Origin of the sequence: Idiomarina sp. 017G (assembly GCF_004362265.1) — a bacterium.
Lineage (GTDB): Bacteria > Pseudomonadota > Gammaproteobacteria > Enterobacterales > Alteromonadaceae > Idiomarina > Idiomarina loihiensis.
This window is the reverse complement of the sequence record NZ_SNWT01000012.1, coordinates 1-57,671: the sequence shown is the minus strand read 5'-3', so window position 1 is coordinate 57,671 and position 57,671 is coordinate 1. Positions and strand designations below refer to the sequence as shown.

Below are 57,671 nucleotides of genomic sequence, written 5' to 3'. Positions count from 1 at the left end.
TTACTGGAATGCGGTGAATGGTCAGATACGGTTGAACAGCTGGATTATAAGCGCGTCAACGGTGGCTTATTAGTACAGGACACGGATAACCAGGACTTCATTCAGGATGACCTAAAAGTGGTTACGGAAAAACAGCCAACAGATGCGCAAATGACCGACTTATTGTTTTGCTGGAAAGTGGCTAAGTTTGTTAAGTCTAATGCCATTGTTTATGCCAAAGACGGTATGACCGTCGGTGTTGGTGCAGGTCAGATGAGCCGGGTTTACAGTGCCAAAATTGCAGGTATTAAAGCCGCTGATGAAAACCTCAGCGTACCAGGTTCGGTCATGGCGTCGGATGCTTTCTTCCCGTTCCGCGATGGTATAGATGCAGCAGCTGAAGCAGGCATCACCGCTATTATTCAGCCAGGCGGTTCCATTCGCGATGAAGAAATCATTGCTGCCGCCAATGAACACGGTATCGCGATGGTCTTTACCGGCATGAGACATTTCCGTCACTAAGCACCTCTGCTGATAAGTACAGCATTGCGTCAGTAACGTTTGGGGGCTAGTCTTATAGGCTAGTTCTCAACTCTACAGGTGATAGTATGAAAAAAATAATAACTTCTGTTTCCGCCATTGCACTAGCAAGCGTCCTTGGCGCCTGCTCGCCGGCTCCTGAAGCCGACTCTTTGCAAGCTGCTGTTGACCATGAATCACGTACTGACAAGTATCAGGCTCGTGACGAGTTCCGCCATCCCCAAGAAACGTTAGAGTTCTTCGAATTAGAGCCAAATATGACGGTCGTTGAAATTTGGCCGGGCGGCGGTTGGTATACCGAAATACTGGCACCTTACCTTGCCGAAGAAGGACAGCTTTACGCTGCACATTTTCCTGAAGATTCAGGAAGCGATTATTACCAGCGTTCACTGGAAAAATTCAAAGAAAAATTAACCACCAACCCGGTTTATGGGAATGTAAATTTAACTGAATTTGCCCCGGGTTCTGATAGCGAAATTGCACCGGCAAGAAGTGCCGATAGAGTTCTCACTTTCCGCAACCTTCATAACTGGTATATGCAGGAAGGTGAAGAAGGCGTAGTGCAGGCATTCCGTCAGTTTTATCAAACACTAAAACCCAATGGCATGCTGGGTATCGTTGACCACCGTCTGCCTGAGTCGAAAGAGACTGAAGCATTCAAAGATTCGGGTTATGTAAAAGAAAGCTGGGTCATAGACTTAGCCGAGCAAGCAGGCTTTGAGTTTGTCGCCAGCGCCGAGATCAACGCAAACCCGAAAGATACAGCCGATCACCCTAAAGGCGTATGGACTTTACCTCCAACCCTAACTTTGGGTGATGAAGATAAAGAAAAATATGAAGCCATTGGTGAAAGCGATCGTTTCACCCTGAAGTTTCGCAAACCCGTTACAGACTAACAGGACAAAGCTAACCTTATGAAAGTATTGGTCGTTGGCGGCGGAGGCCGTGAACACGCTCTGGCGTGGAAAGCAGCGCAATCAAACCAAGTTGACTGCGTTTATGTTGCACCCGGTAATGCAGGTACAGAGCGTGAGCCAAACCTGACGAATGTTGCTATTGGTGCTGAGGACATTGAGAGTTTGCTCAACTTTGCTAAAAGCGAAGACATTGAACTGACTATCGTTGGCCCTGAAGCACCGCTCGTTGCCGGTATTGTTGATCGCTTTAACGAAGCCGGACTAGCTGCCTTTGGCCCAACAGCAAAGGCTGCACAGTTAGAAGGCTCTAAGGCCTTCAGCAAAGACTTTTTGCAGCGTCACAACATACCCACCGCCGACTACCAAAACTTTACCGAGGTTGAGCCTGCTAAAGCTTATGTCGCTGAAAAGGGTCTTCCTATTGTCATTAAGGCCGACGGACTGGCCGCTGGCAAAGGCGTTATTATTGCCGAAAGTCAGGAACAGGCAGATGCCGCTATCGACGACATGCTGGCCGGTAACCGTTTCGGCGATGCCGGGCATCGCGTGGTTATCGAAGAGTTTTTACGTGGCGAGGAAGCCTCCTTTATCGTGATGGTTGACGGTAAACATGCAATACCTTTTGCCTCAAGCCAGGATCATAAAGCCCGTGATAACGATGACAAAGGCCCAAATACTGGTGGTATGGGCGCCTACTCTCCGGCTCCGGTCGTTTCTCCGGCCATCCATGACTGGGTTATGCGTCATGTCATTAAGCCTACAGTGGACGGAATGGCTGCAGAAGGTGCGCCTTACAAAGGCTTCCTATACGCGGGTTTAATGATAGCTGAAGACGGCACCTCCAAAGTTCTGGAATACAACTGTCGCTTTGGTGACCCGGAAACTCAGCCCATTATGATGCGGCTGAAGTCTGATCTTGTCGAACTTTGCCTCCAGGCAATTGAGGGCAAACTCAACCAGGCACCTATCGACTTTGACGAGCGTGCCGCAGTTGGTGTGGTTATGGCCGCTGGCGGATACCCTGAAAGCTATGCGAAAGGTGACGTCATTCACGGTTTGCCGGATCACGCACCTGAAAACCAGAAAGTATTCCACGCCGGTACTAAAATGGATAACGGTAAAGTGGTCACTAGTGGTGGTCGAGTTTTGTGTTGTACGGCTTTGGGTGACACTGTTACAGAAGCACAAAAACTAGCATATCAACTGGTTGATCAAGTGAGCTGGAATAACGTCTATTACCGTACTGATATCGCTCACCGCGCAATAAACCGCGAAGGCTAAATACTTACCTCCTGTCATAGCACTGTCATAAAATAAAACTAAGCTTTTATGTTGTGCTGTAACAGGGGGTTCCATGTCAGGGTCTGATTTAACTAAAGAGCTGCTTAGCCTTATTCAGGACAAACAGCTTTATCCTCTATTCCAGCCCGTTATGGACACTTCCCGTGGAATTGTTATTGGCCACGAAGCTCTTATTCGCGGGCCTAAAGGACATCCACTTGAATTCCCGGATCGCCTATTTTCTCTCGCCAGCCAGGCACAGTTACTGTCTGAACTGGAACTAGCCTGTCGCTCGGCAGCTATGGAAGCGTTTCAAAAAAACGCTATGCAGGGAAAGCTGTTTCTTAACGTAAACCCTAACGTGTTGCAGGACGACAGCCACCCTCATGGCTCAACGTTACGCTTGTCTCAGCAATTCGGCATAGCGCCGGAACAAATCGTTATCGAAATTTCAGAGCGCTATCCAATTGAAGACACCAAGAACTTAAAACACGCCATTATTCACTATCAAAAACTGGGGTTTATGATAGCAATTGATGACTTAGGTGCCGGCTATTCAGGTCTGAAACTCTGGTCAGAATTACGTCCTGACTATGTGAAAATTGATCGATACTTTATTCATTCTATTGAAAAGTCCTCTGTAAAAAGAGAATTTGTACAAAGTATCTTATCGCTAGCCACCAGTCTGCGCACAAAAGTTGTCGTAGAAGGCATTGAAACGCCAGATGAGCTTGAACAACTGCAGGTTATGGGCGTTAATTATTGTCAGGGCTTCCTGCTTGGCAGGCCCGCGCCTTATCCGGTGTTGAAGGTTCCGTCCTCACTACTGTTACCGCATCATCATGTTGCATTAAACTACCAAAGTACTATCGCCAGTGTGGTCGATACCATTCATTGCGTATCAGCTCATACGCGCTCATCTGAAGTACTAGATACCTTTACACAAGACAAAACCTTATCTTCACTGCCCGTTATTCATGAGAAGAAAGTCGCCGGAATTATTCGCAGAGAAAAAATTATGGAGTTCTTTTCCGGTTCCTACGGTCATGCACTTTATGCCAACAAACCGGTTTCATACATAATGGACGAACACCCTCTTTCCGTTGACTGGCAAACGTCGCTGGAAGAGGTGAGCCAGCTTATTACCGATAACGACGAAGTCGATATTTATCAGCATATTATTGTGACTAAAAGCGATGTTTACTACGGTGTGGCATCCATTAAAAACCTATTACGCAGAATCACCGAATTAAAAGTTAACAATGCACGACATGCTAACCCCCTAACCCAACTGCCGGGCAACGTTGCCATTAACCAAATTATTGAAGAACAACTTTCCCGAGTACGATCATTCCACGTCGCCTACTTTGATCTGAACCATTTCAAGCCCTATAACGACATTTATGGGTACGAACAAGGCGATCAAATTATCAAATGGCTGGCGCAGATACTGCAAAAGCAACTATTCAGGCATGGTCATTTCATTGGCCACATTGGCGGGGACGACTTTGTGGCCATTTTCAAAGACATAGATAAAGAACAAACCGAAGAGCAATGTAATAAAATTATCAGAGACTTTGAGCAGGATATTACCCGCTTTTATCATCAGGAACACATTGATTTAGGAGGCATAAAAGCGTTATCCCGAAACGGTACGCCGGTTTTTTACCCTTTACTGGGCCTTGCTATAGGAGTTGTTCAGCCTGATCCTTCCGAGTGTTTATCGCATCACGATGTCGCACTGCTGGCCAGTGAAGCCAAAAAAGAAGCGAAACAATCTGACGGCAGCCGTTGCTACATGTGCCACCGCCAAAAACCCAGACGTTTACGCCAAATCAGTCCTCAACAATAAGGTCATCTTCGGTGTCCGAGGCTGAACTGAAAGTGTCATCAGCAAATTTACCCCGACCATACATACTGGCAACTTTAGGGCGATGAATTCGTGCCTGATACTTGGCCCAAACCTTTTCTACAGTACTTACCGGAGCTTGCTCACCTTTGCACGCGGCCAGTAATTCAATGTCTTCTTTTAACGTCGGCTTAAATTCACCGTTCAGCATGGCTGTAATCAAACAACCATAATGAGTCAATGCATCGCTTTCACGAATTGAAAAGTCGCCAGAGCGTGAAAAGCCATAAGGATAGTTGCGGAAATCGTTAAACGGTTTCTTTAACAGTGATTCACGGGTCATCTTGGTCATGGGTAAGCCCTTCCTACAGACTAAAAACCGAACAAAAGTCTGTCGTTGTATACGACAAAGACGATATAGAGCTAACTCAGAATTTTGTCAATGAAAATTTTTGTAAAATGCCTTTTAACAAATTTTTACAGCATCTATAAATTAGCCTCACGTAATCAAATATGTCACTTTGTTTCAAATTATTTCGCGAGTAAAAGGAAGAGCACTATGAATAAGTTAATGTTAACAACTCTGGCTACCGCTACATTAGGTCTGGCTGCATGCGGAGGATCAGATAGTAATGACACTAACGATGTCGCTCAGTTCTCTTTAGGTATCAGTGACGCCCCTGTCGACAATGCAGAATCTGTTGTCGCCTGCTTTAATGCCATTGAGCTTACGGGAAATGGCAGCTCTCCGCGGACTTTCACAGTTGGTGAAGATATCGAGGCTCCTGAAGAAAATGATCTTTGTACTAATGAGGAAGGCCAGCCCATAGCCAACACCATAGGTATTAACTTATTAGAATTCACCGGCAACGATTCAATGATGTTTCTGGAAGATGCTGAAATAGCAGCCGGACAATACGGTCAACTAAGACTGGTTATGGCGGATGGCTCATACATTATGACCGACACAAATGGTGACGGCGAAGCCGAGAAGGTGAGTATTCAAGTCCCTTCTAATGAACTTAAACTGGACGGTTTTATTGCCGATGCCGGTGGCAACCTTAACTTTACTGTCGAGTTTGACTTACGCAACTCAATGACAAATCCGGTAGGCCAAAGCCACTATATTCTTAAACCCAGAGGCGTTCGTTTAGTTGATAATTCTGCGGTCGGACACCTGAAAGGAACCGTCGCTGAAGGCGCACTGCTGTTTAACGACACTTGCACCGTGGCACCGGAAAACACAGATGAGCCAGTAGCTTACGTGTATTTATACGAAGGCAGTGATCTTGACGAAGCAACTCTGGCTGATAACGGCGGTTCGGAAGAAAATACGCCGTATGCCAGCACAGCGGTTTACTTTGATGGCGTTAGTACCTACGACTTTTCGCTTGGGTTTATTGCCGCAGGAGACTACACAGCCGCGCTAACCTGTAACGGTGACGACGACCCTGAAGCCGATGACGAAATTAATTTCCTATTTGCTGAAAATGTCAGTATTGAAGCGTCCAGCGAACCACAAGAACTGGAGTTTGTTGGTGCCGCCAGCGAGTAACCTCAAATTAAAATAAAGCTACAGGGACGTAGCTTTTACCTACCAAAATCCAAAAGCGGAACCAAGACTTCTGCCACTCAGCACTACAGAAATCAGAAAAATAATTGCGGCTAAAATATTTTGCAGCAGTGAGTTGCGATATTTTCCCAACAGAGGACTTTGACAAAGCCACCAGAGAAATCCGACTATTATGGGCAACAAGATGCCATTAGCCACCTGTGCAAACCAGATAACAGTTACGGGCTTAATACCAACGCTGGAAATAATAATGCCAATTACCAGAATCGTGAACCAGATAATCCGAAAAGCTCTGCTGCGTAAATTAACGGACCAGCCCATAATTCCACAAAGCGCATAAGCACTAGCTAAAGGCGCGGTTGTTGCCGACGAAATACCCGCCGCAAACAACCCTATTGCCATTAAATAAGTGGCTCCGTCTCCAAACAATGGTCTTAAAGATTCAGCCAAGTCACCAGCACTCTCTATCTCAACTTGCTGACCAAAAAAGGCCGAAGCAGCTGTAGCCACAATGGCCATAGAAATAAGGCCGCCAAAAGGAATAGAGAGAAAAAGGTCACGCCGCGCGGCTGGCAATTCTTCTGCCGTTTTCCACTTTTTTGAAACACTGGATGCATGCAGGAAAATATTATAAGGAACCACAGTTGTGCCAATTAAAGCCACAACTGTTAAAGTCGCTCCGGTAGGCATGGAAAAACCAAAGGTACCATTGAATACCGCCCCCCAGTCAGGGTCTGTTAATAGAAACGTGCCGATAAAAGCCACGCTCATTAACAGCACCATAACGATAAGAGCTCGTTCTATCACCCGCGCATTACCAGACCAAAGTATTAATAGCGCAATAATACCAATAATAAGCGCCCAGGCATTACTCAGCCAGACATCAAGTACAGGTACCGGTCCAAGCAGTTCGCTGGCACCCAGGCTTGCCCCGGAAAGGTTGCCCCCCTGATAGACACTATTGCCAATAGCAATAGCACTAAAAATGAGCAACAGCGCCAGCCACCGAAGCCAGCCAGAGGTTAAGTTATTACGAATATTCTCGCCCAGACCAGCTTGAGTGACTAACCCAATACGGGCAGACATTTCCTGCAAAATGACACAGGCGACAACGGAAAACAGCAATGCCCACAGCAATGCATAACCAAAATTAGCACCAGCTAGTGAAGCAGTAACTACCGTACCCGGACCAATAAAAGCCGCAGCGACCAGGGCGCCTGGGCCAAAGTTAGACAGTTTCAACATAAGTATTCCTGTGCCCCGGAGACAACAGAAAATTTAATTTTTTGATTAACCCATTTATTGTTTTTATTTTGCATGGGAAGCATGTCCGTTTGACGGTAATTTAACCGCTGAGTCTATCTCACTTTAGAGGATTGCACAAAGCACCTCACTGCGGTAAAACAGTGCTATGACAAAGACAAAATTAGACTGGTCAAAAATACTGAAATCCGGGCAGAGGATCTTTATAGGTTCTCACGCGGCGGTGCCTACGGCCCTTATTGATGACCTGATAGAAAATTCGAAAAACCTGCACGATATTGAAATTGTGCAGTTAATGACGCTGTCTGATAACAAATGGGCAGGTCCGCAGTATCAGCAACTCTTTAAGGTAAACACCTTTTTTATTGGTGGGGATACAGTACGAACTGCGGTTAACGAAGGACGCGCAGATTACACTCCCAGCTTTATTTCCGACATTCCTAATTTATTCAGTAACGGAATTCTGCCGCTGGATGCGGCCTTAATTATGGTCAGCCCCGCCGACAAGTACGGTTACCATTCTATGGGCGTGTCGGTTGATGTGGTTGCCGCGGCAGCTAAGTCTGCCAATACGGTAATAGCGCAGGTTAACCCTAATATGCCGGTTACCTATGGACAGTCGTTTCTGCACACGAACCAGATTCACCATTTTTGGGAACATGCGGCGCCACTACCGGAGCTGCCGCCGCCAAGCCTGGAAAACAATAAAATCATTGAACGTATAGGCCAGTACATTGCTTTGCTGGTTGAAAATGGCGCGACTCTGCAAATTGGTGTGGGTACCATTTGCGCGGCGGCACTGCGTTACCTGAGCAATCACAAAGATCTTGGCATTCACAGTGAGCTTATCACTGACGATGTTATGCACCTTATGCTCAAAGGGGTCATCAACAATCGTAAAAAAACCTTTCACCCGAACAAAATCGTCACCAGTTTTTGTATGGGTTCTAAAGCTCTGTATGACTTTGTTGATCACAACCCCCACGTTGGTTTTTACCCTAGTGAGTACGTTAACTCACCGGCCAATGTCGCCCGCAACGACAAACTCGTGGCTATTAATAGCGCCATTGAAGTGGACTTAACCGGACAGATTGTTTCCGACTCCATAGGACATCAGTTTTATAGCGGTATTGGCGGGCAAGTTGACTTCAGTCGTGGCGCTTCCTTAAGTAAGGGGGGTAAGCCCGTCATTGCTCTGCCGTCAACCACCGAAGACGGCAAAGTATCGCGCATTGTGCCTTTTATTCGTGAAGGAGCCGGAGTGGTCACCACGCGAGGGCACGTGCATTATGTCGTAACCGAATTTGGGGTGGCGTCGCTGCGCGGAAAAAGTATCCGCGAACGCGCATTAGAGCTGATTCGTGTTGCCCACCCTAAATTCCGTAGCCATCTGTTACAGGAAGTACGCAAACACTACTGGGTGCCCAACTATCAGCAACAAACGCCTGTCGATGTGCCTGAACTTGGTGACATCGGCTTTAAAAAGCTAAAAATTAATAATGAGTCTTTCGACTTAAGACCTCTCTATCCATCAGACGAACGACGATTGCAGGAGTTTTTCTACTCTCATACCAAAGAAACCCTGCAGTTACGATACAACGCAGTGCCCACCAACATGACCCGGGAAAAATCCTGTAACTTGGTCAGCGTTGATCAGTCCAGAGACCTGGCCCTTTGTATTGTTCGCCAGAAGGGCTCAGCGGTTCAAATTCAGGCCGTAGGACGTTACTACTTCATTGAGTCTCAAAATAGCTGTGAAGTGGCTTTTGTTACCCGTGAGAAGTATCAGGGGCGGGGCATGGCGGGCATGTTACTGGATGAAATGATCCGTATTGCCAAAGAGCGCAAGCTGGACAGTATGCAGGCCTATGTTCTGGCAGCTAATAAGCCCATGCTCAGCGTGTTCGAGCGCGGAGGCTTTAAGCGCCTACCCAGTGAAGAGCCCGGAGAAGTGCTGCTGAAACTCGAGCTGAACGAGGACGCAGACTAGCTATGTCTATCGTTGTTTTTAGTCATTCAGATTGCCTGGAGCATATTCCGGATGAACAACACCCAGAGTGCCCGGCTCGCATAGCGGCCATTAACGACCAATTGATCCGCTCCGGAATGGACTTTGTTCTGGTCAGAAAAGACGCTTCCGACGCGCCACTTGAGGCTATTTACAGAGCCCATACCAAAGAGCATGTCGATTTTGTTTTCGCGCAAATTCCGGAGTACGACCACGAGTGGATTGATCCGGACACCTTAATAACCGCAGGCAGTAAAGCCGCCGCGCTGAAGGCTGCCGGAGCCGCCATCAATGCAGTCGATGATGTACTGACCACTTACAACAAACAGGCCTTTTGTGCCGTGCGCCCGCCCGGACACCACGCCACCCGCGACAAAGCGATGGGCTTCTGCCTGTTCAATAATGTTGCTATTGCTGCTTACCATGCTCTGGAAACGCACGGGCTTGAACGCGTTGCCATTGTCGATTTTGACGTGCACCACGGCAATGGAACAGAAGACATTGTTCAGAGCGATGAGCGTATTTTATTTTGTTCGTCTTTTCAGCAGGCGTTTTACCCCTTTACCGGCGAAGACACCAGCGCCGACAATATCCACAACGTTCCCTTACCCGCAGGATGCAAAGGCCCACAATGGCAAGAAGCCGTTAGCCAAAAGTGGTTTAAGGCGTTAGATAACTTTGCACCACAATTAATACTGATTTCCGCGGGGTTTGACGGCCACGCCGAAGACGACATGTCGCAGTTCTTATTGAAAGAAGAAGACTACCACTGGATAAGCCTCAAACTGAAAGAAATTGCCGATAATCATTGCGACGGCCGTATCGTATCTTGCCTGGAAGGCGGGTATAATCTCAGCGCTTTAGGCCGCAGCGTGGTTGCGCATTTAAAAGGCTTGCTCTAATTAGCTAAGGCTTAAATAGCGCCTAAAACAGCAAGCTTCCATTCGTAAAAACATTCATAAAAAGAGTCGAGTATTATGGGATTAATTCTTAAGCTAATTGCGGGTATTGTCGCCGGTATTCTCATTGGGCTATATATGCCCGAGTGGGTCAGCCAACTGTTATTGACCTTTAAAGCTCTGTTCGGTCAGTTGTTATTCTTTACCATCCCATTACTTATTTTGTTCTTCATTACCAGCGGTATTGCCAGCTTACCAAGCAACTCCGGAAAAATGCTCGGTAAAACCTTAGGTATAGCTTATGCCTCTACCGTCATCGCCGGTAGTGTTGCGTTTTTCGCCGCCAGCCTTGTCGTGCCCTGGCTGACCACCGATGCTCAAAGTGTTTCTACCGAAGCCAAAGCCACTATAGAACCTTTTATTGAACTGTCAGTTCCGCCACTTATGGAAGTCATGTCAGCTCTGGTTTTAGCCTTTATATTCGGGTTGGGCATTGCCAGTACTAAAGCTGAAAGTTTGAAAAAACTGTCGGATCAAGGCCGCGACATTATCGAGCTGCTGTTGGTTAAAGTTATTATTCCATTACTGCCGCTGTATATTGCCGGTATCTTTACAGAAATGGCCGTTGCCGGCACGGTGTTTAATACCCTGAAAACATTTGGTGTCATTCTCATACTTGCCGTTGCCCTGCACTGGGTTTACATCACCTCTATGTACATTATGGCGGGTATAAAAACCGGTCGTTCGCCACTGTTTTTAATTAAAAACATGCTGCCAGCCTATTTCACCGCGTTAGGTACTATGTCCAGTGCTGCAACTATTCCAGTCACCCTGCAAAGCGTGCGTAAAAACAAAGTTGATAATGACGTAGCCAATTTTACCGTGCCACTTTGCGCTACCGTTCACTTAGCTGGCTCCACCATTACCATTGTTAGCTGTGCGGTCGCGGTTATGGTGCTGCATAATTCACTGGCTATTCCCGGCTTCTTTACCATGCTGCCGTTTATTTTAATGCTTGGCATTGTCATGTTAGCCGCACCAGGTGTGCCCGGCGGCGCCGTTATGTCAGCGGTTGGCCTGTTAGGTTCCATGCTGGGTTTCGGCGAAACCGCAGTCGCCTTAATGATAGCCTTGTACATGGCACAGGACAGCTTCGGTACCGCCTGTAATATTACGGGTGATGGTGCTATTGCTATGTTTGTGGATAGTTCGAAAGAGAGTTAGCAAACGAAGGTTCAGAACATTGAGTCGCTGGTGCGTATTAAACTCAATTTAAACGTACTAGCGATTAAAACTTGGAGCGGGAAACGAGATTCGAACTCGCGACCCCAACCTTGGCAAGGTTGTGCTCTACCAGCTGAGCTATTCCCGCGTATTGATACTTCTGGTGGAAAGACTGACGTTGGAGCGGGAAACGAGATTCGAACTCGCGACCCCAACCTTGGCAAGGTTGTGCTCTACCAGCTGAGCTATTCCCGCTTCGTCAGTGCGGCGTGTATTCTACTGATACCACCGATAAGGTCAATAGTTTTCGCGCCGCAATTGGTTTATTTGCTGAAAAAATGCTCTCGATAGTGCTGTAATTCTGCAATAGACTCACGAATATCCGCTAAAGCCTCATGCGCACCTGACTTTTTAAAGCTATTAGCAACTTCCGGATTCCAGCGTTTGGCCAGCTCTTTTAATGTGCTGACGTCTAAGTTCCGGTAATGGAAAAAAGCTTCCAGTTCAGGCATATGCTTTGCCAGAAAACGGCGATCCTGACAGATACTGTTACCGCACATTGGCGATACGCCAGCGTCAATGTACTGCTTTAAAAACTCAATCGTCTCTGCAGCCGCTTTACGCTCGTCGTGCTGACTCTCCTTTACCCGCTCAACGAGACCGGAGCCGGTGTGCGTTTTCACATTCCAGTCGTCCATTCTGTCCAGGTACTTTTGCGGCTGATGAACCGCAATAACAGGGCCTTCGGCCAGAGTGTTTAACTGGGCATCGGTGACTATGGTAGCCACTTCAATAATATGATTCTCATCAGGCTCCAGGCCTGTCATTTCAAGGTCAATCCAAATTAAGCGTTGTTTCTTATTGTCCTCGGTCATTACCCTGCTCTCTCAATACAATTTGTTGTATGATAGCGTCATTTCTAGCACGACAACAGGTTAACGGGCTTGGTAAAACGCAGACGTCTTAATAAAGGTCAGCAACGGCAAGTATCAGTCAATCAGAAAAAACGACTGAAAAACACCGATATAGAATGGACTGACAGCCAGCTTAATGCACCGGAACCCGGTCGCGTTATAAGCCGCTTTGGCCAACATGCCGATATCCGTGATGAGCAGGGGAATACCTATCGCTGCCATATTCGCAGGGTTATCAGCAGTCTGGTGTGTGGCGACAGTGTTTTATGGTCCAGATCTTCGGTTGAGCAACAAGGCATGCAGGGCGTAGTGGTTGCTGTTCAGGAGCGCGACAGCTTGCTCTCGCGCCCCGACTACTACGACGGTCTTAAACCGGTTGCCGCTAATATTGATCAAATCTTTATTATCTCGAGCGTATTGCCAAGCTTCTCCTCTCCGATTATCGATCGCTACTTAGTCGCCTGCGAAGACATTGGCATAGAGCCGGTTATTGTCCTGAATAAAGCCGATTTACTGCCGGAAATAGACGAAGAAGAGCGCAACCATATCCAGCAGCGCTTAAAAGACTACGAGAGTATTGGCTATAAAGTCCTTAACGTCAGCAGCGCGACTCAGGATGGTCTGGATGCCCTGCAGGACATGCTGAAAGACAGTATTTCTATTGTGGTTGGACAGTCGGGGGTGGGTAAATCCTCGCTGGTTAATCAGCTGTTACCTGACGTGAACGCCGAAACAAATTTAGTGTCCGATAATTCAGGATTAGGACAGCACACAACCACAGTCGCGACTTGGTATGACTTAAAGCAAGGCGGCGCATTGATTGACTCCCCCGGGATTCGGGAATTTTCATTGTGGCATCTGGAACCCGAGCGAATCGCTCGTTGCTATGTGGACTTTCGCGACTATTTAGGCGGCTGTAAATTCCGTGACTGCAAACACGCAGACGACCCAGGTTGTGCATTACAGGAAGCTGTCAGCAACAATCAATTGCATGACTGGCGTCTTTCTAATTATCATCGCATTATTGAGACTATGAAAACACAAAAGCCCAGTCGGGCAATTCGAGGTAAATAACTGTGGCTAAGACCGATAAAGTCAAAATATTCTTCCAGCATGTCATGCCTAAGCATTTAATTTCCCGCTTAATAGGAAAGTTTGCTGCGGCGCGTGCCGGATGGTTTACTCAGCTGTTTATCCGTTGGTTTATCCGACAGTATAAAATTGATATGAGTGAAGCCATTGAAGAATCGCCAAAAGCTTATAAAACCTTTAATGCGTTTTTTACCCGCCATTTAAAACCTGAACTCAGACCCTTAGAGGCCAGCGAAAGCGAGCTGGCTCATCCGGTCGATGGTGCTGTCAGCCAATTGGGCGACATTGAAAACGGACGTATTTTTCAGGCCAAAGGCCACGATTATTCGTTACAGGAATTGCTGGGGGGCAACGAAGAAGACGCGAAACCTTTCGTTGACGGTAAATTCGCAACTATTTATTTGGCGCCGAAAGACTATCATCGCATTCATATGCCCTGCGACGGCGTGCTGAAAAAAATGATTTATGTGCCAGGTGATTTGTACTCTGTTAACCCGTTAACGGCGGCTAATGTCCCTAACCTGTTTGCCCGAAATGAGCGCGTGGTTGCCATTTTTGATACCGAAGTTGGCCCCATGTCATTGGTATTGGTTGGCGCTACAATTGTTGCCAGTATCGGTACTGTATGGTCCGGTACCATAACGCCTCCTACCGGCGGGCGTATTCAAAGTTGGTCATATCCAACCTCGGGGCACTCTGCGATACACCTTAAAAAAGGTGAGGAAATGGGTCACTTTAAACTGGGCTCGACCGTTGTGTTGACCTTTGCTAAAGACGCCATTGAGTTTAACGACGAACTTAAACCTCTGTCAGTGACCCGTATGGGTGAAGTCATGGCAGAAATAAAAGAGAGCGACGATTGATTTTATGGGCTCACCGAGGAGCCAGTTATGAGGCTCCGGAAAACACGCTCGCCGCGTTCTCGCGCGCAATGGACAGCGGAGTGCATGGCATAGAGCTGGATGTTTACGCCATTGACGGTGAGCGTTTTGTCTTTCACGACCGGTATTTAGAACGCCTGACAGCCACCCCGGGCAGATTAAAAGATTTAACCGCAGAGCAAATTCGGCATCTGAAAGTCTTCGGTCAGCAGTCTATACCCACGCTGCGAGAAGCTTTAGCTCATATTAACGGACATTGTCATGTCAACATCGAGCTTAAAGGCGATGTGCCGACCAAAGAGCTGTTACTGGACGTTGATTACGCTCTGCAGAACTCGAATTTTAAGCCCGAGCAACTGCTGGTTTCGTCTTTTAACCACCATTGGTTACAACGCCTTAAAAAGCGTCGTCCCAGCATTAAAATTGGAGCGTTAAGTGCCAGTTGCCCTTTGAGTTATTGCTACTTCGCTGAAGAACTCAAAGCCTTCTCAGCTCATTTCGCTGTCGACTTTGTGACACCTGAGTTAGTCGCAGATGGTCATCGCCGGGGCTTACAAGTTTATGTCTATACTGTGGATGGTCAGCACGACATTGAAGAACTGCACGCAATGGGAGTCGACGGTATTTTTACCAATCACCCTAGTTATGCACAAAACGTCGTTGCCGGCCTGACCACTGCCGGCAACGAACCTATTCTGCACTATTAGCACCGCAGACCATCAACTATGATGGTCTGGATACTCTTCCTGTAAAGATTCCAGTTTACGCGTGATAGCCATTGGTGAGCTGGTATTCTTCGCCAGAGCGATATACAGAGCAGGAATAACAAATAACGTCAAAAATGCTGACACTGCAACCCCGGCAAAAATAACCGTACCAATGACCATACGGCTTTCAGCTCCCGGCCCAGAACCGAGGATAAGTGGCACGGAACTCATTAGAGTTGTGAACGCCGTCATCACAATCGGTCGTAAACGCTGTTGCGCAGCTTTAAGCACAGCTTCTTTGAACTCCACTCCTGAATCACGCAACTGATTCGCAAATTCAACAATAAGAATACCATTTTTCGCTGCCAGACCAATGAGCATTACTATGCCTATCTGACTGTATATATTGATGCTCATTCCGGCCAGATACAGCGCCATTAAAGCCCCAACTATAGCCATAGGTACCGCCAGCATAATGACCAACGGATGAATAAAGCTTTCAAACTGCGCAGCCAGAACCAGGAAGGTAATGACCAATGCCAACCCAAAAACAAAGACAATTGAACTACCACTCTCTTTGTACAGTTGAGACTCGCCTTTATAGTCAATTGAGACATCTTCCGGCAGTTTTTCCTGCACCACGCCTTCCAAATAACTCAACGCTTCACCCAGTGAATATCCCTCAGCCAGATTCGCTTCAATGGTGACACTGCGCATACGGTTGTATCGGTTAAGTCGGGCTGAAGTGGCCTGCTCAGTAATGGTTACGAGGTTAGAAAGCGGAATCAATTCGTCACTTTTACGCGAACGTACATAGATATTATCTATGGCGCTGGGGCTACGGTAATCGGCTTTTTCGCCCTCCAGCATCACGTCATACTCTTCACCGCGATCAAGGTAGGTTGTCACTCGTCTTTGGCCTAATACAGACTGCAAGGTGATACCTATATCCTGCACTGAAACTCCTAAATCAGCCGCGCTGGCTTCATCCACCTGAATCAGTAATTGTGGCAAAGTTTCTTTATAGTCACTGTCCAGATCCTGTAAACCCGGGTTGGTAGAAGCTTCCTCAATAACAATGTCACGAAATTCAGCTAAGCGCTCGTAGGTATTCCCCTGCAACACGAATTCGACCGGACGCCCGCCTCCGCCGCTAATACCACTCCGCATAAAAGCGAACGCCTGAACGCCGACAACCGAATCCAACTGAGAGCGCATTTCTTCCATTAGATCAAAACTTGACCAGTCACGCTCGTCAAACGGAACGGCACCGACGATAGCAATACCGGCGCTACCGCCCCAACCGGGAGCACGAACAATCAAACGGTCAATCTTGCCTTCATCAATATAAGGCAAAAGAATCTGTTCTATTTCGTCCATATGTCTGGAGCTGGACTCGAAACTTGCGCCTTCGGCACTGCGCACCTGAATATAAAAAGTACCGCGGTCTTCAGGTGGCGCGAACTCTTGTGGAATAAAGCTGAATAAACCGAACGCAACAACACCCGACATAACCACCAACACGATTGCCATCATAGGCCGCTTCACGCTTTTCTCAAGCACGCCACGGTAACCTTGTTCCAGCCAGTTGAAAGTCGCATCAAAAGCTTTACCAAATTTACTGGTACGCTCTTTTTTACTCAGTATTTTAGAGCTCAGCATTGGCGTTAACGTCAGTGCAGCAATACTGGAGAAAGCAACAGCAGCGGCTATGGCAAGGGCAAACTCCGTAAAAAGCTTACCGATATTTCCGTCTAAGAAAGCCAACGGTACAAATACCGAAATCAGTACCAGGGTTGTCGCAATAACCGCAAAGCCCACTTCTCTGGCTCCACGATAAGCAGCCAGAACCGGAGGCTCTCCCTCTTCTATACGGCGGTATATGTTTTCCAGCACGACAATAGAGTCATCAACCACCAGTCCAATAGCCAGTACCAGCGCCAGCAAGGTTAACAAGTTTATGGAAAAGCCCAGTGCGAATAGCACCATGTAGGACGCAATAATCGCCACAGGCACCGTCAGCGCAGGAACAATAGTTGCCCTTATATTTCCTAAAAACAGGTAAATAACGACAATAACCAGTGCCATCGCCACAGCCAGAGTATTATAAACTTCGTCAACTGAGCCCTGAATAAATATCGACGAGTCATAGCTGGGTGCCAGATACATGGTTTCAGGCAGGGTTTCCTGAATTTTTTTCATTTCCCGGTGAACGTTCTTCACCACATCCAGGGTGTTGCCCTTCGACTGTTTAATGACACCAACACCAACCATGTTAACGCCATTACCCCGGAAGTCGGTTTTGTCATCTTCGGCACCCAGTTCTACCCGGGCCACTTCACCCAACCGGACTAAGTAACCATCGTCGCCCTGTCGTATCACCAAGTTTTTAAAGTCTTCCGGCGATAAATACGCGCGTGCCATACGAACCGAGAATTCTCTGTCGGTTGACTCAACTTCACCTGCCGGAAGCTCAACGTTTTCTTCTCGCAAACGGCTAACAATATCGGTTACCGTCACCTGCCGTGCCGCCATAGCATCACGGTCCAGCCATACACGCATGGCGTAACGGCGGTCACCACCAATGACTACCCGTGCGACACCGTCGGCAACTGACAGACGGTCTACGATGTATCGCTCCGCGTAGTCAGTTAGCTCCAGAATCGACATGCTCTCGCTGCGAAGGTTATACCAGACAATGGTACTCTCATCGCTTGAGGCCTTTGAAACTTCAGGGGGGTCAGCTTCTTCCGGCAGGTTATCAAGTACCCGGGACACCCGCTCACGAACGTCGTTAGAAGCGGCATCAATGTCGCGAGTCAGATTAAACTCTATACTGATACTGGAGCGCCCGTTGCGGCTGCTAGAGCTAATGTTTTTAATGCCTTCTATGCCACTAATACGGTCTTCGACTAACTGCGTGACCTGAGTTTCTACAACTTCGGCAGAGGCGCCGGGGTAGTCTGTATCAATAGTAACTATAGGACGATCGATATCCGGATATTCTCGCAACGGCAGCATGGTAAAAGCTACAATACCGAAAACCACCAGCAGAATATTCAGTACGGTTGCAAAAACCGGACGTTTTACAGAAAGGTCTGACAACAACATAATTTAACCTCCCTGCACAGAAACGGGTACACCGTCACGAAGGCGAACAATACCTTCTATAATAACTTCTTCTCCGGGTTTAAGGCCGCCTGTAATTTCCACAATACCGGGCTTACGTCGACCAATAGTGACTTCTTTTTGGCGCGCGCGATTATCCGGTGTTAACACATACACATATTGTCTGTTTTGAATGGGGATAAGCGCTTTTTCCGGCAACAAAAGAGCTTCATCAATGCTCCGTAGCAAAGTAATTTGCAAAAGCATTCCCGGACGCAGGCGTTCATCATCATTGTTAATTTTTGCACGGACTTTTACTGACCGCGTTACCGGGTCCACACGAGAATCAATGCTGGAAATACGCCCAATAAACTGTTCGCCCGGATATGCACGGCTGCGGGCAATCACTTCCTGATCTACGGCAATACTAGCGAAATAACGTTCAGGAACGCTGAAGTCCACTTTAATAGGTTTGATATCATCAAGCGTTGTAAACACATCCCCCGGACTGACCAGAGAACCGGCGCTTATTTCACGAATACCGACACGGCCTGAAAATGGCGCATAAATCTTCATTTCTTTTAAAGTTGCTTCCGCAACTTCTAAATCGGCCTGGAGCCCATTTACCCGAACTTGTTGCTCATTAAGTTGTTGTTGTGAGGCTGCATTACCACGACGCAATTCGGTTATGCGTTCCAGCTGTCGTTTTGCTTCGTCTAAACTAAATTTGAGTTGTTGCACACGAGCTACTTCTATACGCGCATTTAACTCAGCCAGCAGTTGTCCCTGCTCAACTAAGTCGCCGCTTTCAAAATAGATTTTTTCAACAACGTCCTGAGTTTGCGCGGTAATACGAACCGTTTCATTGGCCATGGCGGTGCCTAACGCTTCAATAGTATCGCGGAACTCACTAATTTCAGCGGTCTGAGTTTTAACCGGAACCGACTGTTCCTTTCCCTCTTCAACCTTAGTTTCAGGCGGAAACCCAAACAAATACACAGCTGCCGCAGTCAGGACAACGACAACAATAGTAATGGGATTAATCCAGGAACGTTTCGCCATGCTTACCTCTAGGTTCTTTTTACAACGGTTTTAACATGGACTATTGTACGCAAAACACCGCCTAAAGGCGGTGCACTTAACGAGGATTCTGGCGGTTTAATCGCAAATTCAATCGTTTGAATGAAACGCGGGGCTGTATTTGTGAATAGCTTCAATAAAAGCAGCAGCATGCTCCGGATCTACTTCGGGGTGAATTCCATGCCCCAAATTGAACACATGGCCAGTACCTGAACCATAGCTTTGTAATATGCTTTGTACTTCTTCCTCAATCCGCGCTGGTTTCGCATACAGTACGCTAGGGTCCATATTTCCCTGCAGCGCGACTTGCCTACCAACACGAGCTCTGGCATCGGATAAATCGGTGGTCCAATCCACACCCAGCGCATCGGCACCGCTGGCAGCCATAGCTTCCAACCATTGCCCACCATTTTTGGTAAATAAAGTAACCGGCACTTTGCGTCCGTCGGCTTCCCGCGTAAGACCCGCTACAATTTTCTCCATGTAAGCCAGAGAAAATGCTTTGTAGTCACGTGGTGATAAAACTCCCCCCCAGGTATCGAATATCATGACCGACTGCGCACCTGCGGCAATCTGCGCATTTAAATACTGAGTAACGGACTCAGCCAGTACATTCAGCAAGGTATGCATAGCTTCAGGATCAGCAAACATCAGTTGCTTCACCTTGGAGAAGTTTTTGGTGCTGCCACCTTCAACCATGTAGGTCGCCAGTGTCCAGGGACTTCCGGAGAAACCAATAAGTGGCACACTGCCATTCAGTTCGCGACGAATAGCGCGCACAGCATCCATCACGTAACCCAGCTCGTCTTCCATATCGGGCACAGCCAGATTTTTAATAGCAGCCATGCTGCGAACCGGGTCTTTAAATTTTGGACCTTCGCCAGCCTCAAAATATAAACCCAGACCCATAGCATCCGGAATGGTCAAAATATCACTGAAGAGTATAGCGGCATCCAGGTCGAATCGACGTAACGGTTGCATGGTCACTTCACAGGCCAGTTCAGTGTTACGGCATAATGACATAAAGTCGCCAGCCTGACCGCGCACTTCTTTATATTCAGGTAAATAGCGCCCAGCCTGACGCATCATCCAGACGGGTGTGCGATCAACAGGTTGTTTTGCCAATGCACGAAGGTAACGATCATTTTTAAGCGCCGGAGCGGTCATAGCGAATCCAATTATTTATCAACATCAATGCCCGGCATTTTATCAGTCCACAGGCATTGGCTCCATGAAAACTTATGCTTACCTCTTTTGAGATAGGTCAATCAACGTTCTTGCTATGGTCCCTTCCGGCGGAATATTCGGAAGGCTGTCAAAAGCAAACCAGTCGCCTGTCACCAATTCGTGCGGATCAATATGCAATTCGCCTTCTGCCCAGTCTGCAGTGTATCCCATCATTAATGAATGAGGGAAAGACCAGGGCTGGCTTAAATGGTACTGAATGTTCTTAACGCGGATACCTGCTTCCTCATAAACCTCTCGCTCTAATGCCTGCTCCAGACTTTCGCCGGCTTCAACAAACCCTGCCAGTATAGAGTGCAACCCAGGCTTATGCCGCTTACCCTGAGCCAGTAAAATTTTGTCACCTTTGCGAATAGCCACGATAATGCATGGCGACACGCGCGGGTAACAACGGTGCTGACACTGGTTACAATGCATCGCCAGCTCCCATTCAATGGTTTGCATGCGGGCACCGCAGCGGCCACAAAAGCGATGAGTATTCAAAAAGTCGCTGAATTGCCGGGCTCTGCCTGCCATCGCAAACTTTTCCATGTCATCCACGGTAAGTAATTGCCGTAAAGGCACGAACTCACCACCAATGAACTGCTCATCCATATAGTCAGCCATGACCAAATAACAGCTACGCTCCCGCAGTTCTCCTATTTCCACTACCCGGTAGTCATTTAAGTCTGGAAAGCTCAGATCTTGCAGGCAGCCAAAAGGGACTTCTCCGCTGTCATCCAGAAAAAGATGGTCAGAGCTCACCACAAACCACCAGGCAGGTTCATCACCCGCCGGTTTTGAATACAAAGTCGCCATATTAATCCCGCGTATCAAATGCGTTTGGTTTTCTGTAAAATCAGTTGAGTTCTAATGCTTCTGAATTTACATTAGGTACTGAAACTATAGACGGAGAGTATCATGTTAAGCCGTAATGAGCAGGCAAAAAAGCGCTGGGGCGGCGCTCATAAAAGTATCGACCTATGGCTATCCGAGCGCCAGGACTTACTGGTGAATTACTTTAAACTTGCCGCGCTCCCGCCTTATGAAAGCATTCGCTCGGGCTTACCCGACGTCACTGATATCCGTAACTTTTGCGGTCAATTAGTCGACTACGTATCGAGTGGTCATTTTGAAATTTATGACCAAATTGTGCGCGAAGCTTCATCTCAGGGAAACTCAGTTGATGATTTGGCTGATGAGTTATTCCCTTTAATTTCTGACACAACCGAAATAGCGTTAGATTTTAACGATAAGTACGGTGAGATAAGCTCAACTGACCACTGTGAAACCTTCGATAGAGATTTATCGGCACTTGGTGAAGCATTGGAATTAAGAATGGAGTTTGAAGACAAACTTCTCAACCATTTAGACGAGCATAATTTAATAACAGCTTAAGCTGACTTTTATTGAATTTATAAAAACGCCGGTAATTCGCCGGCGTTTTTGTATAGATGAAAACTCAACTGAGCTTATTCGGTATCCGGTTCGTCTTTTTGTACGTTAAGTAATTCAACGGTAAAAATCAGCGTTGAATTTGGTGGGATTTGACCATCACCCAATTCACGATCTCCATATGCAAGTTCAGACGGGATCACAAAACGGTACTTAGCACCTTCCTTCATCAACTGCAGACCTTCAGTCCAGCCCGGAATAACTCGGTTTAGCGGAAAAGATGTAGGCTCGCCACGTTCATAGGAGCTATCAAAAACTTCCCCATTAACCAACGTGCCTTCGTAATGAACTTCTACCATATCGGTTTCGGATGGACTAACACCGTCACCCTCTTTAAGAACTTCATACTGAAGACCTGAATCCGTTGTTTGAACACCTTCTTTTTTCGCGTTCTCGGCTAAATACGCTTTACCTTCTTCCGCCGCTTTCTTACCCAATACGTTTTGACGTTGCTCCATAACTTCTTTGCGCATAGTGTTCAGGATTTTTTCAGCTTCCTCATCACTTAACTGAGGATCACCTTTAACCGCATCCACAAAGCCAGCAATAACAATATCGCGTTCCAGCATGAAATCCGCTTCTTCCTGACGTTCTAAGTTACGTGCAATAAACCCGCCAACAGAAGAGCCTAGAGCGTAAGCCTGCTTGTCTTTGTCTGTTTTTAATTCCGTATCATTCGCCGGAAATTTTTCTTGTGAGCAGGCCGCCAGTACCAGCGCGATAGCTGAAATAGCTAACGGCTTCATCAGTTGTTTCATCGTTTTCTCCAATTATCGTCTTGCATCCTTTCGGACTATGCCATAATAGTGTTATCTAACAGAACCATACTACACAACCACAAGGAACTTGCCTATGCCTTTTCTTAAGCTCTGCGGTGCGTTTATTTTGCTGGTTGTAATTACCGGTTGCCAACCTGCACCGGAAAAGGTCAAGAAAACGATTCACGCTGAAAACGGCACCTACGCCGCTGATATTTCCGACGACGGAAACTATAGCCTAGTCTCTACAGATGAAACTGGTTTACTGCTGTGGCCACGTTATGCCACCAACGCCAAGTACCAATGGCAGCATAATGAAAACACCGTCTCTCAGATTATAGACGTTGATATTAGCGCCGACGGGGAAGTGGCGGTTGCAGCATCGCGTAAAGAATTCTCCATGTGGGATATTAATAACGGCGAAAATCTGGGGTTCTGGCAAATAGGTTCAGGCGAGATACAAAAGCTGGTGGTCAGTAAAAAAGGTGGAACGGTGGTGCTTGGAAAGCAAGACGGTACACAGGTTGCTTTCAACCCCGCCTCGGGTCGACGTATTGAATTTTATGGGCATACCGAAAGTATTAATGTTCTTGATATTTCGCCCAATGGTTTTTATGTTCTAAGCGGTTCAAACGACCATTCGGCTATACTGTGGGATACCCGGAGCGGGCAAATTGTGCACCGTTGGCCACTGGAAGGGCGGATCACACAGGTTGCTCTGCACCCTGATGGTCACTTCGCGTTTATCTCAGATGCAATCGATAATTCGATTATTCACTCACTACCAGATGGCGAAATTGCCTCAAAACTTAAATTCATAGAGCGCCATAAAATTTTTAGTGCTGCGCGTTTTAGCGCATCCGGTGATTATCTCATTACCGGCTCGCCATCACGTCAAATTGCAATCTGGGACACCTCGACAGGAGAAGAGCTCACGCACTGGCGGGTAGATTTACGCGACGGAGGACGTCCCAGCAACGCTGCGGTGTTAGCCGTCGTCTTTGATGAAAAACAGCAACAGGTCATTAGCGAGAGCTCTGCCGGTCTTGCTGAGTGGTGGAATATTGATTTAACAGGTAGTAAAGAATGACAGTAGAGAAGATAGAAGCACAATTAACTAATCTGGAAATGCAGTTAACATTCCAGGAAGACACTATTCATTCATTGAATAAACTGGTTACTGAGCAGACTCAGCAAATGAGTGAAATGCAAAAGCAAATTCGCTGGTTAGGAAAGCGCCTAAAACAAATGCAGGAGAATCAGTCGACTGACTCAGATCCGGCAGACGAACCACCCCCTCCTCATTATTAAAGCGTTGGGTTTACCTTGACCTTAGTAAATCAGGTCAGTATAACAACTGTTCTTATTTAGTTTGCGAGAATGTTATGTCATCAAAGCACCCGATTATTGCCGTTACCGGTTCATCAGGAGCAGGAACAACCACCACAGGTCAGGCCGTACGCCATATCTTTCGTTCGTTAGATGTGAGTGCAGCGTTTGTGGAAGGTGACAGCTTTCATCGCTACTCCCGCCCTGAAATGGACTTGGCTATTCGCAAAGCTCAGGAACAGGGTCGTCATATCAGTTATTTTGGTGCCGAAGCCAACGACTTTGACCGGTTAGAATCGTTATTCCGCTCTTATTCGCAAACCGGCAACGGTAAAGTCCGTCGCTATTTACACAGCTTTGATGATGCGGTTCCTTATAACCAAATGCCCGGTACTTTCACGCCCTGGGAAGAACTGCCTGAAAGTACCGATGCACTTTTCTATGAGGGCTTGCATGGTGGTGTTTGCGGAGACGGCTACGATGTAACTCAATATGTTGATTTATTAATCGGTATGGTGCCCATTGTTAACCTTGAGTGGATCCAGAAATTAATTCGCGATACCTCGGAGCGGGGGCACTCACGTGAAGCGGTTACCACCAGCATTATTCGCGGCATGGAAGATTACATTCACCATATTGTTCCGCAGTTTTCGCGTACTCATATCAACTTCCAGAGAGTACCTACGGTTGATACGTCCAACCCTTTCAGCGCCAAGGATATTCCATCACTGGACGAGAGTTTTGTTGTTATTCGTTTTCGCGGTATTAAGAACGTCGACTTCCCATATTACCTGCAGATGATAGACGGCTCGTTTATGTCACGTACCAGCACCCTAGTTGTGCCCGGTGGGAAAATGGCCTTAGCCATGGAGCTTATTCTGACACCGCTGATTGAACAAATTATGGAAAGGAAAAACCAGGTTCGCCGTCAGGTTGACTGGATATCAAGTAAGTAACTACTCACCAACTAACCAGCGACTGTGAAAGTTGGCACCTTTATCCTGAGCCAGAGTCTTGCACAACACGGGTAACAGATGCTCGCTGTCCTGTACCACGCCATAAGGCGGATTAACCCAGAGAAAGCCACAGCCGTGAAGCCCTTTACGCTCATCATTGGTGCGTATATTCAGCTCCATGATCAGAGTCTTAGGCAGATCCGACAAAGCGCCAACGTCGCGATGAAAAGCCGCCGTTTTCAGCTCATCTTTAATGGGATACCAAACCGCAAAGCTGCCGCTTTTCCAGCGTTTTAAGCCCTGTTCAAGCGCGCTGACCACATCGTCAAACTCCGTGGTGTTTTCAAAAGGCGGGTCAATAAGTACCAAACCACGCTTTTCAGCCGGGGGCAGTTGCGCACGCACAGCCTGATAACCGTCCATAGGAGCCAGTATTTGCACTTGTTTGTGTCGCCCCAAGGGGGTGTTTTTAAGAGTCTCTGCGTCTTCTTTATGCAGTTCACAAACAACTAACCGGTCATTTTCGCGTAAAAATTCAGAAGTTATGACCGGTGAACCGGGGTAATACCGAAGCTTATCCTGCTCTTCGTTTAATTGACGCACGGTGCTTAAGTATGCGGCGGCTAAAGGCTCTTCAGCTGAGTGCTCAGCAAAACGAACAATGCCCTGCTCAGCTTCAGCAGTTCTTATTGCCTGATCGCCTTGCAAATCGTAGTAGCCGATACCACCGTGGGTATCGAGTACAAAGTAGGGCTTATTCTTTTGCTGAAAATACTCTAGCGCCCGCGCCAACAGCAAATGCTTAAAAACATCGGCAAAATTGCCAGCATGAAAAATGTGTCGATAATTCAAAGATCAGTCGTCTTGTTGAGGGGATTCAATACGGTAACTGTGGGTAATATTAACCGAAGCTTCCAGCATCTTAGCCACCGAACAGTACTTGTCGGCTGACAGTTTCACCGCACGCTCTACGTGCTTTTCGTTGATATCGGTGCCCACGACCACGAACTCCAGGTGAATGTCGGTAAAAACCTTTGGTACTGAATCGGCACGTGTCCCTGACAACTCACAATAGCAGCGCTGAAAGTTCTGCTTAGCTTTTTGCAATATGCTGACCACATCAACCGATGCGCAACTTCCCGCAGACATTAGCACCATTTCCATAGGGCTGGGCGCCTTGCCCGGGCTGTCACCATCCATAACCACTTGATGACCACTACCTGAGGTAGCCACAAAAGTCATGTCCTCTACCCAGGTGACCTTTGCATTCATGCTATTTGCTGACATTGAAGATCCTTGCTGAACTCAATAAAAGACTACAGTCGGTAACTTTGCAGACGCTCATCGAAAAGGTTTTTTACCAGACCGACAAACTCGTTAATGAAGGCTTCCTGCTGCGGAGTCGGGTGTGTATCCAGAACTTTCGATAACACCTCTTCTAAATCGTAAACGATAGCATCCGTTTCCCGGACAATATCCAGCCGCACAGCCTCATCAAGCTCATTCTGCTCAAACACTGCCATCATGCTTTCTGACAAGCGCTCTTCCATAAAGTCGCGCAAAGTGTAATCCGCAGTTCTTGCGCTGCTACTTTGTTCAGTGAAGACCGGTAACTGACCTGTCAGGTACTGGATTAACTCAATGTATCCGTCTGTTTCAACTATCATCTGTTTCTCTTTGTCACGCGGCCAGGCAACCCATACGTTGCCCAGCCACTAAACTAGCACAGATTGCGATTAAAATTTAAGCCCTGGTGCTAAACTCTCAGGTAAGCTCATGCTGTCAGCTTCCACAGAGGCGACCGGATACGCGCAATAATCCGCCGCATAATACGCACTAGCGCGATGATTACCGCTTGCGCCAATACCACCAAAAGGTGCGGCACTGCTGGCACCAGTAATCGGCTTATTCCAATTCACAATACCTGCACGAATGTGTTTAAAGAAGTAACGATAGGTTTGTTCATCGTCACACAATACACCAGCAGACAAACCATAACGCGTGTTGTTCGCTTCTTTAATAGCCGCATCGATATCTTTAAAACGATACACTTTCAATAATGGTCCGAAATGCTCCTCGTCCGGTAAATCTTCAACTCCGGTTACATCCACAATACCCGGAGTGACAAAGCCTTTCTTCGAATCGGTCTGCTTCATACGAACTAATGACTTAGCTCCTTTATGTAACAGCTCATTCTGTGCATCGACCATTTCGCCCGCAGCTTTAGCAGAAATCATGGCACCCATGAATGGCTGTGGATCAGCTTCGTAGTCGTCGACCAGAATATTCTCAGTCACTTCAATGAGGCGTTCCAGTACAGCACGACCTTGCTCAGAATCTTCGATGAACAAGCGACGTGCACAAGTGCAGCGCTGACCAGAAGTGATGAAAGCCGATTGCACAATATTGTGTACCGCTGCATCAATATCAGCCACATTAGTCACCAACAATGGGTTATTACCGCCCATTTCCAGTGCCAGAATTTTATCCGGACGACCGCCAAATTGTTTATGTAGCAGGTGACCGGTATTTGATGAGCCGGTGAAATACAGACCATCAATTTGTGGATGCGCTGACAATGCTTTACCGGTTTCCACTTCACCCTGAACCAGGTTAAGAACGCCCGCTGGGATGCCTGCTTTTTCCCATAATTTCACGGTTTCCTGAGCCACCATAGGGGTCAGTTCACTTGGCTTGAACACCACGGTGTTACCCGCAATAAGTGCCGGTACAATGTGCCCGTTAGGCAAATGCCCCGGAAAGTTGTAAGGGCCATAAACAGCGACCACGCCGTGCGGCTTGTGGCGGATAAAGGCTTTTGCACCCGGCATGTCGTTTTCAACGGTACCGGTGCGTTCATGGTAGGCTCGTTCTGAAATAGCCACTTTCCCCATCATAGCGCCCACTTCGGTACGAGTTTCCCAAATAGGTTTACCGGTTTCTTTGGCCATGGTACGAGCCAGGTGCTCTTTATTTTCTTCCAGCAATTCAGAGAATTTTTGGCAGATAGCCAGGCGTTCTTCAACACTGCGGCCAGACCAATCCGGAAATGCCGCCCGTGCTGCCAAAATGGCTTTTTCAACCTGAGTTTCACTGGCAGCTTCGCCACTCCAGATAACTTCGTTTCGTGCTGGATCAATCGATTTGAACAGCTGGCCTTCACCAGCTTCCCAACAACCGTCTATAAATTGAATACTGTTCGTCATACAAATACTCCTGCTTAGAGTGCAACAATGCGGGCTTCATCGCCGCTTTCTAAATGCATTGCCTGGGCTTGTTCTGTCGTCAATATGAGTTCGTCTGCACCTGCTGGTAAAGACAGTTTGGTTGCGCGGAAGTTCTTCAGTTGCGTGTTGCAGACAATATGAGGAATACCTTCATCTTCCGCTGTAGATCCGCTGACAGTTACCGTCACTAAACGACTGTTACGGACACTATTAAGATTACACACTTCGGCTTCAACCGTTGGCCCTGCGTCAAATATATCGACGAAGCCTCTGAACCGGAAACCTTCCGACTCCAGCAATTTCAGTGCCGGGCGGGTATTGTCGTGAACTTTACCGACAACCGCCTGCGCTTCCTTACTCAACAAGTTGGTATAAATAGGGAAGCGTGGCATCAATTCAGAAATAAAGACTTTATCACCAATGCCGCTTAAGTAATCGGCTTTAGGAAAGTCCATCGAGAAAAAGTTCTCTTCCAGCCAGTTCCAGAATGGCGAATCCCCATTTTCATCTGAAACACCGCGCATTTCGGCTATTACCCAGTCGCTGAAACGCTGTTTAAACTGCGCTAAAAACAGCATACGGAAACGAGATAAAGTACGTCCGTTCATATTGTGCCGGTAGGGTTCACGCAAAAATAGAGTGCATAGCTCAGAAACACCTGTGTAGTCATTACACAAGGTTAAGGTTTCCAGCGCATTATAAATATTAAGCTTTTCTGAATGATGCACAACTTTACCCAAACGGTAATGCCAGAAGGCTTCATTCAAACCCACCGCAGCTTCAATACCACTGACACCTGCAATAGTACCGGTTTCGGTATCTTCCATAACAAACAGGTAGCTTTCATCGCCCGGTGTTTCAACGGTGTCTTTAGCGAATGCTTTTTGCGCCGCATTAATGCGGCGCTCCAGCAGCGACTGGTCTACCGGTAAGGAAGTAAAACCATGACCGGATTCAATCGCGCACTGATATAACGCTTCGTAATCTGACGGCTTAATGGGTCTGATTAGCAACATAAAACAGCCTCAGTTATTGACCGACGACCTGAGCAACAGCTTTTTCAAAGCGCTGCAGGCCTTCTTTAATGTCTTCTTCAGAAATAACCAGTGACGGGGTAAAACGCACCACATTAGCACCGGCAATCAGTACCATCACGCCATGCTCCTGACCGGCCAGCAAGAAGTCGCGCGCACGCCCTTCGTACTCTTTATTCATTGCCGCGCCAAGTAATAAGCCCTGACCTCGAATTTCGCTGAACACGTTATATTTTTCGTTAATTGCGGCCAGTTGCTCTTTGAACCACTGCTCACGTTGCTTCACGCCGTCCAGCGTTTCTTTCGTATTCACAACATCAAATACCGCTTCTGATACAGCACATGCCAGTGGGTTACCGCCGTAAGTACTACCGTGAGTACCAGGTTTAAGATGCTCAGCAATTTCCGTTGTTGTCAGCATAGCGCCAATAGGGAAACCACCGCCTAAAGCCTTGGCTGAAGTCAGAATATCCGGCGTTACGCCCAGCTGTTCATAAGCATAGAGGCTACCGGTACGGCCAAAGCCTGTTTGTACTTCATCAAAAATCAATAACGCGTCGTTTTCATTACACAGTTCACGTACCGCCTTCACGAATTCCACGTCAGGGCTTACTACGCCGCCTTCACCTTGCAATGGCTCCATCATTACCGCGCAAGTTTTGTCGGAAATCAGTTCCTTAAGCGCGTCGATGTTGTTGTAATCCACATGCTCAATAGCACCAGGTTTTGGACCAAAACCGTCAGAGTAGGCTGGCTGGCCACCCACGGTTACGGTAAAGAAGGTGCGTCCGTGGAAACCTTTGGTAAAAGCAATAATTTGTTGCTTATGCTCACCGTGCTTTTCAATTGCCCAGCGACGCGCCAACTTTAATGCCGCTTCGTTGGCTTCAGCACCTGAGTTAGCGTAGTAAACGCGATCAGCAAAGGTGGCTTCGGTTAATTTCTTCGCCAGACGAATTGCCGGTTCGTTGGTAAAAACATTACTTAGATGCCACAACTTCTGGCTCTGTTCCTGTAGGGCTGACACCATCGCTGGGTGGCAATGACCAAGACAGTTCACAGCGATACCACCGGCAAAGTCGACATACTCACGACCTTCTTGATCCCAAACACGAGCACCTTCTCCTTTAACTGGAATCATCGATGCCGGGTTGTAGTTTGGAACCATTACATCATTAAACATTTCACGGTTTACTGTCTTATTGTCTGTCATTACTCTCGTCCTTATCGCCTTAGCGAGTTAACAAAGGTGTCAACAAATTCATCTCTAAAAGTAGCCGGCTATTATGCCAAAATTTGTGCAGTTTGTCTGTGATAATTCGGTTATAAATCCCTAATCCCGAGGGTTTACGCTTTTCTTGCATAAGATACGAATAGTTATGCTAATGCATACTGAAACCATGAATCTTTAGTCATTATTTTTTAGGTCACGAAAATGTTTTCTCCGAATTAACATTTAAGTACGCAGAATTACATTGATCTTTAACTGGTGTTAATTTAGCCTGACTTATTGAATAAATGTTCGGCAACAGAAGACGTTATGGAAAATCAGACTCCGCCCCTGAACGCCTCATCTCAACCACAGTTAAAGCTTACCTACTTACGTCCGGGCGACGTAATTGATGTTGAGTTTTCTTCGGCGACCAAGGTGCGCACCAAGCTTCAGGTTGTGGGCTTTGATACCGGTAACTATTTATTGTTAAAACAGCCGAATCCACGCACTGACGGCAGCTATGCCGATGTGTTATATGAAGGCAACCCGGTTATTGTTCGCTTGGTTTTAGAGGGAGAAGCGGGTGAATGCCTGGCGTTTAAAACAAAGATCCGGGCCGTCTCAAATATCCCGTTCAGGTTGCTGTATCTGGATTATCCGAAAGAAATTGAGAATCGCGCACTACGCGCACAGCGGAGGGTTCGAACACACATTCCAGTCGATGTTACTGCTGACGGCAGCCAGACTAACACTAAAAAGAAATTGGCCAGTGGTGTTATCGTCGATATCTCTTCTGCCGGGTGTCGAATTGTGTTTAAGGCGCAGAACCAGACAGGTAATGTCACTCATATGAATATAAAAATCAGTATTGGCTCGGGTTCTCAGAAAGAGCCTCTGACTCTTTCAGGTCAAATTATGAATCAGCGCAAAGAGCATGGAATGATAAGTGTTGGCGTGCGCTTCACTGACGAGGAAGCGCATATCGGTAAAGTGTTCGAGCATTTATTAATCGACACCGAGTTTGAGTGCTGACCTCTCTATTCCGGCACGACAATTGGCGGGCGTTTTAAGCTCACATTGTGCAAGCGAGCAACAGTTTCTGACGTTATTGAATGCTTATTGAGTAGATGTTTACCCTCTTCCAGACTGGCAAGGTCCACTTCCCGCAGCATTCTGAATTCGCAATAAGCATTAGCTTGGGCTAAGGCTTCCGCGTATTCAGATTCATAGCCTTTGTCTTTCGTTTTGCTTTGCGTAAAAGCCAATAAGTGTTTGCTTACCGGAACACGCTTTAACCCCCAGCCTTCAGCAACCAGATAGCTCACGTCTTTATCCTTTTCCAGCATTAAGTCGCGTAGAAAGCGTTCGTCCGGAGTTAAAGTGACAATAGTATTGTGGCGCTCGGGTGACTTATCGTTAACGCTTTGCATAGCGAATTCGCGCTGCACATCATCAAATAAACGCAAATACAGCTTGGTTAAGGCAATTTTTCCCAGCTCATGGAACATACCAATGGTATAGGCTAGAACCGGATCTCGCAGGTTACGCTCTACCGCAATATTGTGTGCAGCAATAGCCGTACCCAGCGAATGCTCCCAAATTTTGCGGCGGAATAAGGTGAAGGGTTGCGTTGCCGGCGGCAGCCAGTTTTGCATAATATAAGCGGGAGCCAGCAGGCGTAGGTTTTCGGTGCCCACAAAGCTCATGGCTACCCTAAGGTTATCAATTTTCACCTGCTTATTCCGGTCGATAAACGGTGGTTGATTGACCGTACGGATTAACCCCGTATGAAACCAGTCCATACCTTGCACAACGGATTCAATCCGGCGCATAGAAGCAGCTTTCATGCTAAGCGTATCGAGCAATTCAGGTAGCTTTTCAGGTAATGGGATCAAGCGTTCGCGAATGTAGTCACCATCTTCGATGCTTTTCAACGCACGATGATAAATCTCTTCATGCAATTCATCGGAAATACGATCGGCGTAACGTTGGCGCGCTTGCGCTTTACGGTCGCGCTCTTCGTAATTCAGACGCTCAACTTCTAAAAGCTTACGTCGCTGCTCATGCTCTTCGTCGTCGGTACCATCTTCTTTTGAGCGAGTTTTACGCGCAAACGGAAAGCTTATCAGATAGTTGATAAAGCGTTTTTCTAAGCGCAGGGCGGGATCATTACTACCGCCTTCTGTGGTACCCGCAAAAAAGTGGAACATGTTACCTCGGTATTAGCTGAACTGCGGCAGTATTATGTTGAATAAGCAGAGAAAATACTACTTACTGATTATCGTATATAACGTAAAAAATTCGCTAACAGATTATGTCCTTGTGCTGTCATCACAGACTCGGGATGAAACTGAACACCAAACAGCGGCAAATGCCGGTGCCTTATTGCCATAATCTCGCGCTGGCCTTTTTCGGTTTCTGTATCGGCATCAATGACAAAATCTGTTGATAAGCTTTCAGGAGAAACAACAAGGGAATGGTAGCGGGTCACTTCTAAAGGGTTATTTAGCTGTCGGAAAAGTCCCTCGCCGGAGTGTTTAATCACACTGGTTTTTCCATGCATAACTTTTTCTGCCCGAATAACATTTGCACCAAAAACCTGCGCCAATGCCTGATGACCAAGACACACACCTAATATTGGCAGTTTAGTCTGAAAGTGCTCAATAGCAGCTAAAGATATTCCCGACTCGTTGGGAGTACAGGGGCCAGGTGATATAACAAGTGCTTGCGGTGCTATCTGCTCTATGTCGGTAAGGGTTAATTCATTATTCCTGAAAACACTAACGTCTTCGCCTAATTCCCGAAAGTAGCGTGCAAGGTTGTGAGTAAATGAATCAAAGTTATCAATTAAAACAATCATACTGCTAGGACAGCCGCTCGCTTAGCCAGTCTTTAAAATGGACTGGCCGGGCGAAGTAGAACCCCTGCAATAAATCAGCGCCATTTTCTTTCAGTAATTTAACCTGAGTTTCAGTTTCTACGCCTTCTGCTACCGAGGAAACCGATAGAGATTTAGTCATATTCAGCATAGCCAGCAGCAGCCCCATATGTTTGTCATTCACCTCTGCGAGCTGAACAAACTCCCGGTCTATCTTTAGCTCGCCTATTGGCAGTTGCTGAATGCGCATGAAATTAGAATACCCAGTCCCAAAGTCATCAATAGAAAATACGACGCCGAGCCCGGCAAGCCGCGACATTGTTTGCTCGACTATTTCAGGGTCAGCTAACAGTAAGTTTTCAGTAATTTCAATGGTCAGTTGATTCAGCGGTGCATTTTGTTCGGCAAATATTCTTTGTACCGTCTCGACATAGTCGTCTTGTAAAAACTCAATTGGACTGACATTCACCGCTATACGATCATTAAGCCCTTTATCGCTCAGCTGCCGCACAACGAAAGCGACCTGACTCAACAATTCTTTAGCCATAGGAATAATCAGCTTAAAACGCTCCGCAATTGGAATAAATTGATCTGGAGGAATGATCTCTCCGGCTTCGTTGCGCCAACGCATTAGAGCCTCTGCACCATGAACAACACCGTTGGTATCCACTTTAGACTGCAACCAGCATTCGAACTGCCCTTTACCCAAAGACGCTCGTAAGGCCACTTCGGTTTCGGCATCGGTTACAACCGAGTTAGATATTTCAGCTCGGTGTACCGCAACTTTATCCCGGCCGCTATGTCGTGCATTAGACGTTGCCGTATCGGCCTGTGACAGCAGTCCGGAAGCATTTTCATCACCTCCACTTAAACTGACACCGACACTTGCGGTGAGATAATGCGTCTGGAATGCCGTTTTAAACGGCTCGCGCAGTACGCCGTGCAGCTTATCAATAATAGCCAGACTGGTTTCGGTAGAGTCCTGCATAACCCCCACCCAAAATCTGTCACCAAGATCTCTCGCTATCCAGCCCGAATCGCCAATAGTTTTTCTCATTCGCTGTGCAATTAACTGAATAACACGATCACCTTCCTCGTGTCCGTGAATTGTATTAACGCGATTAAAGTAGTCAATATTAACGGCTGCGACAGCAATGGGTAACTGACTTTCAATACGTTTCTCAACCAGATCAAGAAAACGATGACGATTTGGCAACCCCGTTTGCTCATCGAAGTTTGCTAAATATTCAAGCTTACGGGCATTTTCTTTTTGCTCGGTAATATCCCGTATAATGCCAACATATTGCGTTTCACCAGAATGCGTTATCTCGGTTACCGCCAAATCGATAGGAAACACTTCTCCAGTTTTGCGCTTAGCCTGAACTTCGCGGCCAATACCAATAATGCGGGCGCGGCCTGTTTTTTGATAAGCACTAATATAACGGTCATGTTCACGGGCATAGGGTTCAGGCATTAACACGCTAACATTTTTACCCTTCACTTCAGCGGCGCTGTAACCGAACATGCGTTCAGCCGGCACACTAAAGTTAATAATCATGCCGTTATTGTCGATGGTAATAACTGCATCCAGTAAATTGTCCAGTGTGCTGCGTAAGGTGTTGGCTTGCTCTTGCAACTGCTGCAAACGGTACTTTTTAACCGTAATATCCTGAATGGCACCAAACAGTGCCATGTCACCATTTTTCAGCGTTCGGGTAATGCCCGTAATAGCAACCCAGTGAATTATTCCGCTTCTGTCTTTAAGACAGCTTTCTGCCGACCAGCTATGGTGATTTTGAAAGCTTTGCTCGACCAGGTGCTCAATATTTTCACGGTATTCAGGAAGGTGAAACGCCATTGCCTGTTCATAAGTAATGGGTTCATCCTGGGCTACACCATGAATTTCTCGTAACTGAGGGCTCCAATATAAATCTCCGGACGCGGGTTCATACCAAAAGCTGCCAATGTTAGCCATGGTTTCAACACTGGTTAGCAACTCCTTTTCGCGCTGTTCCGGAGATTTATCCACCATAGTTAAATTTATCCCGGGTAAGGTACAAAACCTACCGCTTTATAAACATCTGACAAAGTTTTTGCTGAGGCTTCACGTGCCTTATCAGCGCCTTGTTTCATAACCTGTTGCAAAAATGCCTGATCATTACGCATTGCGTGATACCTCTGCTGTATCGGTTCCAGCATGGCAACCACAGATTCCGCCACATCCACCTTTAGATGCCCGTACATTTTGTCTTCGTACTCAGGTACCAGCTCGTCTATCGACTTACCTGTGGCAGCTGACATAATGCTAAGCAAATTCGAGACGCCCGGCTTTTCTTCCTGATTAAAGTAAATGCGCGCCTGCTCATCAGAGTCGGTAACGGCTTTCTTAATTTTCTTCAGAATCTTCTTCGGCTCTTCCAGCAAGCCGACAAAATTATTTGGATTATCGTCCGACTTTGACATTTTCTTAGTCGGTTCCTGCAGTGACATCACCCGCGCCCCGACTTTTGGAATCATTGGTTCCGGAATCGTAAAAATATCGCCATACAAGTTATTAAAACGTTCAGCAACATTACGCGTCATTTCCAGGTGCTGCTTCTGGTCATCTCCCACCGGCACTTCATTCGCCTGGTACAACAGAATGTCTGCCGCCATTAGCGCCGGATAAGTGAACAAACCCGCATTAATATTACTAGCGTGACGCTGAGACTTATCCTTAAACTGCGTCATGCGGTTTAGCTCGCCCATTTGCGTGTAGCAGTTAAGCACCCAGGCTAATTGAGAATGTTCCGGCACGTGCGACTGAATAAACACCGTACTTTTTGCCGGGTCAAGGCCACAAGCCAGGTACAAAGCCAGTCCATCAAGAGTTGCTTGCTGCAGTTTCTCGGCGTCCTGGCGTACAGTAATGGCGTGCTGATCAACCAACATAAACTTACAGTCGTGAGTGTCCTGCATCTTAACCCACTGACGTAATGCGCCAATATAATTACCAATAGACAACTGTCCCGACGGCTGACAACCACTTAACACAATTGGTTTCGACATTACTGTTTCCTCTAAGAACCTGTTACCGCAGCGATTTCATCGCGCATTGTCTGGATGACACTGGCGTAATCATCCGCATTAAAAATAGCTGAACCAGCAACGAACATGTCCGCGCCAGCTTCTGCAATTTCACCAATATTTGAAACCTTAACACCACCATCCACTTCCAGGCGTATGTCGCGCCCACTTGCTTTAATTCGTTTACGCACCGCTCTGAGCTTATCAAGCGTTGACGGAATAAAAGACTGCCCGCCAAAACCCGGATTAACCGACATCAGTAAAATGACATCCACTTTATCCATAACATGATCAAGGTAATGCAGCGGTGTTGCAGGGTTTAACACTAAACCCGCCTGGCAACCCTGTTCGTGAATAAGCTGTAAAGTCCGGTCAACATGGTCGGATGCTTCCGGGTGGAAAGTAATGATAGAAGCCCCGGCTTCGGCAAAGTCTGGAATAATACGGTCAACAGGCTTAACCATTAAATGCACGTCAATTGGCGCTTCAATTCCGTAATCACGTAACGCTTTGCATACCATAGGACCTATCGTCAGGTTAGGCACGTAGTGGTTATCCATCACGTCAAAATGCACGACATCGGCACCAGCGTTCAATACCGCGTCAACTTCCTCACCTAACCGCGCGAAGTCCGCAGACAGTATCGACGGTGCAATTAGTGGTTTCATTGTTCGTTTTCCTGACCTATTTCAAAATGATGCTTATTGTAGCAGTTAACCCATGACAAAAAAATTCGCAATGATGACTAGAATTTTTACAAAATCGCTGATAAATTAGTCAATCGAGACTTGAGAGGGACTTTCATGCGATTACTAACAATAATAACATCACTAGCATTAGCTGCGTTTACTGCGCTTGCTATCGTGAGTCCTTCCTCGCTCGTTGCTCAGCAAAACCCCACTCAGCGCTGCCAGCAGCTTGTCACTGAAATAGAACCCAGTAACACCTCTGTTGAGTGTCAGTTAGCTGCAGAGCAAGTGACATGGTTTAGCTGGTTAAAAGGCGACAGCCGGTCCGTACAATTTCACTTCTTCGACTTGATTGAGTTAATCTCGAGTTCAAGCCACAGCAACAAAAAACATTATCAAAACGAATACACTGATTAATGTCTGAATCTACCGAAAATAAAACCTCTAAACCAGGTGTCTTTAGTATGGTTATGAGTGTGTTGGCGGCATTTTTGGGTGTGCAAACAGAAAAAAACCGCCAACGAGACTTCCAGCATGGTAGCCCGAAAGCCTACATCATCATTGGCGTTATTCTTACCATTCTATTCGTGTTTGGTTTAATTGGTCTCGTCAACTTGGTTATGGCTATCGCAGCCTGATGTGAACATCAGGCTGTTATGCCGCTATGACGTAACAAAGCTTCGGCATTCGGTTCGCGACCACGAAATTCCTGGAATAAATCTGCGGCTTTACGGCTGCCACCACGTTCCAGAATGACATGTAAAAAGTCGCGCCCGGTTGTAGCGTTAAATATGCCCTCTTCTTCAAAGCGCGCAAACGCATCAGACGACAGCACTTCAGCCCATTTGTAACTGTAATAACCTGCCGCATAGCCGCCAGCAAAGATATGACCAAAGCTATGCTGAAAACGGTTGTACTCCGGTGGAATACGTACCGAAGTTTGCTGACGCACTTCACTCAGAATTTCACTAATACGCGCACCCGTGTTTTCGTCAAACTCGTGGTGAATGCGCATATCAAACAGCGAGAACTCCAATTGACGCATCATTTGCATAGCCGACTGATAATTGCGCGCAGCCAGCATTTTTTCCAGAAGCTCCTGCGGCAGCGGTTCACCGGTTTCATAGTGTCCGGATATTAATGCCAGCGCTTCCGGTTCCCAGCACCAGTTTTCCAGGAATTGACTGGGCAGCTCAACAGCGTCCCATTCAACACCGTTAATACCAGACAAACCAGCGGTATCGACCTGAGTTAACATGTGGTGCAAGCCATGACCGAATTCATGGAATAATGTCAGCACTTCATCGTGAGTAAAGAGTGCAGGCTTACCACCCACCGGCTTGCTAAAATTACAGGTTAAAAAGGCCACCGGGTTTTGCAATTCGCCATCGGCGTGCACTCTGCGGCCGACAAAATCCGCCATCCAGGCGCCTCCTCGCTTGCCTGAACGCGCGTAGAGATCCAGGTAGAAGCTGCCACGCAAATGTCCGTCGGCATCGTGAATGCGGAAGAAACGCACATTCTCATGCCAGGTTTTTACGTCTTTTTGCTCGCTAACCGTCATGCCAAACAGGCGCTTAACCACCTCAAACAAACCGTTTAGCACTTGTTGCTCAGGAAAGTAGGGGCGTAATAATTCATCGGAAATAGAGTAGCGCTGCTGCTTTAACTGCTCACTAAAGTAAGGAACATCCCAGGCTTCCATTTTCTCCACGCCTTGCTCTGCCGCAAAGGTTTCAATTTCAGCATACTCGGCTTTCGCCTGTGCTTTAGACTTATTGGCAAGCTCCTGCACAAAACCTAATACCTGCTCCGGCGACTCAGCCATTTTCGTCGCCAGTGACATTTCAGCAAAGTCGTTAAAACCTAACAGCTCCGACATTTCATGACGCAAAGCCAAAGTTTCGTTCATAACCTCAGAGTTATCGAACTCCCCGCCATTAGGTCCAGTTTCCGACGCGCGGGTCACAAAAGCCTGGTACATTTCTTTACGCAGCTCCCGGTCTTCGGCGTACAACATGACCGGCAGATAACTTGGAATATCTAAAGTGAACAACCAGCCTTCTTTTTCCTGGTCTGCTGCGGTTTCTTTTGCAGCTTCTTTGATGCTTTCCGGCAAGCCAGCCAGGCGGCTTTCATCGGTAATCAGGCAAGTCCATGCGTGGGTGGCATCCAGCAAGTTGTTGCTGAAGGTTGAAGACAAGTCAGACAGCCGCGATGAAATTTCAGCATAACGTTTCTTTTTGTCTTCGGGTAAATCCACACCCGACAAACGAAAATCACGTAGGGTGTCGTTAATGAGTTTTTGCTGGGCTTCGGTCAAACTGTCGAACTCGTCACTTTCACGCAGTGCCTGATAAGCGTCAAACAAGCCTTTGTGCTGTCCTACATAGGTTGCGTAGTCCGACAACAATGGCAGGCAACTGTCATGCGCTTCACGCAGTTCAGGCGTGCTTAATACGGAGTTCAAATGCGATACCGGTGCCCAGACATGCTCAAGCTTTTCATCCGCATCGGTCAAAGGTTCAATCAAACCATTCCAGCTAAAATCACCATGTTCCAGTACTTCATCAATGGTTTTTCGAGCGTGCTGTATGCACTCTTCAACAGCGGGTTGTATATGTTCGGGTTTAATTTGCTCAAAGTCCGGAAGCTGGCTCTGTTCTAATAGCGGGTTATGGCTCATTTTTACCTCAATTTTTCAAAATGCTTACAATGGATATTGGGGCTTTGCGCTAGTCTTCAACCACGCTTATGTGGTTTCCTGCGTTTTTTGCGGTATTATCAGTTCGTTAATAAATCAGAATAAAGGTAAATGTCATGTCTGACACCTCTTTTCGATCTTTACGCTTATTGGCCGGATTAACGGCCATTATTACCTTAAGTGCCTGTAGTAACCTGGGTGGACAATCCACTGCGGACTCCGATAAAGCTGACGTAACAGGTGTTAGCCAGCTGACAGCGGAGAAAATATTCGCCAGTGATACCTTCAATATTGACCGCCCGGCTCCAACTCGCTGGCTTGAAGACGGCTCAGGTTATACGACTTTAGAACAGTCCGACTCAGCCGATGGCCGCGATATTGTTCGTTACCACCCTGAAACCAACGAGCGCACGGTTTTAGTCAGCGCTAAACAGCTAACTCCGCAAGGTAAAAACAAAGCGCTGGATATTGCCGATTACGTCTGGTCAGACGATGGCGAGAAAGTACTTATTTTCACCAATACCAAGCGTTCGTGGCGCACCCATACTCTGGGCGATTACTGGGTGCTGAACCGCAACAACAACGAATTACGCCAACTGGGTGGTAATGCGCCCGAGTCGACTTTGCAGTTTGCTAAGTTTAATCCGCAAGGTACAAAAGTCGCGTTCGTTATGCAGAACAACATTTACGTGCAGGATCTTAGCAGCTTCACTGTCAGCGCGCTGACCAGCGACGGCAGCGACACTATAGTTAACGGTACCTTCGACTGGGTTAACGAAGAAGAGTTTTTCCTGCGCGACGGTTTCCGCTGGAGCCCCAATGGCAAGCACATTGCTTATTGGCAGCTGGACACCGAAGGCACGCCGGTATTCACCATGATCAATAACACCGACGAACTCTACCCAACGTTAAAAGAGTTCCCTTACCCGAAAGTGGGTGAAACTAACGCGGCTATGCGCATTGGCGTTATGCCGGCCAGTGGCGGTCAGACAAAATGGATGGATATTCCCGGTGCCCCTCGCCAGCATTACCTGGTGCGCATGAACTGGGCTGGCAACAGCGAAAAACTGTTAATTCAGCAACTGACCCGCAAACAGCACATTAATCGCGCTTTTATCAGCGATATTGAAACCGGTCGCAGTCAGGAGCTGTTACGCGAAAGCACCGACTCGTGGGCCGAATATGTCGACGACATTCACTTTTTAAATGATGGTCGCGAATTTACCTGGTTAAGCGAACGCAGCGGTTATCGCCATATCTATCGCGTGCATCGTGATACCGGCAGAACCACAGCGATTACCCGCGGTAACTGGGACGTGGTTGAAGTGCTGCGGGTAAACGAAGAAAACGGCTGGGTCTATTTTATTGCTTCACCGGAAACACCTCTGGAGCGTTATCTGTTCCGCGCCAGCTTAGACGGCAGCGGCCGCTTAGAACGTCTGACCCCGGACATGGACGGCACCCACAGTTACAGCATTTCGCAAGATGCCAAATACGCTGAACATACCTTTAGTTCGGTTAACCAGGTTCCGGTTACTAATATGATTTCACTGCCGGATCATGAAGTTATTCGTACCGTGGTTGACAATAAAGAAGCACAGCAAGCGGTTGAGCAGGTGCAGAAACAACCGGTTGAATTTTTCCGGGTGGAAGCTCGTGACGGGTTAGAGCTGGACGGTTACATTATGAAGCCGACTGACTTCGACCCCAGCAAAGAATACCCCATTTTGTTCTACGTTTACGGCGAACCCTGGGGGCAGACAGTGGCCAACCGCTGGGGCGGTTCACTGTATTTATGGCACACCATGCTGACACAGCAGGGCTATATTGTTGCGTCTATTGATAACCGCGGCACCAAATCACCACGCGGCTTTGACTGGCGCCGTTCTATTTACAAGAACCTGGGCGTTGTTACCGTACGCGACCAATACGATGCGCTACAACAAATGCTGGAACGCTGGGACTTCATTGATGAAAACCGCGTAGGCATTTGGGGACACAGCGGCGGAGGTTCACAAACGCTGAATGCTCTGTTCCGTTACCCGGACAGCTACCACATGGGTATGGCGCTGGCACCGGTACCCGATTTAACGCTGTACGACACCATTTATCAGGAACGTTACTCCGGCTTACTGCCTGAGTCAGCCGAGCGTTATAAAGAAACCTCTGCCATTACTCACGCTGAAAACCTCGAAGGCGACTTACTGTTAGTGCATGGTACGGGCGACGACAACGTTCACTTTCAGGGCAGCGAGCGCCTGGTCAATGAGCTCATTAAACACGGTAAGCAGTTTGAGTTTTTTGCCTACCCGAACCGCTCTCATGGTATTTACGAAGGTGAAGGTACAACCCTTCATTTACGCACCATGATGACCGAGTTTGTGAAAGAGAACTTACCTGCCGGCGAACGCCCGTCATCTGAGTAATGAACTGATCTTTCGATTACCGCTATCGGTATAAAAAGCATGACAACCCCGTGTCTTTATTTGCAAGATACGGGGTTTTTATTCAAGATATCCGCAGTTTTTGAATTGAGTACAGGAGTTAAGCAATATGACCAGACATTATGACTATCTTGCGATAGGCGCAGGTAGTGGCGGCATAGCCTCAGCCAACCGCGCAGCGATACGTGGCGCGAAAGCCGCCGTTATTGAAGCGAAACACGTTGGCGGCACCTGCGTAAACGTGGGCTGTGTTCCCAAGAAAGTCATGTGGTACGGCGCTCATATTGCTGAAGCCATAAAATACTCGCCGTCATACGGCTTTGAGCTTGAACAGAAAGGTTTTGACTGGGCGACTATGGTTAAAAACCGCGAAGCCTATATTGAACGCATTCACGGTGGTTACCATCGCGGCTTTCAAGGTAATGGCGTTGAGTTTATAGAAGGCTTTGCGAAATTCGTTGACCACAAAACAGTAGAAGTTAACGGAGAAAAGATTACCGCTGACCATATTACCATTGCCACCGGCGGGCGCCCCATGATCCCCGAAGTTCCCGGTGCTGAGCATGGTATAGACTCTGACGGCTTCTTTGCCCTGACGGAACAGCCTAAAAAGGCAGCCGTTATCGGAGCCGGTTATATTGCCGTTGAAATTGCCGGTGTCTTCCATGCATTAGGCACTGACACGCACTTAATGGTGCGACGTGATCGTCCGTTGCGTACCTTTGATAAAGATATTACCGATGGTTTGCTGGAGCGCATGAAGCAGGACGGCCCTGAACTTCATACAGAAACCACCGTTCGTGAAGTGGTTAAGCAAGACGACGGTACGTTAACGCTGCACTTTGAAGGTGGTCAGACAATGGACGGCTTCGACTGCTTAGTCTGGGCTATAGGCCGCGTGCCATCCACCGATAAAATTAACCTGGAATGCACCGGTGTAGAACTGGATAGCGAAGGCTTTATTAACGTCGATAAATTCCAGAATACCAACGTACAAGGTATTTACGCTGTAGGCGATAATACTGGTGCCGCAGCACTTACACCGGTTGCTATAAAAGCAGGACGCTTACTGGCGGAGCGTTTGTTTAACAACATGCCAAACGCGCACATGGACTTTGAAAACATTCCGACCGTTGTATTCAGCCACCCGACCATTGGTACCGTTGGTCTGAGCGAGGAAGACGCTAAGCTCAAATTCGGCGAAGACAACATTACCGTGTATAAGTCATCGTTCGCGGCCATGTACAACGCCGTTACCCCGCACCGAGCTCTTAGTTATTTTAAGCTGGTATGCCACGGCAAAGAAGAAAAAGTGGTCGGCATTCACGGTATTGGTGAAGGTATGGACGAGATATTACAAGGCTTTGCCGTTGCTTTGAAGATGGGGGCAACTAAAGCTGACTTAGATTCGACTGTGGCTCTGCATCCGACCAGTGCTGAAGAGTTTGTTTTATTTAAATAGCTAGTATCAAACAATCATCAAAACACGCTTTTAAGGGGATTCTGAAGGCAGCGACAACAGAAATTTTTTAGTTGAACGTTGCTTTCGAATCGCTCAAAAAAATCAATCAGCGGATTTAAGGTGCCAAATTCGTGCCCTTATCTAAGATTGGTGAGTAAAAAAGCGAGGCATAATTGAGCCATTAATCTTTTACGAGGATTGGCTCATGGCTCAATTACGCCGACACAAGCAATTTATCATCTACAAGTCCGTTAAGACCGTTGATGATAAGCTGGTGTACTGCAACGGACACACCACCGACCAAATGCATTTTCTCGATGACTCCAAGGGGAGAAGGGTCGAGATAGCAACATCCTACTTTCAATATCTCATCCTCGAGAAAACGCAAAAAGCGCTGTACCCGTCCGCTTTCGGCCTGAAACGATACTGGGAGTTCCTTGAGCAAAATGATATGCGCTGGGACGAGATGCCTTATGACAAGAGTCAGCGCCCAACGTACGCCTACCACCGTTCGCTGAAAAAACAGCTTCACCAAGGCGAAATAAAAAAATCAACGGCCAGTGCCTACATGCGGTGGGTCATTCAGTTTTACAAATACGTCATGTCAGAAGGGCTTGTCTCATTTTCAGAGGACTGCATGCCGTTTCGTGCTTACCAAACGAAAGTGCCGGCCAAATCCGGCGCCGTCTTTCAAATCTTCACCACTGATCTGCGGTTCCACGGGTTCCAAAGCTCCGAGCCTCAGCTCGCAGCCATGGGCGAGGAGACGCAACGAGCGTTCGAACAAGAGCTTAAACGTCAACCGCCGGTTTTTCGTATGCTCTGCGAGCTTGCCACCCGCGCCGGTCTTCGTATATCCGAAGCCACCAGCTTAACGCTGAGCGCGGTGAAAACGGCAAGGCAAAGCGTAATCAGACCGGATCACGTCAAAATTAATATCGGTCCTGAATTTGGCATGAAGACGAAATTCTCAAAGTCGCGAGAGGTTGAGATACCGAAGGCTCTATTTTCAGCGATACAGCGCTACATCACCAGTGAGCCGTATCTTGAGCTCAAGCATAAGCTCCAAGACAACGCCAAGCACGCCCCGGTTTTCATCACGAAACGCGGCACCCGGTACAGCCAGCACACGCTCTATGCGCATTGGTACAAGTTCAAAGCCAAACTAGCGTCTTTGTTTGAATTGGGTTTTAACGTGCGCTTTCACGATCTGCGAGCCACCTTCGCACTTAATTTCATGAAATCAGAAGAGTTAAACGGTCTGGGCGAAGAGCACAAAGCGTCCTACCTGCAAAGACTGCTCGGGCATAGCAGCGGCTTCACAACATTCATATACACGCTGTTGATCAGCAATGATTTGCTAAAAGCTAAAAATAACGAACGTAAAGAGCATTTGATGGATAAGCTTTGCGGTGGCATGAGGATCCGCAATGCGTGGTGACAACGGCGTTCGCGTCTGGGAAATGCCCGGCGGTAAATTAAAAACGCATGACTTCAATCGACTGCGTTATGCACTCGTACCCGACTCAGACGAGCTCAAAAAGCTCACACCGATACGCTCACGTGATTTCATGCGTGAATGCCTAGATGCTTTTGACCATATGCTAGGCTCAGCAGCCTCGTGGTCGAGTAAATTTAAACAACTGGCGTCATACGTTAGGTTTTGCGATAAAATCGCTCAGAATCCGTTTGAGGCGGTTTCAGTCAACGCTTACACCGAGCACCTTTTTGATAAACAGCTGCAAGGTAATATTCTTGACTCGGTTTATGTCAAAGCCGTATCTGAGTTGAAAGCGACGCTAGAGGCCATCAACAGCAATTACGCCGAATACTTTGACTTCGTACGCCGGCTCAAGCGCTCTCAGGCAACTTCCCATGAAGGATATTCTCAACGGGAGCTTGAACTGCTTGTTGTGACTCTCTACGACTTGTTCAGTCAGTTATTCACCGCCTATAAAGCCGACCCGACCGGGTTTATCGGCACCAAGTGGCAGTCTATCGCAACCGTGCAGATTCATGGAAAACAGCACCAGGTGACCGGCGCATTAAGTCGCTTCGTTGCCTGTGGCGCCTATCTCGTGAGTTTTTTTACCGGGCTCAACAGCAGTGTTTTGTTGAAAATGACGCGAGAGCTGGAGACGACGGTTATCGACGGTAAGCGATATCTCAAATACACACAGGTAAAACCCAGGGCGCGCTATGCGCATGTTTCGACGCCCATCCCGGAGGAATCGGGCTCTTATCTCAGTCAAATTTTTCGTTGTTTAGCCGAAGTTGCTCATCAGACAGCGCCACAAACCCCATGGCTATTTGCATTCCCGACACAGCAAGCAGAGAGACTGCAAAGTGCGCACCTCAGCAATTTTAATAAGTGGTTCAAAAAAAGCTTCGCGCTTAAAGCGGATGATGGCTCGGAGCTATTCCCGCTGATTTCAAACTTTCGAGTCAACGTGAGCCTTGAAGAAGCGAGAAGAAACGGCGCTCACTCATCAGCGCGTATGCTCGATAACCAAGTCACTCAAGTAACAAACAATTACTCTCGTACCAGCGCATTTGAGAGCGAGTCTCGCATGGCAAGTAGCCTGAAGCATATCTATCAAAACGTGACGCAACCCATTGAAAGCAAAGCGGAGTCACAACCTGAGACTGCGTCAGAAACCAAACACTCGCTTCAGTTAGAGTCGATTTTTAAGTGTTTCAGTTGTGAGCACCAGGCGTTAATTGACGAGCCCTACTCGGCCTGGCTCTACCTCAGTCTAATAAAGCAACTTGAGAGTCAAACATTAACATCCAAGTGGCCACTGATATCAGAAATGGCTGAGCGAAACTTTGAATGCTTTTCACAGGGCATCCGCAATGAAGCGCATGCCTTGTTCGAAAAGCTCGGTCCCCACCCGCTGTGGCAAGGAAACAGCTTAAAGCAGGTAACAGACAAATGTTAGCCGAAGACCGATTCCTGGAGCACACGGACAAGCAACTAAGGCTCGACCCACTGAAAGAGTTTGTCGGGCTTGTTCGGCGCATGGATACCGATACATTGCCCAATATGCCCGTTTTTTTAAGCTGTGAGTCCGTATTTAAAGATAACTTCTGGCAGCTGAAAAAAATGGTGCCGGGACTGCGTGATAAAAACGCTTACTCATTCGACTTCTCGCTGCTAAAGGACCATCCGAAACTTTTGTTTCAGACCAAAGTTATTGTCTACTTGTGGCTTAACTTTGAAGACCGAACTAAGATTTCCAGCAAGGCCACGCGCTTTGGAAAATTTAAGTCAGCGTTAAACTTTCTGATCGAACAACGGGCAGAATGTTTAAGCGAACTCCAGCAACCGATGTTACTCAACGAGTATTTTGAGCAACTCGCTGCAGCAGACGAAAGTGTCAGCACAATAAGACAAAAGCTCATTGCACTGAAAAAGGCGAGTCACTTTGACACGCTGTTGCCGTTTCAAGTCGGTCTTCGCGACCTTCCGCTGAAAGAAACACTTCGAAGAGTTAGCCACAAAAGACAGCAGCAGACGCTCGTCATACCACCACGACTGATGACCTGCATTTACTCAGAGTCAGTAGCGCTTATTGAAGAAGCGTTCAGTGTTAAAGATGAACTCTCATTTATCAAACAACAAGAATTAACGATTTATAACGACGCCAAAGAGAAAATTGAGCAAAAAATAGAATCTGGCATCTGGAAGTGGCTTCAGCCCTCAAGGTTCACATCAAAAACCGCGCACCAAAAAACAGTAACGGAAGAAATATCGCGTGAAGCAAGGATCGGGCGCAAGAAGCTGTATGAATCTGCTATAAAGCAGCTTTCAATCAGGCGCTTTAACATCAACTCGTACGCCGACTGGCTGGAGTATAAACGACAGTTAATGAATGCTTCTCTGCTCGTAACTCAGGCTTTCTCTGGTATGCGAAGCTCAGAGCTTTTAAGTATCGAAATCGGCGACTGGTTCTCGACTGAGCGTGACGGTGAAACCATTTATAAAGTACGCGCAGACAGCTATAAGTTCATTGCGGGCGGCGTAAAAAAAGCGACGTTCGTAGTCGCTCCCGTGGTATTTAGCGCACTTGAACTCGCAAAAGCACTCACTGAGTCAGAAAGATCAACACTCAAGTACAATGAGCTGCCCTATCAAAACCACCTATGGCTCAGCCAGAATAAACTAAGCAGAGTGCCTGTACCGGTGCGAAACAGAGGTCTTAACTCTCGCTACAATAATTTAGTCAGACATATTAACGCTGAAATAGAGCCCGGCGACTTAGAAGAGTTAAATATAGTGAACCCGGGCGCCTCAATGAAACTTTCAGTTGGTCAACTGTGGCACATCACCAGTCACCAGCTCAGACGGACTATGGCGGTATATCTCAGACGCCACGACCTGGCATCTGCGCATGACATTATGTATCAGTATAAGCATTTATCGTTAACCATGGCGCTTCATTACGCGAATGGCGCGACCGATGCCGCGCTTAATAACTACAAACCACCAACCAGAGTGCCTGAAGAGGGCGTCATTGCTTATTGGGAAGCAAAGACATTTAGTAGCCAAAGTACTCTCGAGGAGAGCGCTAAGCTTCTAGGTCACGAACATTCATGTTCATTGATCACTAATTGCATGCATGCCAGAGCGTGCAATTCCGGAATTCTGTCCTCCAGTACATTATCGAAAGAACTAAAGCACTGGGCACAAGAGAGGCTGCAGGTAATTCGTGACCAGCGCGACCAAGCTGATAATAACGCGCTGAATCAGCACTTCATTCAGATAGAAAACGTTTTGATGAAATTATTAGCAGAAAAGGAGTAGTAAAATGGAAAGACGTTTAAACGATACAGAGAGAAAATTGACCGATGCATTTAACCGAATTTTGCGTGGATGCCCGCAAATAATATCGAAAAAGAGAAAGCTGTCTGTCAAAGCAGTTGAAGATGAGGCTGGCTTGGGCCGAAACTCAGCGTTTCATTATGAGCAGCTACGCGCCGAAATAGCAGAGACGGTAGCCTCTATGTACGGTGCTAAACTGCCACGACCTGCTTATTCGGCAGGGAAAAGTGAAGGTGACCTGGCTCTTCGACGCGAAATAACAAAACTAAAAGCAGAAAACAAAGAGTTAAAACTAAAGAATGAACGGCAACAGCAAGAGTCGGATAAATTGTCATCGCAGCTCGCAACGTTAGGACAGCATTATAAACTGCTGCAGAGAGAGCACGAAAACAACAAAAGTTTATTGAAGCAAGCAAACGACGAGGTCGCTGAATTTAAACGCGCGAAGCTTGTGGCGATAAATGAAGGGTAGTTGAAATACTACATGTTCTAGAATACTCTGAAGTGTACTAAGAGTTTAGTGGTTTACACTGAATACACCCTATTTTCTTGCTGAGATAATACATACAAATATTTCACCAATGAGATCTTCAACTCTAAGATTAATTACCCATAGTTCCACGCAGAAAATATTTAAGGTTGACGGTGGTATATTACCTAAACAGGGATTTTTATTTTATTTAATAAAAAATTAACGAATAGAAACTACATCCCTGTTTTAAATGTTAAATCTTAGAGGATGATGATGCAAAACAACTTAAAACTCCAAGAAGAGACTAAGCTAGAGCAGTTTAGATCTGTAATGCAAATGGCCGCTATGGCTCTGAAAAGCGCCATGATAATTAATGGTGGCGCCGCAATATCATTACTAACATTCCTCGGCAATGTAAATGTTGCTTCAGGTATGGACTACTTTACTTGCGCTTTGAAATACTACATCTCGGGCGTAACGCTAGCCGCTCTAGCCACTGGAGTCTCATACTTAGCCCAGTTTAGATATCTACACGAAGTGAGAAACCCTCAAGGTATGAAGATCGGCAAGTACATTACACTTTTGACCGTAATCATCGTGCTTGCTTCTTATCTGGCATTTCTGGTGGGTGGGCTCCAGGCTTCGTCAGGATTTGATTCCAGGGTTTAACATAAACGACATTAGAACGCCTGCGCCACCAATATTTAAAACGTTAAGGAAACAGGTAACTTGGACATAATTCTCAATCCTCCATTACCAATTGCTCTTGAAGATTTCTACAGAACCCTGCTCTCAGTATCTGGAGTTCTATTTGGTATTGCTTTCGCTGCGATGCTATTCGTTCTACAAAGCGGGTTTTCTTCATTCAAATTCTCTAGACGAATGTTTTTAGAACTGTATTTGCACTTTGGCCGGCAATTGCTCTACTCACTGGCATACCTTACTGCGGCTCCCTTCTTAGCCCTGTTCTTTTCCGATAATTTAGCTGTGGCTTCTTGGCTATACGGCCTATATTTAATATATTTCTTGAGTGCAACGTTGGATTACGCTAAAGAAGAAGGATATATACTTACCATACATTCTACAAAATTCGTGCCCAGACATTATGGAAAAATACGAGCTTACTTCAGATATATATCTAATCGTGGAGCATTGAAGAATATCCTGTTGTTACTTCCAGTAATTCTATTTTTGCTGTACCCCTACGTTATATCTATAGTCAACTCTCATTCTTTATACCTTACGAAAACAGCCATCTTTTATAGCTGCGTCATACCACTGTTCTATACTCTTTATAAAATCACGAAGTTTATTCCAGAGTTCTTCATCTACACTGGAATGGAAATGTCGGCAAACTCGCAGGAAGCAGCAGAAGAACAGTCCGAGGACGAAAAGCAAAAAAATATCGTAGAGAAACGCGCGTTAAGAGAGTTCCTTAATAATCACGGGCTCTATGAGTTAAATCCAACGACTCCACGAAAGTTTATTGACGGCGAAATTTCCGTGAGCTTCCTTGATAAAATTGACAATGGTGAGGGGTGGTTTAATATCGATGTCAATATTTCGAACGTCACCCCAAAACAAGTTCGAAATAATGTATTTGAATACGCACACGAACTTGCAACGAGACTGTATGAATCCAAAGTCTCCATTAACACTTTTGTTTTGTCATTTCACATCAGAATTGGAAACCAGTCATCAAGAAACATGTTTTTTCGAATGTCTCGCAATGAACTAGATGAAATTTTTTCATTGGGAAGAGATCAACCAGAGGATATGGGTAAACTTAAGAATGTCGTATTTGATGAGCTGTTTAGGGAGTAACCTATCGTTAAGGGATTTGTTATGACTCAAAAAGGGATTTTCGCTTTTTTATCGGTTTTGGCTATTTCTTCTTGTGGCGAAAGCAGCGAGGAAAGAGTCGCGCGCGAAGCTAAGGAAAAAGACACATATAACCGCTGTGTAAGCCTTGGAGTTCAGTACTTTAAGGAAATAGGTTCTTATCCAACTTTAAAGTCAGCACCGAACGCTGGGAGGCACGCTATTGAGGTTGCTCGAGAGCGATGCGAAAGAGCGCCGGAAACCGCATTCCGGAAATAACTGGTTCTTACGTAGCTATCTAACAGCGATTCCCGCGCTACTTTAAAATTAAGGAATATCGATGAAGAAATTGTTGATTTGCTCTGCTTTATTACTGACGGCCTGCAGCAGTACTGGTGTCGTTCCTATGGATGACGGTGTTTACATGATCGCCCAACGAAGCGCTCAAGTTGGCTTTGGCCCTCCAGATGCAGTCAAGGCTGAAGTCTATGAAGAAGCAAATGCATTTTGCGCTAAGTCCAATAAGAAAGTAGAAACTGTGAATTTGGAAATGACAGATTCAGGCTTTGCAAAACCAGGGAACGTTTCACTGGAATTTCGGTGCAAATAACAGCCCGCAGTGAAGTCGAGAACCTGACTTACCTAAAACGCCTTTTATTTTTGCTTTAACAACCAGGTACTCTATGGACAGTCAAAACTTTACAGCATGGTGGGGAGCGATACTCTCAACCGCTTTACTTGGATGGAGCATTTTATCGTGGGTACTTTCTAAACCAAGGATTAACGTCACAACCTCCCCTAACGTATATGACTGGATGGGAAAAATTGAATACGAGCCAGGAAAAAAAATCATTGAAGGTGGAGCTGAAATGCGGCAGATGAAACCTTTTATAGCAGTAGAAGTTAAAAATCTCGGAAAATCAGCGACCACAATTCTTGAGATAAGGTTTTCCCAAAACGATACGCCCAAAGGAATGAAAAGGGCTATGGGTGTAATGACTGAGTATCAACCGTTTACCCAACCTCTCCCTTATGTAATTGAACCCGGTCACGTTTGGTTATGCCGTTTTGATCAAGCAAGGGCGACACAAAACCACAAAGAAAACGGGATGCCCTATTTTTCTGTTGATATTAGATATACACACTCAAAAAAATGGATTCGAGAATCTATACAAATCAGATAGCTAGTCACGATTCAAACAGCCTTTCTTAAATAGAGTAACCTTCCCAACCAACGGCTAAATTAGAAAACGTTCAGTATCATTAACTGAATAAATCTTTACTTTATCTGTCAAGTTCGATTAACAGAACTCAATCAAATCTGACAGTCGCAAACGTGCCAAGAGCGGAAATAAAACGGGCGAACGTTAGCGAGGCCCGGCGACCGAAGGGAGGGAGTTTGATCGCCTTGCGATGCATTTTCACTTGAGGCCGTAATATTTCAGCGCAGCTTCGGTGAGAACTTTCGTGGCCACAGAGACCCCTACGCTCCATGTGCCTTCTGCTGCCTTGTTGAGATTGTTACCTAGCCATTTTCTGGCCTTCTCGCCAAAAGGCTCTTCGACGCTAGACGGTTGCTCCGTTGCTATAATTTCCGCTAATTCAGCTGCATCTTTTTCTGGGATTCCAGACTTAACAAGGTGGTTAATAAAAGACTCGCCATCTTTTTCGTTCACCGCAACGGCTATTTGGGAACCACCGCCACCGGCTACGGCGGTTGAGACATTTCCATAGATGATTTGCTGTGAAATTTGCTGAACTTGCTCAGCATCCTTTTTCTCTGCCTTGGCTGTTCCAAATGCCACATGGGCAGCACCGGGCACTGATCTCTCTAATTCGAGAGTAAGTTCAAGAATTCGGCTTCGAACAGCTTGCCGAATTTCATAGAACGAGGTGGGGGAAATTGACCCACTTATATCATTGCAGGCGTGACCCTCATATACCTTGCCTTGAAGTAGCAAAATTAGATTTGAGGAATCTATGCCGAAAGAACTTCCATCAGAGGCATTCTTTTTAACCATCTCATCCACAGCAGCAATGCTCTCCCGAACTTTGTACTTCGTCCAGTCTTCACCGGCGTGCTTTTCGATGAGATAAGGCGGTATTTGTGCGTTTTTGATGCCAGCACCAAATGCACCTGAAAAGGTGCCACGGTAGGTAACGCCAACCACTCGATAAGAAGGAACATCGAAATCTCTCGGATAACCCTCGGATTCGTGCTTCACCCACTCTTCAAGTATATCGCTACCAAGCCTCGCAGCAAGAAGGCGCAGCTTTAATAGAATTGACCCGAGATCGACTCCTTCTTGAACCACGGACTCCTGAATCTGTTGGAGAAGTGACAATTTAAACCTCCGTTCCCTTTATTGCATAGTGCTTGGTTTTGCGGCGCGCCGGAGCGCCAGTAGAGACGCTTGTGACAACAGCTACTCGTTATGACCGACCATGCATAAGCTCATAGTACTGCTGGTCGAACGATGTGACTTTTTCCGATACCCACCTTACAATAGACTTTTCTGAGAGAAGATCAGTAATCCAGCTGGAGCAGTCATCTTCGATCCATGTGGCTTTGCTTTTAATATTTAGCTGCCGCATAAGACCGGCTATTTTTCTCGATGGCGCTTCGTCTTTGCCAAGTAGATCGCCCTTGAAATGTATAAGTTCGTTTCTCAATGATGAGATGGTTTCAAAAGACTGAAACGGGTCTACCCCTGAATCCCAACGACAGCCGCCCGTAAGCGCGGCTATTTGACTCCATTTTTGAGGAACCGAATAGCTTCGTTCGCTTTCCTTAAGCTCGTCCCAACACTTCCGCTCATCCGAGCCCTTATCAAAGCAAATCCGCGCGACCGCAATCTCTTCATTTAGCTTTGCCTCCAAGAAACAAGCGGCATTCACGATGCAAGATGTGGCGTAAATCATAACTTCTTGCCCATCGTCAGTCTCTTCGGCTAAATCAGAAAACTTTCGACAACCCGCCAAAAATTCAACCGAAAATGGATGCATTGCAGCCCTAATTCGACGGCCTGCATAGGTATCTTCGCTACTATCGTCTAATTGTTCAGGCATAGAGTACTTTCGTCATAACATTTATAAAGTGTGCTTACGCACTTCAGAATTCGTTCAATAGAGTGCCAGGCCTTGTTAAGCATTCTTTTCTTTCGTTGAAATGGATTCGCTAAGTAACTGGAAATACGATTCATAGATGCCGACAACGTAAGAAAGAAAGCCACTTTTAATGACAACTTCTTCCTCACCATCTAATGAATCAACTTGCTTTATGAAGTCCTTTGCCGCCTTGATCGAGTTTCCCTGATAGTCACTGAGCTTCCCGTCCTGATGCACTATGACATTACGTATTTTTTGTATTTTTTTTATCTCGTTCCACTCTGATGATGTTTTATGAACATCTATACCTGCAACCTTTTCTAGATAGTTAGTTGATCTATCGATTCCTTTACGTTTTATGTCAGAAAGTGATGACTGGTAAGACCTTTCAGACTGGTAGAGCAAGCATAATTTATCAAGCTCGTGTTCAAAATAACCTGACAGTGTAAGCAGAGCTGACCGCCTTTGAAGGCTCGGAAAGTAATTAATGAATAATTCTGCAAGATCCCATGTTTCATCATCAAGACCTTGATGAACGTCAACCACTCGAGTATGGTTTTCCTCAGGCACTTCATCAAGTACTAGCGTTTTTTTCTTTTTTTCAAATCTAGCTACCGACTCATCAGCCTGAGTTTCAATACCTTCGATGAAGCTCTTTATAAGCTCTAACGAGAACGATACGTCATACAGGTACCAGTTAAGAACTACTTTCCTTGGTAAGTATAGTGGCATTTTCTCTTACTCCCTTGAGGTTTAACGCCAGCCTCGTGCGCTGGTTGTGAGGCGCGAGACGTCCAGCGATTCGAAGAATCTCCAGCCCTCACTCTCAACAGACTGCCAGATTAGTGCAAGGAACGGACGTTAAAGCCACCAACATGCGCAGATTTTTAGTGGAGGCGAAACCGCAACGAAAAGGCTGTCGCTCTGCTTGGCCTAGTTATGTCTCAAAAAATGCCCGCGGATAAGGCCAGCCCAGCAATTGCAACTATCAGCCCTATAACCGCTATACGTCTATCAAAGTTTTTCCACCATGGTTTTAGCGTTTCGCTTTCTTTTCCATCCTGCTCAGGATCCACTGATTCGATACCATTCTCCAGCTTATATAAGCGCGTTTTCTTTAGCATATCAACAGTCTTGCGTGCAGCGTCAACTAGCCTCAGTTGGTCTTCGTACAAGACGATCATTTGCTCGACAGCCCATGGGGTATTTTCAATCGATGCAGCAACTTCCTTAGCCTCTTCGGTGACCTTCTTTAAGTCATCCAATTGATATAGCCAACCCTTTTGTAGTGAATCGACGAAATCGGTAAGTGTTGGGTTTTCTTCTGGATAATTAAACCTTATTAGTCTGTCCGAAAGGGCTACAGCGCAGTCTCTACCTTGAGAATATACATTTTCAAAAGCACGACGCTCATTCCAATCCATCCTATAGACACGATCAAAATCTTCATTGTTTTTTAAACCTGGCCATGCTTCTAAATTATTCTTACGAAATGCTGCCGCATACTGGACAAGCCGATCAAGGTACTCAGATACCGATGTGAAATCCCTTCTAATTTCCACTATTTAACCTCGTTGACATAACGTTTGCAGCATGCGCGCAATGTAGTGGGTGTCGCCGTGCCTGCACTTGTTAGGCATTTTCACACCAAAGCCCGCCTCTATCACTCAGGTCTACTTCAGTGGCTGGCTTGCCTCCTAAAGTGGTCGCTGTTCCATTATCAAACTCACACAGATGAACCCAAACAAATTTGTTTCCGTCACATTCTTTCGGGAATAACATAAATACAACGTCAAACACTTTATCCGGAAAAGAATCCTCACAAAATTTGGCTAAACTTCGATACTTACCAAGTTCGCCATCCGTCAGCGTAAATTTCGTACAATCTTCAGTTGAGTGATACTTAGCATCTGCAAGAATTACCGAACCAGAATCTACCTCAATCAGATAATCCGGTCTCTTTCCACCATACTTTTTCAGTTCCTCTGCAAGGTTACACTTTCCTTGGGCGATCTTTTCGAACGTCCATCCAGAGTTCGCGAGCCAGTTTTCAGCGAACTTCTCACCGTCTTCGCCTGCTGTTGTTGAGCACTGCTTTCGCAAGGTGCTCCTGATTGACTCAATGGTTGGCACTCGCTTGCTCCTGTCTAACATTTGTATATTGTGCGTGCGCACTTCGGAATTCGTTCAATTGATAGTTTTCGGTTCTTAAGTTACTGATCAAGCTAGCATTACTGCCTTGAAATGTTCAGAGTTAGCAAAGGCAATTTGAACTTGCTCAGTTACACTCTACCGAGCGCACAATATCTAACCTTTATTTTTTTTTATACCATTGACAGTAAGCGACTTAAATACACAACACCAAAGCGCGCAATATTGTCGAAGTGAACGTGTCGCGCATCAATAATCGATAACTGGAAAGAAACTAAGCGCATAGTAGGTGTCCAACACCTAAGGTGCGAAGCTCATTAAGTTGTTATCTGTGATTACTGCCAATGCCATTTTTACTACTTGCAAAGTATGCAGTGACCGCACACCGCAGTGTTACTGTTGAAACTCAAGGGAACTTACTCCATCAATTATTTACTCACTAGAAGGCTCTTAAGTATATACCTCTATCTCAACCTCTATTCATGATGTGGTCATGTCCGTCTAACCTGTGAATAATAGACGCTACTTTATCACTGGGTATACCTAACTTTTCGTATAGGGCAAAAACAAGAAGTGTCTCTATAAATATAGACTTCTTATATAGGCTATCATCACTTTCGTGATAATCATTAGCATGAGTTATATCATTTCTAAGTTTGCAAATTCCATTAATATCGCTGTTAGAAAATATCCATTTATATCGTATTTCCTCAGGTAAAGATTTATAGAAATCGCCAATACATTTCGCGGTATTGTATTTAGAACCATTATATCTAGGCAGACCTTTTAAGAAGCTTGTAACTGACTTTTGATCGTCAAATCTTTTAACAAGGCACAGTTTAAACTTATCGATTAGTGAGCCTAGAACTTCTTCATCAACATAATTTTTGGACTTGTAGGCAAGGGACTCGAGGAGTCTAAAGTAACCTAAAAATCGCTCTTCAACGCTGTTCATATCTCTATATTTTCGATACTTCTTCCACTTTGATGAGTCATCGTTGTTTAACGAGAAAAAGCGGTCAAAGGCAGAAATGTCAAATTCGGGGTAACCAAAGGTATCGAAACGTAGATCTCTACCCAGTGGGTATAAGGGGTACCTGCTCTTACGTTGGCGACAATACTTAGTATGGGGATAATACAAAGATGCTTTAACTGTCGAGTACATAGTAGTGTCGAAAGCAATTTTCAGACTGTTAACACTAATATCATTGCCAATGATAAAGGACATTAGATTATAGAATCTGTCATACAACTCTTTAAGGTAGTCCAACGGTTGCTCTTCAGAAAGCATAACATGGAGTGACGGTGGAAAATGTACACCTGAAGAAAAATCGCTCGCAGAATAATGGGCGCTAACGTTGTATGCTAAAATAATATGACCAACACCCTGAAGAGGCAGCCTAAATTGGGTAGGGTCAAAATCTTTGTCGTTAAAAAGCGACTTTTGAGAGTGTTCAATATTCTGTGTCAGCCAAGTTTTCATAAATCTATGTGGCCATCCAGTCGACCTTCAAAGTGGATGGTTAGCTGAGACAGTGTC

The 57,671-nt window shown here is 46.5% G+C and carries 54 protein-coding genes and 2 tRNA genes (1 of these 56 running past the window's edge); 28 read left to right on the top strand and 28 right to left on the bottom strand.

The genetic code is table 11. The features are described from left to right. The 4 genes from purH to DEU30_RS12845 all read left to right on the top strand — a co-directional run. A protein-coding gene (purH, locus tag DEU30_RS12860; RefSeq protein ID WP_114982401.1) for a bifunctional phosphoribosylaminoimidazolecarboxamide formyltransferase/IMP cyclohydrolase crosses the window boundary here: on the top strand, positions 1-501 show its 3' portion. Its footprint begins 1,056 nt before the window's first position; only the last 501 of its 1,557 coding nucleotides appear in the window; the start codon falls outside the window, past its left edge; its stop codon occupies positions 499-501. 86 nt (positions 502-587) lie between these two features. After that, positions 588-1,415, top strand: coding sequence for a class I SAM-dependent methyltransferase (locus tag DEU30_RS12855; RefSeq protein WP_114982402.1), 828 nt, complete (start codon positions 588-590; stop codon positions 1,413-1,415). An 18-nt stretch (positions 1,416-1,433) separates the two neighbouring features. After that, on the top strand, positions 1,434-2,717 hold the full coding sequence (purD, locus tag DEU30_RS12850) for a phosphoribosylamine--glycine ligase (protein ID WP_114982403.1): 1,284 nt from the start codon (positions 1,434-1,436) through the stop codon (positions 2,715-2,717). Positions 2,718-2,790: 73 nt separating this feature from the next. Beyond that, positions 2,791-4,569, top strand: coding sequence for a bifunctional diguanylate cyclase/phosphodiesterase (locus DEU30_RS12845; protein ID WP_034822583.1), 1,779 nt, complete (start codon positions 2,791-2,793; stop codon positions 4,567-4,569). Here DEU30_RS12845 and DEU30_RS12840 read toward each other — a convergent pair. Beyond that, positions 4,553-4,918, bottom strand: coding sequence for a DUF413 domain-containing protein (locus DEU30_RS12840; RefSeq protein ID WP_011235520.1), 366 nt, complete (start codon positions 4,916-4,918; stop codon positions 4,553-4,555). The two genes, DEU30_RS12845 and DEU30_RS12840, sit on opposite strands and share 17 nt — an antisense overlap. 207 nt (positions 4,919-5,125) lie before the next feature. Between DEU30_RS12840 and DEU30_RS12835 the strand changes: the two genes are divergently transcribed. Next, positions 5,126-6,121: a DUF4382 domain-containing protein gene (locus DEU30_RS12835; RefSeq protein ID WP_034822585.1), complete on the top strand. Its 996-nt coding sequence runs from the start codon at positions 5,126-5,128 to the stop codon at positions 6,119-6,121. Between the two features lie 39 nt (positions 6,122-6,160). On the opposite strand, the gene DEU30_RS12830 is transcribed toward DEU30_RS12835, so the two are convergent. After that, entirely contained in the window at positions 6,161-7,384 is a 1,224-nt protein-coding gene (locus DEU30_RS12830) for an Nramp family divalent metal transporter (protein WP_011235522.1), read from the bottom strand. Positions 7,385-7,550: 166 nt separating this feature from the next. On the opposite strand from DEU30_RS12830, the gene DEU30_RS12825 reads away from it, so the two are divergent. From DEU30_RS12825 to DEU30_RS12815, 3 genes are all read left to right on the top strand, one after another. Continuing rightward, positions 7,551-9,392 carry a GNAT family N-acetyltransferase gene (locus tag DEU30_RS12825; RefSeq protein ID WP_011235523.1) on the top strand — a complete coding sequence of 614 codons (1,842 nt, stop codon included), beginning with the start codon at positions 7,551-7,553 and terminating at the stop codon, positions 9,390-9,392. 2 nt (positions 9,393-9,394) lie between these two features. After that, on the top strand, positions 9,395-10,312 hold the full coding sequence (locus DEU30_RS12820; protein WP_114982404.1) for a histone deacetylase family protein: 918 nt from the start codon (positions 9,395-9,397) through the stop codon (positions 10,310-10,312). 75 nt (positions 10,313-10,387) lie between these two features. Beyond that, on the top strand, positions 10,388-11,533 hold the full coding sequence (locus tag DEU30_RS12815; protein WP_114982405.1) for a dicarboxylate/amino acid:cation symporter: 1,146 nt from the start codon (positions 10,388-10,390) through the stop codon (positions 11,531-11,533). Positions 11,534-11,605: 72 nt separating this feature from the next. Here DEU30_RS12815 and DEU30_RS12810 read toward each other — a convergent pair. The 3 genes from DEU30_RS12810 to orn form a co-directional block, all read right to left on the bottom strand. Further along, positions 11,606-11,681 (bottom strand) — tRNA-Gly (locus tag DEU30_RS12810). A 31-nt stretch (positions 11,682-11,712) separates the two neighbouring features. Then, positions 11,713-11,788: transfer RNA gene (locus tag DEU30_RS12805), tRNA-Gly, on the bottom strand. Positions 11,789-11,856: 68 nt separating this feature from the next. Further along, complete coding sequence (gene orn, locus DEU30_RS12800) at positions 11,857-12,408, bottom strand: oligoribonuclease (RefSeq protein ID WP_114982406.1); 552 nt, start codon at positions 12,406-12,408, stop codon at positions 11,857-11,859. A 69-nt stretch (positions 12,409-12,477) separates the two neighbouring features. Between orn and rsgA the strand changes: the two genes are divergently transcribed. From rsgA to DEU30_RS12785, 3 genes are read left to right on the top strand one after another with little or no spacing between them, the layout of a single operon-like run. Beyond that, positions 12,478-13,521: a small ribosomal subunit biogenesis GTPase RsgA gene (gene rsgA, locus DEU30_RS12795; protein WP_114982407.1), complete on the top strand. Its 1,044-nt coding sequence runs from the start codon at positions 12,478-12,480 to the stop codon at positions 13,519-13,521. A 2-nt stretch (positions 13,522-13,523) separates the two neighbouring features. Beyond that, the gene (gene asd, locus DEU30_RS12790; protein WP_011235528.1) at positions 13,524-14,402 is read left to right on the top strand and encodes an archaetidylserine decarboxylase; all 879 of its coding nucleotides are present in this window, start codon (positions 13,524-13,526) and stop codon (positions 14,400-14,402) included. After that, a complete protein-coding gene (locus DEU30_RS12785) occupies positions 14,399-15,127 on the top strand; it encodes a glycerophosphodiester phosphodiesterase (RefSeq protein ID WP_110013392.1) in 729 nt (242 codons plus the stop codon). The genes asd and DEU30_RS12785 overlap by 4 nt, the downstream gene beginning before the upstream one ends. Positions 15,128-15,139: 12 nt before the next feature. On the opposite strand, the gene DEU30_RS12780 is transcribed toward DEU30_RS12785, so the two are convergent. The 4 genes from DEU30_RS12780 to nudC form a co-directional block, all read right to left on the bottom strand. After that, positions 15,140-18,238 carry an efflux RND transporter permease subunit gene (locus tag DEU30_RS12780; RefSeq protein WP_011235530.1) on the bottom strand — a complete coding sequence of 1,033 codons (3,099 nt, stop codon included), beginning with the start codon at positions 18,236-18,238 and terminating at the stop codon, positions 15,140-15,142. Between the two features lie 3 nt (positions 18,239-18,241). Further along, positions 18,242-19,297, bottom strand: coding sequence for an efflux RND transporter periplasmic adaptor subunit (locus tag DEU30_RS12775; protein ID WP_011235531.1), 1,056 nt, complete (start codon positions 19,295-19,297; stop codon positions 18,242-18,244). Positions 19,298-19,405: 108 nt separating this feature from the next. Then, positions 19,406-20,482, bottom strand: a complete 1,077-nt coding sequence (gene hemE / locus DEU30_RS12770) for a uroporphyrinogen decarboxylase (RefSeq protein ID WP_034822598.1) — start codon at positions 20,480-20,482, stop codon at positions 19,406-19,408. A gap of 78 nt (positions 20,483-20,560) precedes the next feature. Continuing rightward, positions 20,561-21,358, bottom strand: a complete 798-nt coding sequence (gene nudC / locus DEU30_RS12765; protein WP_034822599.1) for an NAD(+) diphosphatase — start codon at positions 21,356-21,358, stop codon at positions 20,561-20,563. A gap of 102 nt (positions 21,359-21,460) precedes the next feature. Here nudC and DEU30_RS12760 point away from each other — a divergent pair, with 102 nt between their 5' ends. Continuing rightward, positions 21,461-21,937 (top strand): Rsd/AlgQ family anti-sigma factor, encoded by a 477-nt coding sequence (locus DEU30_RS12760; protein ID WP_011235534.1) that lies wholly within the window; start codon positions 21,461-21,463, stop codon positions 21,935-21,937. A 74-nt stretch (positions 21,938-22,011) separates the two neighbouring features. Here the strand turns inward: DEU30_RS12760 and fkpA are convergent, their stop codons facing one another. Beyond that, the gene (fkpA, locus tag DEU30_RS12755) at positions 22,012-22,752 is read right to left on the bottom strand and encodes an FKBP-type peptidyl-prolyl cis-trans isomerase (protein WP_011235535.1); all 741 of its coding nucleotides are present in this window, start codon (positions 22,750-22,752) and stop codon (positions 22,012-22,014) included. Between the two features lie 94 nt (positions 22,753-22,846). Here fkpA and DEU30_RS12750 point away from each other — a divergent pair, with 94 nt between their 5' ends. From DEU30_RS12750 to DEU30_RS12740, 3 genes are all read left to right on the top strand, one after another. Continuing rightward, entirely contained in the window at positions 22,847-23,842 is a 996-nt protein-coding gene (locus DEU30_RS12750; RefSeq protein WP_114982408.1) for a PQQ-binding-like beta-propeller repeat protein, read from the top strand. Then, positions 23,839-24,063 carry a SlyX family protein gene (locus DEU30_RS12745; protein ID WP_114982409.1) on the top strand — a complete coding sequence of 75 codons (225 nt, stop codon included), beginning with the start codon at positions 23,839-23,841 and terminating at the stop codon, positions 24,061-24,063. The genes DEU30_RS12750 and DEU30_RS12745 overlap by 4 nt, the downstream gene beginning before the upstream one ends. 74 nt (positions 24,064-24,137) lie before the next feature. After that, positions 24,138-25,037 (top strand): phosphoribulokinase, encoded by a 900-nt coding sequence (locus tag DEU30_RS12740; RefSeq protein ID WP_011235538.1) that lies wholly within the window; start codon positions 24,138-24,140, stop codon positions 25,035-25,037. Here the strand turns inward: DEU30_RS12740 and rlmJ are convergent, their stop codons facing one another. The 6 genes from rlmJ to DEU30_RS12710 all read right to left on the bottom strand — a co-directional run bounded on the left by rlmJ (position 25,038) and on the right by DEU30_RS12710 (position 30,511). After that, the gene (gene rlmJ, locus DEU30_RS12735) at positions 25,038-25,889 is read right to left on the bottom strand and encodes a 23S rRNA (adenine(2030)-N(6))-methyltransferase RlmJ (RefSeq protein ID WP_011235539.1); all 852 of its coding nucleotides are present in this window, start codon (positions 25,887-25,889) and stop codon (positions 25,038-25,040) included. It abuts the gene before it with no gap. A gap of 3 nt (positions 25,890-25,892) precedes the next feature. After that, positions 25,893-26,324 (bottom strand): OsmC family protein, encoded by a 432-nt coding sequence (locus tag DEU30_RS12730; RefSeq protein ID WP_114982410.1) that lies wholly within the window; start codon positions 26,322-26,324, stop codon positions 25,893-25,895. Positions 26,325-26,353: 29 nt separating this feature from the next. Beyond that, on the bottom strand, positions 26,354-26,704 hold the full coding sequence (locus DEU30_RS12725; RefSeq protein WP_011235541.1) for a DUF3802 family protein: 351 nt from the start codon (positions 26,702-26,704) through the stop codon (positions 26,354-26,356). 69 nt (positions 26,705-26,773) lie between these two features. Further along, positions 26,774-28,243 carry a succinylglutamate-semialdehyde dehydrogenase gene (gene astD / locus DEU30_RS12720; RefSeq protein WP_114982411.1) on the bottom strand — a complete coding sequence of 490 codons (1,470 nt, stop codon included), beginning with the start codon at positions 28,241-28,243 and terminating at the stop codon, positions 26,774-26,776. A gap of 14 nt (positions 28,244-28,257) precedes the next feature. Further along, positions 28,258-29,280: an arginine N-succinyltransferase gene (gene astA, locus DEU30_RS12715; protein WP_110013401.1), complete on the bottom strand. Its 1,023-nt coding sequence runs from the start codon at positions 29,278-29,280 to the stop codon at positions 28,258-28,260. Positions 29,281-29,293: 13 nt separating this feature from the next. Beyond that, positions 29,294-30,511 carry an aspartate aminotransferase family protein gene (locus DEU30_RS12710; protein WP_011235544.1) on the bottom strand — a complete coding sequence of 406 codons (1,218 nt, stop codon included), beginning with the start codon at positions 30,509-30,511 and terminating at the stop codon, positions 29,294-29,296. Positions 30,512-30,838: 327 nt separating this feature from the next. Here DEU30_RS12710 and DEU30_RS12705 point away from each other — a divergent pair, with 327 nt between their 5' ends. Further along, on the top strand, positions 30,839-31,543 hold the full coding sequence (locus DEU30_RS12705; RefSeq protein ID WP_034822618.1) for a flagellar brake protein: 705 nt from the start codon (positions 30,839-30,841) through the stop codon (positions 31,541-31,543). Positions 31,544-31,548: 5 nt separating this feature from the next. Here the strand turns inward: DEU30_RS12705 and DEU30_RS12700 are convergent, their stop codons facing one another. The 5 genes from DEU30_RS12700 to rpe all read right to left on the bottom strand — a co-directional run bounded on the left by DEU30_RS12700 (position 31,549) and on the right by rpe (position 37,123). Then, the gene (locus tag DEU30_RS12700) at positions 31,549-32,721 is read right to left on the bottom strand and encodes an HDOD domain-containing protein (protein ID WP_114982412.1); all 1,173 of its coding nucleotides are present in this window, start codon (positions 32,719-32,721) and stop codon (positions 31,549-31,551) included. 68 nt (positions 32,722-32,789) lie between these two features. Further along, complete coding sequence (locus DEU30_RS12695; protein ID WP_114982413.1) at positions 32,790-33,371, bottom strand: aminodeoxychorismate/anthranilate synthase component II; 582 nt, start codon at positions 33,369-33,371, stop codon at positions 32,790-32,792. 4 nt (positions 33,372-33,375) lie between these two features. Continuing rightward, positions 33,376-35,421 (bottom strand): bifunctional diguanylate cyclase/phosphodiesterase, encoded by a 2,046-nt coding sequence (locus DEU30_RS12690; protein WP_034822622.1) that lies wholly within the window; start codon positions 35,419-35,421, stop codon positions 33,376-33,378. An 8-nt stretch (positions 35,422-35,429) separates the two neighbouring features. Beyond that, positions 35,430-36,437 (bottom strand): tryptophan--tRNA ligase, encoded by a 1,008-nt coding sequence (trpS, locus tag DEU30_RS12685; protein WP_034822624.1) that lies wholly within the window; start codon positions 36,435-36,437, stop codon positions 35,430-35,432. 11 nt (positions 36,438-36,448) lie between these two features. After that, positions 36,449-37,123 carry a ribulose-phosphate 3-epimerase gene (rpe, locus tag DEU30_RS12680; protein WP_034822626.1) on the bottom strand — a complete coding sequence of 225 codons (675 nt, stop codon included), beginning with the start codon at positions 37,121-37,123 and terminating at the stop codon, positions 36,449-36,451. 135 nt (positions 37,124-37,258) lie between these two features. Here rpe and DEU30_RS12675 point away from each other — a divergent pair, with 135 nt between their 5' ends. Beyond that, the gene (locus DEU30_RS12675) at positions 37,259-37,561 is read left to right on the top strand and encodes a hypothetical protein (protein ID WP_114982414.1); all 303 of its coding nucleotides are present in this window, start codon (positions 37,259-37,261) and stop codon (positions 37,559-37,561) included. Beyond that, complete coding sequence (locus DEU30_RS12670) at positions 37,561-37,782, top strand: DUF2970 domain-containing protein (RefSeq protein ID WP_114982415.1); 222 nt, start codon at positions 37,561-37,563, stop codon at positions 37,780-37,782. Before DEU30_RS12675 ends, DEU30_RS12670 begins: the two co-directional genes overlap by 1 nt. Positions 37,783-37,790: 8 nt before the next feature. On the opposite strand, the gene prlC is transcribed toward DEU30_RS12670, so the two are convergent. After that, the gene (gene prlC, locus DEU30_RS12665) at positions 37,791-39,830 is read right to left on the bottom strand and encodes an oligopeptidase A (protein ID WP_114982416.1); all 2,040 of its coding nucleotides are present in this window, start codon (positions 39,828-39,830) and stop codon (positions 37,791-37,793) included. Positions 39,831-39,964: 134 nt separating this feature from the next. On the opposite strand from prlC, the gene DEU30_RS12660 reads away from it, so the two are divergent. From DEU30_RS12660 to DEU30_RS12615, 10 genes are all read left to right on the top strand, one after another. Further along, complete coding sequence (locus DEU30_RS12660) at positions 39,965-42,274, top strand: S9 family peptidase (RefSeq protein WP_114982417.1); 2,310 nt, start codon at positions 39,965-39,967, stop codon at positions 42,272-42,274. Between the two features lie 127 nt (positions 42,275-42,401). Further along, positions 42,402-43,754, top strand: a complete 1,353-nt coding sequence (gorA, locus tag DEU30_RS12655; protein ID WP_114982418.1) for a glutathione-disulfide reductase — start codon at positions 42,402-42,404, stop codon at positions 43,752-43,754. Positions 43,755-43,959: 205 nt separating this feature from the next. Then, positions 43,960-45,195 (top strand): site-specific integrase, encoded by a 1,236-nt coding sequence (locus DEU30_RS12650; protein ID WP_114982419.1) that lies wholly within the window; start codon positions 43,960-43,962, stop codon positions 45,193-45,195. Next, positions 45,185-46,696 (top strand): hypothetical protein, encoded by a 1,512-nt coding sequence (locus DEU30_RS12645; RefSeq protein WP_114982420.1) that lies wholly within the window; start codon positions 45,185-45,187, stop codon positions 46,694-46,696. The genes DEU30_RS12650 and DEU30_RS12645 overlap by 11 nt, the downstream gene beginning before the upstream one ends. Continuing rightward, positions 46,690-48,561: a hypothetical protein gene (locus tag DEU30_RS12640; protein WP_114982421.1), complete on the top strand. Its 1,872-nt coding sequence runs from the start codon at positions 46,690-46,692 to the stop codon at positions 48,559-48,561. The genes DEU30_RS12645 and DEU30_RS12640 overlap by 7 nt, the downstream gene beginning before the upstream one ends. A 4-nt stretch (positions 48,562-48,565) precedes the next feature. Then, positions 48,566-49,051 carry a hypothetical protein gene (locus DEU30_RS12635; protein ID WP_114982422.1) on the top strand — a complete coding sequence of 162 codons (486 nt, stop codon included), beginning with the start codon at positions 48,566-48,568 and terminating at the stop codon, positions 49,049-49,051. Positions 49,052-49,324: 273 nt separating this feature from the next. Further along, positions 49,325-49,720: a hypothetical protein gene (locus DEU30_RS12630; RefSeq protein ID WP_114982423.1), complete on the top strand. Its 396-nt coding sequence runs from the start codon at positions 49,325-49,327 to the stop codon at positions 49,718-49,720. A 60-nt stretch (positions 49,721-49,780) separates the two neighbouring features. Further along, positions 49,781-50,875 carry a hypothetical protein gene (locus tag DEU30_RS12625; RefSeq protein ID WP_114982424.1) on the top strand — a complete coding sequence of 365 codons (1,095 nt, stop codon included), beginning with the start codon at positions 49,781-49,783 and terminating at the stop codon, positions 50,873-50,875. 337 nt (positions 50,876-51,212) lie between these two features. Next, positions 51,213-51,482 carry a hypothetical protein gene (locus DEU30_RS12620; protein ID WP_227016392.1) on the top strand — a complete coding sequence of 90 codons (270 nt, stop codon included), beginning with the start codon at positions 51,213-51,215 and terminating at the stop codon, positions 51,480-51,482. A gap of 73 nt (positions 51,483-51,555) precedes the next feature. Beyond that, the gene (locus tag DEU30_RS12615; RefSeq protein ID WP_114982426.1) at positions 51,556-52,056 is read left to right on the top strand and encodes a hypothetical protein; all 501 of its coding nucleotides are present in this window, start codon (positions 51,556-51,558) and stop codon (positions 52,054-52,056) included. A gap of 237 nt (positions 52,057-52,293) precedes the next feature. On the opposite strand, the gene DEU30_RS12610 is transcribed toward DEU30_RS12615, so the two are convergent. The 6 genes from DEU30_RS12610 to DEU30_RS12585 all read right to left on the bottom strand — a co-directional run bounded on the left by DEU30_RS12610 (position 52,294) and on the right by DEU30_RS12585 (position 57,614). Next, positions 52,294-53,217, bottom strand: a complete 924-nt coding sequence (locus DEU30_RS12610; protein WP_114982427.1) for a hypothetical protein — start codon at positions 53,215-53,217, stop codon at positions 52,294-52,296. An 88-nt stretch (positions 53,218-53,305) separates the two neighbouring features. Next, the gene (locus DEU30_RS12605) at positions 53,306-53,941 is read right to left on the bottom strand and encodes a hypothetical protein (RefSeq protein WP_114982428.1); all 636 of its coding nucleotides are present in this window, start codon (positions 53,939-53,941) and stop codon (positions 53,306-53,308) included. Positions 53,942-54,016: 75 nt separating this feature from the next. Continuing rightward, positions 54,017-54,712: a hypothetical protein gene (locus DEU30_RS12600; protein ID WP_114982429.1), complete on the bottom strand. Its 696-nt coding sequence runs from the start codon at positions 54,710-54,712 to the stop codon at positions 54,017-54,019. Between the two features lie 212 nt (positions 54,713-54,924). Next, the gene (locus DEU30_RS12595; protein WP_114982430.1) at positions 54,925-55,542 is read right to left on the bottom strand and encodes a hypothetical protein; all 618 of its coding nucleotides are present in this window, start codon (positions 55,540-55,542) and stop codon (positions 54,925-54,927) included. Positions 55,543-55,612: 70 nt separating this feature from the next. Next, complete coding sequence (locus tag DEU30_RS12590) at positions 55,613-56,113, bottom strand: hypothetical protein (RefSeq protein WP_114982431.1); 501 nt, start codon at positions 56,111-56,113, stop codon at positions 55,613-55,615. 487 nt (positions 56,114-56,600) lie between these two features. Continuing rightward, positions 56,601-57,614 carry a HEPN domain-containing protein gene (locus tag DEU30_RS12585; protein ID WP_114982432.1) on the bottom strand — a complete coding sequence of 338 codons (1,014 nt, stop codon included), beginning with the start codon at positions 57,612-57,614 and terminating at the stop codon, positions 56,601-56,603. Positions 57,615-57,671: the final 57 nt, after the last annotated feature.

Excerpts from the sequence above, each read along its gene's own strand:
- DEU30_RS12760 (WP_011235534.1), top strand. The coding sequence starts at position 21,461 with ATGTTAAGCCGTAATGAGCAGGCAAAAAAGCGCTGGGGCGGCGCTCAT.
- DEU30_RS12815 (WP_114982405.1), top strand. The coding sequence starts at position 10,388 with ATGGGATTAATTCTTAAGCTAATTGCGGGTATTGTCGCCGGTATTCTC.
- DEU30_RS12725 (WP_011235541.1), bottom strand. The coding sequence starts at position 26,704 with ATGATAGTTGAAACAGACGGATACATTGAGTTAATCCAGTACCTGACA.
- DEU30_RS12820 (WP_114982404.1), top strand. The coding sequence starts at position 9,395 with ATGTCTATCGTTGTTTTTAGTCATTCAGATTGCCTGGAGCATATTCCG.
- trpS (WP_034822624.1), bottom strand. The coding sequence starts at position 36,437 with ATGTCGAAACCAATTGTGTTAAGTGGTTGTCAGCCGTCGGGACAGTTG.
- DEU30_RS12695 (WP_114982413.1), bottom strand. The coding sequence starts at position 33,371 with ATGATTGTTTTAATTGATAACTTTGATTCATTTACTCACAACCTTGCA.
- DEU30_RS12630 (WP_114982423.1), top strand. The coding sequence starts at position 49,325 with ATGCAAAACAACTTAAAACTCCAAGAAGAGACTAAGCTAGAGCAGTTT.
- DEU30_RS12740 (WP_011235538.1), top strand. The coding sequence starts at position 24,138 with ATGTCATCAAAGCACCCGATTATTGCCGTTACCGGTTCATCAGGAGCA.
- DEU30_RS12635 (WP_114982422.1), top strand. The coding sequence starts at position 48,566 with ATGGAAAGACGTTTAAACGATACAGAGAGAAAATTGACCGATGCATTT.
- DEU30_RS12775 (WP_011235531.1), bottom strand. The coding sequence starts at position 19,297 with ATGGCGAAACGTTCCTGGATTAATCCCATTACTATTGTTGTCGTTGTC.
- DEU30_RS12660 (WP_114982417.1), top strand. The coding sequence starts at position 39,965 with ATGTCTGACACCTCTTTTCGATCTTTACGCTTATTGGCCGGATTAACG.
- DEU30_RS12605 (WP_114982428.1), bottom strand. The coding sequence starts at position 53,941 with ATGCCTGAACAATTAGACGATAGTAGCGAAGATACCTATGCAGGCCGT.
- orn (WP_114982406.1), bottom strand. The coding sequence starts at position 12,408 with ATGACCGAGGACAATAAGAAACAACGCTTAATTTGGATTGACCTTGAA.
- DEU30_RS12690 (WP_034822622.1), bottom strand. The coding sequence starts at position 35,421 with ATGGTGGATAAATCTCCGGAACAGCGCGAAAAGGAGTTGCTAACCAGT.
- DEU30_RS12855 (WP_114982402.1), top strand. The coding sequence starts at position 588 with ATGAAAAAAATAATAACTTCTGTTTCCGCCATTGCACTAGCAAGCGTC.
- DEU30_RS12845 (WP_034822583.1), top strand. The coding sequence starts at position 2,791 with ATGTCAGGGTCTGATTTAACTAAAGAGCTGCTTAGCCTTATTCAGGAC.
- nudC (WP_034822599.1), bottom strand. The coding sequence starts at position 21,358 with ATGGCGACTTTGTATTCAAAACCGGCGGGTGATGAACCTGCCTGGTGG.
- purD (WP_114982403.1), top strand. The coding sequence starts at position 1,434 with ATGAAAGTATTGGTCGTTGGCGGCGGAGGCCGTGAACACGCTCTGGCG.
- DEU30_RS12670 (WP_114982415.1), top strand. The coding sequence starts at position 37,561 with ATGTCTGAATCTACCGAAAATAAAACCTCTAAACCAGGTGTCTTTAGT.
- DEU30_RS12750 (WP_114982408.1), top strand. The coding sequence starts at position 22,847 with ATGCCTTTTCTTAAGCTCTGCGGTGCGTTTATTTTGCTGGTTGTAATT.
- DEU30_RS12840 (WP_011235520.1), bottom strand. The coding sequence starts at position 4,918 with ATGACCAAGATGACCCGTGAATCACTGTTAAAGAAACCGTTTAACGAT.
- DEU30_RS12640 (WP_114982421.1), top strand. The coding sequence starts at position 46,690 with ATGTTAGCCGAAGACCGATTCCTGGAGCACACGGACAAGCAACTAAGG.
- DEU30_RS12745 (WP_114982409.1), top strand. The coding sequence starts at position 23,839 with ATGACAGTAGAGAAGATAGAAGCACAATTAACTAATCTGGAAATGCAG.
- prlC (WP_114982416.1), bottom strand. The coding sequence starts at position 39,830 with ATGAGCCATAACCCGCTATTAGAACAGAGCCAGCTTCCGGACTTTGAG.
- DEU30_RS12600 (WP_114982429.1), bottom strand. The coding sequence starts at position 54,712 with ATGCCACTATACTTACCAAGGAAAGTAGTTCTTAACTGGTACCTGTAT.
- DEU30_RS12650 (WP_114982419.1), top strand. The coding sequence starts at position 43,960 with ATGGCTCAATTACGCCGACACAAGCAATTTATCATCTACAAGTCCGTT.
- DEU30_RS12675 (WP_114982414.1), top strand. The coding sequence starts at position 37,259 with ATGCGATTACTAACAATAATAACATCACTAGCATTAGCTGCGTTTACT.
- DEU30_RS12615 (WP_114982426.1), top strand. The coding sequence starts at position 51,556 with ATGGACAGTCAAAACTTTACAGCATGGTGGGGAGCGATACTCTCAACC.
- DEU30_RS12830 (WP_011235522.1), bottom strand. The coding sequence starts at position 7,384 with ATGTTGAAACTGTCTAACTTTGGCCCAGGCGCCCTGGTCGCTGCGGCT.
- DEU30_RS12645 (WP_114982420.1), top strand. The coding sequence starts at position 45,185 with ATGCGTGGTGACAACGGCGTTCGCGTCTGGGAAATGCCCGGCGGTAAA.
- DEU30_RS12780 (WP_011235530.1), bottom strand. The coding sequence starts at position 18,238 with ATGTTGTTGTCAGACCTTTCTGTAAAACGTCCGGTTTTTGCAACCGTA.
- DEU30_RS12585 (WP_114982432.1), bottom strand. The coding sequence starts at position 57,614 with ATGAAAACTTGGCTGACACAGAATATTGAACACTCTCAAAAGTCGCTT.
- DEU30_RS12620 (WP_227016392.1), top strand. The coding sequence starts at position 51,213 with ATGAAGAAATTGTTGATTTGCTCTGCTTTATTACTGACGGCCTGCAGC.
- gorA (WP_114982418.1), top strand. The coding sequence starts at position 42,402 with ATGACCAGACATTATGACTATCTTGCGATAGGCGCAGGTAGTGGCGGC.
- hemE (WP_034822598.1), bottom strand. The coding sequence starts at position 20,482 with ATGACCGCTCCGGCGCTTAAAAATGATCGTTACCTTCGTGCATTGGCA.
- DEU30_RS12730 (WP_114982410.1), bottom strand. The coding sequence starts at position 26,324 with ATGTCAGCAAATAGCATGAATGCAAAGGTCACCTGGGTAGAGGACATG.
- astA (WP_110013401.1), bottom strand. The coding sequence starts at position 29,280 with ATGTTGCTAATCAGACCCATTAAGCCGTCAGATTACGAAGCGTTATAT.
- DEU30_RS12825 (WP_011235523.1), top strand. The coding sequence starts at position 7,551 with ATGACAAAGACAAAATTAGACTGGTCAAAAATACTGAAATCCGGGCAG.
- DEU30_RS12710 (WP_011235544.1), bottom strand. The coding sequence starts at position 30,511 with ATGACAGACAATAAGACAGTAAACCGTGAAATGTTTAATGATGTAATG.
- rpe (WP_034822626.1), bottom strand. The coding sequence starts at position 37,123 with ATGAAACCACTAATTGCACCGTCGATACTGTCTGCGGACTTCGCGCGG.
- fkpA (WP_011235535.1), bottom strand. The coding sequence starts at position 22,752 with ATGAAACAACTGATGAAGCCGTTAGCTATTTCAGCTATCGCGCTGGTA.
- DEU30_RS12835 (WP_034822585.1), top strand. The coding sequence starts at position 5,126 with ATGAATAAGTTAATGTTAACAACTCTGGCTACCGCTACATTAGGTCTG.
- DEU30_RS12700 (WP_114982412.1), bottom strand. The coding sequence starts at position 32,721 with ATGTTCCACTTTTTTGCGGGTACCACAGAAGGCGGTAGTAATGATCCC.
- astD (WP_114982411.1), bottom strand. The coding sequence starts at position 28,243 with ATGACGAACAGTATTCAATTTATAGACGGTTGTTGGGAAGCTGGTGAA.
- DEU30_RS12705 (WP_034822618.1), top strand. The coding sequence starts at position 30,839 with ATGGAAAATCAGACTCCGCCCCTGAACGCCTCATCTCAACCACAGTTA.